The following is a 55,966-nucleotide window of genomic DNA, read 5'->3' as shown; positions in this document are numbered from 1 at the left end:
CCAAGACGCCGGCGCCGCCCCTGGGCACGTGGTGGCCGTCGGTCGAGGGTGGCAAGCGCTGCAAGTAGGTTCCCTCCGGCCGTCGGGGTGACGAGCACCCGCCGGCCGGGGAGGTGCGGGGCCGTCCCGTCCACTGTGGACGCGTGGGCGGCCCCGCGAAACATTTCCGGGGGCCGGCGAGGTCGTTCGCCGGGCGAATTATCACCGTTGACGCCGTCGCGCGAGGTCGGTCATGATGTGGTGGTACACCACCAACCGAGGAGTGACGAGAATGTTCGGCGGCGAAGAGCGCAAGGCTTGTCCGGGGTGCTTCGGCATCGCGGGCGATGCTCGGCGCCTGCCTTACGCTGCCGAGACACCAGGCTCCACGCCGTGACGCACCCAGAACGCGTCGCAGCACGGAGCCGCCCGTCGGGAGACCGATCAGGGCGGCTTTTTCGTTTTCCGTGACTTTTTCGTGACATTTCCGGCGCCATTTTCCGACCCCGATTTCCGATCCCCCTCTCCGACCACGTGCCCGAACGGCCAGGGAACCGCTTGCAAAGCGGGTCAAACCGGTTCAACTCCGGTCGCGGTCTCCACCCGAGCGAAAACCGAAAAGGAGGTGCCCGTCGCCATGGGTGTCCTGGTCCTCAACGCCGGCTACGAGCCCCTGCACACCGTCTCCGTCCCCCACGCGATCCGGATGCTCGTGCGCCACGTCGCGGTCGTCCACGAGAGCGACGGCGCCGACCTGGGCATCTTCCCGCGCCCGAAGGTCGTGCGGCTGCTGCGCTACGTGGTGATGAAGTGGCGCTATACCGGCCCGCCCCGGTGGTCACGCCGCGGCGTGCTCCAGCGCGACGGCCACACGTGCGCGTACTGCGGCCGCCACGCGACCACGGTCGACCACATCATCCCGACGTCCCGCGGCGGTGAGCGCACCAGCTGGCTCAACACCGTCGCCGCGTGCGGTGGCACCGCGCGCAGCTGCAACGCTCGCAAGGCCGACCGGACCCTCGCCGAGACCGGGCTGACGCTGCGGATCACCCCGCACGTGCCCACGTGGGACCAGCTGCACCTGCTGCGCTGACCGTCCACATGCGACACCTGTGCGCGACGGCCGGGCGGCGCTAGGCTGGCTCCCATGAAGGGGCTGCTGTTGCGCCTCTCGGCCGTCGACTCCGACGCCGAGGCCGCGGTGCGGGTGATCGCGTACTTCGACGAGCTCGTGGCCCACCGCGCCACGATCGCCGACCTGGTCCGCGCCACGGCCTCCCTCGCCGAATGCGTCGCCGGCCTCCAACGCGGCGGCGAACCACCCTTGCGCTTCCGTCTCGACGGCACCCGTGCGGTCGGGACGGAGGCGCGCGCGGTGGCGAGTCAGCCGAGCGGGCCCGCGCGCGACGGCGGGACACCGGCCGAACCGCGGCCCGGGGCAGCCGACCTCGGCGACGGGCATGACCGCGAGACCGGCAACGAAGCTCGCGTAGCAGCGGCCGAACCCGGTGGACTCACGCCTGACGGCGCTCCGGCAGACCGCTCCTGGTGGCGACCGGCTTCGGCAACGGGTGCGAGACCCCCGCCGAGGCAAAGACCTCGGCGAACGGCCTGCGCGGCGAGGCGCTCTCAGCACCACGCCCCGACGCAACCGGCCTCGCCGGCACACGCGACCACAAGACCCCCGCCCAAGCACTCACCCCGGCGAACGGCCTGCGCGGCCAGGCGCTCTCAGCATCCCGCCCCGACGCAACCGACCTCGCCGGCACACGCGACCACAAAACCCCCGCCCAGGAGAGCGAGCGCGGCGGCGAGGCTCCGGCAACACCGCGCGTCGTGGCGACCGAGCTCAGGGGTGAGGCGGCGGGGCAGGTGTGGCTCGAGCGGGACGGCGAGCCCGGGCCGCTCGACGATCTCGTGCTGGAGCGCTTCGCTATCGCCGCGCGGGTGCTGGGGCCGGCGCCGCAGGTCGTGCAGCCGCACCTGGCGGACCCGGCGCTGGTGGAGTTGGTGCTGGGTGAGCGCGCGGCGGCGGAGGACCGGTCGCGGGCGCTCGTGTTGCTCGGGCTGGACGCGGGGCGGCCGTTGCGCGTAGTCGCGGTCGGGACCGAGGACGGGCGCGACCCGGGCGCCGCCGCCGTCGCGCTGGTTGCGCGCGGGGGTACGGCGCTGGGCGCGCGCGTCGCGGTGGTCGGGGAGGTCGCGGCGGTGTTGGTGCAGCCCCGGGAGGGGCCGGCGACGGTGGTGGGGGTGTTGGAAAACGCACTTTCCCTGCGCGCTCGCGAACGTGGGTCGTCCGGGAGTGTGCGGGTGGGGGTGGGCGATGCCGTCGCCGGGCTCGAGGCGCGGCGGTCCTGGCTGCAGGCTCGCCTCGCCGAGCGGTTCGCCGTGCCCGCGACGGAGCCGCTCGTGGTCCACGAGAACCTCGGGTCTCTGACCCTGCTGGCCGAGATCCCCGCCGACCACCTGCGCGCGCAGCCCGACGTCCGCGCCCTCGACGCGCTCGCCGCGCCCGACCTCGAAGCGCTCGAAGCCTTCTGCCGCACCGGTTCCCTGCGCCAGGCGGCCGTCGCGCTACACCGCCACCACAGCTCCGTCGCCACTCGGCTCGCCCACGTGGAAGACGCTCTCGGCTGGCCCCTGGACGACCCCGCCGGCCGCTTCCGCACCCGGCTCGCCCTGCTTGCACACCGATTGGCCCACCGCACCTGACCGGCCGCGGCCGGCGCCCGAAACCAAGCCACACAACGAAAACGCGGCGCCCGGGCCGTCAACCGGACGCCGCATCGTCACAAACCTCAGCCCAGCTCCACACCCAGCGCCCGCGCCAGCACCGCGCGGGACTCCGCGGCCTCGCGCCGGGTGATGGTCGCGTGGCGGATCATGGCGGAGCCGTGGAAGGTGCCGGGGAACAGGTGCAGCTCGGTGGTCACGCCGGCGGCCAGCAGCGCCTGCGCGTAGGCGATGCCCTCGTCGCGCAGCGGGTCGAACTCCATCACCGAGATGTACGCCGGCGGGAGGCCCGCCAGGTCGGTCGCGCGGGAGGGCGCGGCGTAGACGGGCACGCCGTCGGTGCCGCGGACGCCCGGGCCGAGGTAGCAGTCCCAGCTGAGCTCGGCGTTGGGGAGGTTCCACAGTGGAGTGTCGTCGAAGCGGCGCATGCTGGGCGTCCGCAGGCGGTCGTCGATCTCCGGGATGCCGAGGAACTGGAACGCGATGGCCGGCCCGCCGCGGTCGCGCGCCAGCAGCGCGAGCGCGGCGCACAGGCCGCCGCCCGCGCTGACGCCGTGGATGACCACGCGCTCGGAGTCGATGCCGAGCTCGTCGGCGTGCTTGACCGACCACACGAGAGCCGCGTAGCAGTCCTCCAGGCCCGCCGGGTACGGCGCCTCGGGCGCGAGCCGGTAGTCCACCGACACCACGACCACCCCGAGGTCCCGCGCGAGCTCGACCACGCCCGCGTGATCGGTGTCGACGTCACCGACGATGAAGCCGCCGCCATGGACGTTGAACAGCAGCGCGGGCGAGGCGATGTTGTCCGGTGTGTAGATCCGAACAGCCACGTCGGGCGCGCCCTCGGGGCCGGGCACGGTCGTGTCGCGCACGGTCACGCCGGCCTCGTCGACGTCGCCGACCAACTCGGCCGTCATCTCCTTCATCTTTTCCCGCGCCGACACCAGGTCCCTCAGGTCGCCGGTGTCGGGGATCATCGGGAGAGCGGCGGCGATCTCGGGATCGAACGCGTAGTCCATGCGGGCCTCCAGGAGTGCGGGTGCCGTCCATCCTCCCGGCCGGCACCCGCCGCGTTCATCCGCCACGCGTCGCCGACCCGCGGCGCCGGGCCCGCCACGCGGCGGAGTTCAGCCCAGGTGCCGGAACACGGCCGTCGCAACCGCGGCGTCGGCCACACCGACGCCGGTGAGGTCGGCGATCGTCAGGCCCGAGCGATCCCGCACCCCGTCGCGCAGGACCAGCCCGACGGGGATGTCCGCGTCATCGGCGACGGTCCCGGCCCGGACGGCGTTGCCGAAGTCGCCGTGCGCGAGGCACTGCGCGTGGTCGTCGGTCGCGATCGTCGTGGCGCGGGCGAACAGCCCGGCCGGCAGCTCCGCCTTGCCCGGCAGGTCGGTGCCGATCCCGGTCACGTGCACCGCGGCGAACGCCTCCGCCGGCGCCACCGGGCTCGTCGACGCCGTCGCCGTGATCACGCACGGCGTGGCCGCCGCTTCCCCCGCCGTCGCGGGCACGGCCGTCAGCCCGGCTTCGCCCAGTTCGGCACACAGCTTCCGAACGGCCTCGGGCCGCCGGCCGCACACCCGCACCAGGGTCAGCGGCCGAAGGTCCGCGAGCCACTCGACCTGCAGCCGCGCCTGCAGTCCCGTGCCGAACACGGCCACCTCGTCGACGTCCGACGGAGTCAGCGCATGGGTGATCAGGGCGCCGGCGGCGGCCGTCCGCCACGCCGTGAGCCAGCCCTCGTCGGCCAGCACCGCGGCGGGCACGCCGGTCGACGCGTCGAAGACCAGCATGAGGCCGCTGTTGGTCGGCAGGCCGCGCTCGGCGTTGCGGTAGAAGCCCGACGCCACCTTCACGCCGAAGTGCGAGGCGCCTTCGAGGTAGCCGGCCTTCACGTGGCAATCGCCCTCGGCCTCGGGGAACCACATCGCGATCGGCGCGGGCATCTGCGCGCGGCCCTCGGCGTGCGCGATCAACGCGCCGCGCACGGCGTCGAACACCAGCCCCCGCGTCGCCACGGCCTCGATCTCGGGCAGTCCCACCACGTCCAGCGTCATCGCCGCTCCTCCAGGAACTCCGCCCACGCGGCCAGCCCTTCGTCCGGACCACGACGGCCCACGCCGACGCGGAACCGGTCCTCGGGTGTCGCCGTGAGGTCGGATCGGTAGATGCTCGCCGGCAGCAGCAGCACGCCGCGCTGCTCGACGAGCTCGGTGCACATCGCCTCGACGCCGTCCGCGCCGAGGTAGCGCGGGAAGCACACGCAGCCGCCCTGCGGAGGTGCCCAATCGAACAGATCTTGGTAATTCTCGAAAAACGCGTTGAACTTCGGCACGTTCTCCGCGATCACCGCGCGGTTGCGCGCCAGGATCGCGTCCCGCGCGCGCAGCCCGATCAGCGCGAGCACTTCACTCGGCGCCGAGTTGCAGATCGACGTGTAGTGCTTGGCCCGCTCGAGCCGCCGCAGGATTTCCGGATCGCGGCAGGCGATCCAGCCCACGCGCAGGCCCGGGAGCCCATAGGCCTTGGACATCACGTTGAGCGAAAGCGCCGCCGCGGACAGGTCGGCGGCCTGCGGCAGCGTCGCCGACGGGTCGAGCTCCAGACCGCGGTAGACCTCGTCGCTGAACAGCAGCACGCCGCGCTCCTCGCACAGGCGCACGAGCCGTGTCCAGGTCTCGAGGTCCGGCACGGCGCCGGTCGGGTTGTTGGGGAAGTTCACCGACACCAGGCGCGTGGTGGGCCGCAGCTGCTGTTCGATCTCGTCGACGTCGAGGGCCCAGCCGTCCTCGGGCCGCAGCGCGACACCGGACACCTCGCCGATCGAGAGCGGAATCGTCTCGGCGGCCTGGTAGTTCGGCGTGATCACCACGGCGTGGTCGCCGGGCTCGAGCAACGTCCGCATCGCCAGGTAGAGACCTTCTTCGGCGCCGGCGAAGCACAGCACGTGCTCGGGGTCGATGTCGGTGTAGGTCGCGGCGATCTCCTCGCGCAGCGCGGGCAGGCCGTAGGTCTCGGTGTAGCCGAGCGCGAGAGTCTCCCAGCGTTCCCGGCCGTCGTCGTCGGCCAGCGCCAGCAGTTCGGCGACGGTCATGGTCTGCACGTCCGACGCCGTGAGGTGGTGGCGGGCGGTGAACTCCCAGCGGGAGAAGTACGTCTCCAGGCGGAAGTCAGGAAGCGTCGGCATCGGGCTCCTTGCGCATCTCGGCGAGCAGTTGGTAGGTGGCCGAACGGGAGATGCGCAACGCGCGTGCGACCACGGGCACGGATCGGCGCTGCGCGAACACACCGGCGGCGTCCAGACGTGCGAGAAGCACCAGGCGTTGTTCGCGGGTCAACACCTCGACCGGGGTCGCGTGATCGCGAACGAACTCGCCCACCACGTCGTTGAGCGTCTCGGTCCAGTCGCGTTCGAACAGCGCCTGGGGCTGTCCGGTCACCGGAGCCGCGAACCCGGACAGCAACTGCGCGGCCTGGTCGAACGCGGTGCGGTCGACGTTCACGCACAACACCACTTCGGCGTTGCCGTGTTCGTCTCTCACCACGGCGCTCACACTCGACAGCCGCCGTCCGTCGGGCAATGACTTCGGGTACGGGCCGTAGACGTCTTTCCCCGCGGGCCGCAGGCCGTCGAGCTCGCCGAGCAGCGACGGGTCCCCGGGTTCACGCCCCGAGAACGCGTTCCAGATGCCGAGCACGCAATCCGTGCGCGGGTCGTGCAGCACCACCTCCGCGTGCGGCGAAAGCAGGCGCACGATCGCTTCGCACACCGGCGCCCAGCGCGCCGTCCTCCCGTCCATAGATCTGGACACTACATCCAGTGTGGACGAAGAGTCCAATCACCCACTGTACCGAACCGTACACTTCGTTCTGTACGATCCGGTACAGACAGTCAGGCAGCCGACGGAAGGAACCCGCGTGCCCGATCTCTGGAGTCACCTCGACGTCGGCCGCATGCGTTTGCGCCACCGGCTGGCGCTGTCGCCGATGATGCGCAACCGCGCGCTGCCCGACGGATCACCCACCCCGCTCGACGCCGAGTACTTCGCGCAACGAGCGTCGCTCGGGCTGCTGATCACCGGCGGCACGCAGCCCTCGGCCGACGGACAGGGGTTCCTGCTCAGCCACGGCTGCCACACCGGCGCGCACATCGCCGGCTGGCAGCAGGTCACCAAGGCGGTGCACGACGCGGGCGGGCACCTGTTCGTCCAGCTCATGCACGCGGGCCGCGTCGCACACCCCGACAACACGCCGCACGGCCGGGCGCCGGTCGCGCCGTCGGCCGTCGCGGCGGGCGTCGGCATCCACACCCCGAGCGGCAATCAGCAGGTCCCGCCGCCGCGCGAGCTCTCGACCGCCGAGGTCCGAAAAACCGTCGACGACTTCCGCCGCGCGGCCGCCGCCGCGATCGAGGCCGGCGCCGACGGCGTGGAAGTCCACGGCGCCAACGGTTTCCTCGTGCAGCAGTTCCTCTCGGCCAATGCCAACCACCGCACCGACGCGTACGGCGGCTCCATCGCCGGCCGCACCCGGTTCGCGCTCGAGGTGACCGAGGCCGTCGCCGCGGAGATCGGCGCCGACCGCACGGCCGTGCGCCTCTCCCCCGGCCTGCGCGGCTTCGGCATCGACGAAGGCGAGACCGGGCCGGCGACCTACTCCCACCTGGTCCGCGCCCTCGCCCGCCTCGACCTCGCCTTCCTCCACGTCACCCACCACGGCGACGACGCGCTCCTGGCCGAGCTGCGCACCGCGTTCCCCGGCCCGCTGCTGCTGACCCGCCCTGGCGCCACCGTCCGGGAACGCGCCGCCGACGTCGAAAGCGGCCTCGCCGACCTCGTCACCCTCGGCCGCCTGGCGCTGGCCAACCCCGACGTCGTCGCCCGGCTGCAGACCGGCGCGGCCCTCAACTCCCCCGACCCCGCCACCTTCTACGGCGGCGGCGCCGAGGGCTACACGGACTATCCGGCGCTCTGAGCCAGCCCGGCGAGCTCGCGCCACTGCGGCATCGGCATACCGTCACCGCCGCCCACTACGTGAAGGGCCACGTGGTCCGCGCCCGCCTGGAGGTGTTCCGCCACGCGCTTGCCGATCGCGTCGATGTCGCCCCAGGCGAGGACGCTGTCCACGAGCCGGTCGCTGCCGCCCTCGGCAAGATCGGCTTCCGTGAACCCCTGCGCCAGCAGGCTCTTGCGGTAGGCAGGCGCCCCGAAGAACCCGGCGAGGAAACCCCGGCCGGCCGCCCGTGCCTTCGCCGGATCCCGCTCCAGGGTCACGGCCTGGTACGGCGCGAGCAACGGCCCGGCACCGAGCAGTCCGCGCGCCGTCGCCGAGTAGTCCGGTGTGACGAGGAACGGGTGCGTCCCGCCGGCCCGCTGCCGCGCCAGACCGACCATCTTCGGCCCCATCGCCGCGAGGATCAGCCGCTCCGCCGCCACCGGCTCCGGCTCGGCGTCAAGCTCGTCGAGGTACGCGGCCATGTCGTGCAGCGGCCGATAATCGTGGCCGTGCTCGGCGGCGGTGCCCGGGTCACTCACGCCGAGACCGAGCAGCATCCGGTCGCCGTAGGCACCCGTGAGCCGCGCGTGGCCCGCGGCAAGTTCCTTCGCCGGGTGACGCCAGATGCTCGACACCGCCGGCGCGACCGTGAGCCCTCGGGTCACCTCGAGCAGCCGCTCGAGGTCTCCCACGATGTCGCCGCCACCCAAACCGGGGATCCAGAGCGCGCCGAAGTCCAGCTCGTCGAGCTCGGCCGCCGCGTCGGCGATCTCGCCCGGCGCGGCCGTGCGCAGCTCGACGCTCCAGACCCCGACGCGGCCGATGTCGAGGGTCATACCTGGTTCGCCCCGCCGTCGGCGAAGAGCTCCACCCCGGTGACGAAGCTGCTGGCGTCCGTCGCGAGGAACAGCGCCACCGACGCGATCTCCTCGGGCCGGCCCATCCGTCCCAAGGGGACAGAGCTCACCAGCGCCGCCTTCAGCTGCTCCTCGCCGAAATCGGCGCTCGCGAGCCCGCTGATCCCCGGTGTGTCGACCGGTCCCGGGCTCACCGAGTTGACGCGGATCCCGCGACCGCTCAGCTCTTTCGCCCAGGTCCGCGCGAACGAGCGGACGGCCGCCTTCGACGCGGCGTACACGCCGAAAGCATCGTTGCCCTTCGTGCCCGCGGTGGAGGCGGTCAAGATCACCGAAGCGCCGTCCACCAGCGAAGGAAGCGCTTTCTGGACCGTGAACAGCGTGCCCTTCACGTTGGTGGCGAAGGTGTCGTTGAAGTGCTTCTCGGTGACCTGCTCCAGCGTCGAGAACTCGCCGCCGCCCGCGTTGGCGAACAGCACGTCGATCGGCCGACCAACGGTATCGTAGAGCCGGTCGAGGTCGGCCAGGTCGGAACTGTCCACCTGGACCCCGGTCACGTCGCCGCCGATCTCCGCGACGGCCGCGTCAAGCACGTCCTTGCGCCGTCCCGTCACGAAGACGCGCGCGCCCTCGTCCGCGAACCGCCGGGCCGTCGCGAGCCCGATGCCGCTCGAGCCGCCCGTGACGACGGCGGTCTTCCCCTGTAGTGCGTTCATAACCGTGTTTCCCGTCCGTGTACTCACCCGGCCCAGCCGTGGTCGTTCCGCTCGGCCGGTCTGCGCGGGACAATGGGGCCTGCTCGCTCCACCGCCGACCACTACGACAGATTACGGGACATGTCACCTAAAGGCAAAGACGACCCCTGGCTCGACGCGCGACAGCAGCGCGCCTGGCTCGCCTACATCCGCGTCCAGCTGCGGCTGAGCTACGAGATCAACAGGCAGCTGCAGACCGACAGCGACCTGTCCATGCCGGACTACGACGTGCTCACCGCACTCGCGAACGCCCCCGGCGAGCGGATGCAGATGACCGCGCTGGCCAACCAGATCGGCTGGGAACGCAGCCGCACCGGCCACCACGTGCGCCGCATGGCGACGCGCGGGCTCGTCGACGCGCGCACCTCGAGCACCGACCGGCGCGCCACCGAGGTCACCTTGACCGCGCAGGGCCGCGAGCTGCTGGAGAAGGCGGCGCCGGGCCACGTCGACCTGGTGCGCGGCCTCTTCTTCGACGGCCTGCCCGCCGAGCTGCTCACCCCGCTGACCGAGGCGATGGAGAACATCTACGCCAACATCCTGGAGCGCGGCACGCTGCCCCCGCCGTGAGACTGCCGCTGCCGCAAGGAAAAAGCCGTCCCTGCCAGTGGAACACGGGTTTTCGCGCTCGGTGGACCAGACCAACGGGGTGAAGTAAATTCACCTTTCACGCACGGTCCGCCAGCCTGCGCCCTGTTCTCAAAGTCGTGGACGAAGGGCAGCTCATGCACCGGAAGTTCGTTCGTTGCCTGGCGGCCGCGGCCGTCACCGCCGTGGTGATCGCCACCGGTCCGGCGGCCTCCGCCCAGCCGGCCGCACCTGCGGCACCGACCGCGCCGGCCACCTTCACGCACCCCGGCGTGCTGGTCAGCCGGGCCCAGCTGGACACCATGCGCCAGCGAGTGCAGGCCGGCACGCAGCCACAGAAACAGGCGTACGACTCGATGATGGGCTCGAAGTACGCGTCGTTGTCCTACACTCCGCACCCGCGCGCCGTGGTCGACTGCGGGCCCAGCTCGATGCCCAACAACGGCTGCACCGACGAGCGCGAAGACGCGATCGCCGCCTACACGCAGTCCCTGGCCTGGTACGTGACCGGCGACGCGCGCTACGCGAACAAGGCCATCCAGATCATGGACGCGTGGTCGGCCACCATCAAGGACCACACCAGCGACAACGCGCACCTGCAGACCGCCTGGTCGGCCTCGACGTGGCCGCGCGCGGCGGAGATCATCAAGTACGCCTACGGGACCTGGCCCAACTCCGGGCGGTTCGCCACGATGCTGCGCAACGTCTACTACAACGAGATCCAGGGCAGCGACGGGCGCACCGGCAACTGGGAGCTCAGCATCGCCGAGGCCATCGTCGGCATCGGCGTGTTCCTCGAGGACAAGACGATCTACGACCGCGGCATGTCGATTTACCGCAACCGCGTACCCGCGTTCATCTACCTCAGCTCCGACGGCGCGCTCCCGAAGACCGTGCCCGGCAGCGGCCTGAACACCCGCGACCAGATCGTCGGCTACTGGCAGGGCCAGTCCACCTTCGTCGACGGTCTCACCCAGGAGACCTGCCGCGACTTCGTCCACACCGGCTACGGCATCGCCGCGATCGCGGAGGTGGCCGAGACCTCGCGCATCCAGGGCCAGGACCTCTACGGCACCGACATCGGCGAGCGGTTGCGCCAGGCGCTGGGCTTCCAGACGAAATACGAGCTCACCGCTGCACCGTCGTGGCTCTGCGGCGGCACGGTCAAGCGCGGCCTCGGCCCCGTGACCGAGGTCGGGTACAACGCGCTGCACAACCGCCTCGGCATCGCCATGACCAACACCCAGGCCTACACCACGAGCCACCGTCCCCAGGGCAGCAACAACTTGTTCGTCTCGTGGGAAACCCTGACCCACGGCGACAACCCGGCCTGACCGGATTCGGTTCCGGGGCCGCCGTACCGAGCGCGGCGACCCCGGAATCCGCGAACCCCCGCCGCGCCGGCCCGGCGAGGTGCTACCAAGAACGCATGAGAAAAGCGCTCGCCTGCTCGTTCTTGCTGCTCGCGGCGGGCTGTTCGACGCCGCCCCAGCCACCCCCGCCGCCGCCCGAGCCGATCGTGGCGCCGCCGTCCGTCTCGACGGTCCCGGCCGAGCCCACCCCGACGACGTCGCACACCTTGATCGCGAAAGACGGGTCCGACCTCACCGCGTGCCGCGACGGTTCGTGTGACGTGCTCATCCACGGTTCGGTGACCGTGCCGCTCGACGCGCGGTTCGCCACGCGCCGGCTGACGCTCACGCAGTCGGCTCCGGACCGGCTGGACTTCGCCATCGACCGCACCGAACTGCCCGACATCAAGGGCCATTTCCGCGGCGAGGGCTATGTAAGCCTGGCCAACCGGATCACCGTCACCGTGCTGGACATCGATGCCACCGGGGCCGTGATCCGCGTGTCGCCGTCGAGTGAATCGTCCCAGGACAAGATCTGGGGTGACGATTCCCGCTTCGACTGAGTTCACGGGCCAATGTAGTCGTTGACCATATTGTTGTCGACGACTACATTGGCAGGCGCCTACCGAAAGGACTCCGTCGTGCCTGCTCCCACCCAGACCTGGCTCATCACCGGCGCCGGCTCCGGCTTCGGGCTCGAGGTCACCGCCCAGCTGCTGGCCGGCGGCCACCGCGTCGCCGCCACGAGCCGCGACCTGAGCCCGGCGTTGAAGGAGCTCGCGCGCCGGCACGGCGATCGGCTGTGGACCGCCGAGCTGGACGTCACCGACCCCCAGACCGTCCACTCGACGGTCGCGCAGGCCTTCACCGAGCTCGGCCGCATCGACGTCGTGTTCTCCGCCGCCGGGTTCGGTGCGCTGGGCGCCGCCGAGGAGCTGTCGGACGAGCTGCTGAACCGGCAGCTCGCCGTGAACCTGCTCGGACCGATTCACCTCACGCGCGCGGTCACGCCGTGGCTGCGCGCGCAGGGCGGCGGGCGGATCATCCAGATGTCCAGTTCCGGCGGCCACGTGCCCGACCCGGGCATGAGTGTGTACAACGCGTCGAAGTTCGGCGTCGAGGGCTTCTTCGAGTCGGCGGCGGTGGAACTGGCGGCATTCGGGATTTCGGTGACGCTGATCGCCCCGGGCGGCACGCGCACGGCGTTCAACGCCAACATCGCGCAGGCCGAACCGCTGCCCGCCTACGAGGACGGCGTGCTCGGCCAGGTGCGCGGCGCGCTCGCGGGCGGGATGGACGAAACCACGCTGCGCCACGCCGTCGCGGGCGATCCGGCGAAGATTGCCCGCGCGATCATCACCTCCGCGAGCACCACGCCCGCGCCCCGGCGGCTCGTGTTCGGCGCCGCGGCCTACGAGGCCATCACCACGGCGTGGCGGCAACGCCTCGAAGCGCTCACCGCCCAGCGCGACCTGGCGCTGAGCACCGACGCCGACGACGTGCTCGCCGACCGCGCCTGACGCGTCAGTCTTCGAGAGCCCCCGGTCCGCGGCGGTAGGCGACCTTCGCCGGGTCGACGACGTGACCGTCTTCGTCGACGAAGGCCAGATGCACGGGCCGGTCGTCGGTCGTGTCGACGTAGATCGTCGCCGGGCCGTGGCCGGTCGGGAGGTACTCATCGCCCCACTCCGACAGCGCGGCCAGCACCGGCAGCAGGTCTTCCCCGACCGGGGTGAGCACATACTCGACGCGGGCCCGCTGCCCCGGCTCCCGGTACGGCCGCCGCGCGAGGATTCCGGCTTCGACCAGGGATTCCAGCCGGGACGTGAGGAGATCCGTCGGCACGCCGATCTTCTGGAACTCGGCGAAGCGGGTCCGCCCGCGGAACGCCTCGCGAACGATCAGCAGGCTCCACTTCTGCCCGAGCACCTCCAGGCTGCGCGCGATCGAGCAGCGGCTGTTGGTCGGGATCGCCATGGCCTTCATGACTCCATCGTACGTCACACTTGGCATTTCGGAGTCAGCTTGCTAACTTGGAATTACCAAGCAAGAGAGCCGGAGGAAGTCATGACCGATCTGCAGGGTGCGGTTGTCCTGGTCACCGGGGCCAACGGCGGGCTCGGCATCGAGTTCGTCAACCAGGCGCTGGAGCGCGGGGCGCGGCGCGTGTACGCGACGGCGCGCACGCCGCGCCAGTGGGACGACGAGCGCGTGGTGCCACTCGCCCTCGACGTCACCGACGAGGCCTCGGTCGCCGCCGCGGCCGCGGCTGCCCCGGACACCACGGCGGTGGTGAACAACGCGGGCGTCAGCGGGCGGCAGAGCCTGCTCACCGTGCCGCTGGCCGAGGTGCGCGCGATGTACGAGACGAACGTCTTCGGCGCGCTCGCCGTCGCGCAGGCGTTCGCGCCCGTGCTGGCAGCCAACGGCGGCGGCGCCCTCGTCGACATCCACTCGGCGCTGAGCTGGATGGCCAAGTCGGGCGCGTACTCGTCGAGCAAGGCCGCGCTGTGGCAGATCACCAACTCACTGCGGCTCGACCTCGCCGGCCAGAAGACCCACGTGCTGGGTGCGCACCTCGGCTACACGGACACGCCGATGACCCAGGCGCTGACCGTCGAGAAGGAAGACCCGCGCGACATCGTGGCGGCGATCTACGACGGACTGGAAGCGGGCGCGCTCGAGGTTCTGGCGGACAAGACGTCGCGGGACATCAAGGAAAACCTGTCCGGTCCGGTGGAGGCGCTGTACCCGGAGCTGACCGCGACGGTGTGAGGCGACCGGACGCGAGCCCGTGGTGGTGAGTCCGCGCCTTGAGTCATGTTGCAAGTCCGCGCCCTGAGTCCACTGTGGAGCGCGTGATGTTCGAGGTGTTCGAAATCGAACGTTCGGAATCGCACGTGCGCTGTGCAGCAACTCCCGGTGCGCTGTGAAGCAAGTCACAGGTGGCCCCCGTGCCTACGTTCGGTCGGCAACAACCGGCGCCACGTTCCCCGGAGGCCACCATGACCCACCACGAAACGGCGGGGTGACGCCGTGGAATCCTCGATCGCCGAGCACTTGCGCGTCGACCGGGTCCACCCGCGCCGCAAGCCGGACAGCTTCCACCCGCCCTACCCGTCGTTCTCTGCGCGCTTCGACCCCGCCGTCGATCAGGTGGTGATGGCGTACCTCGGTGTTCAGTACCGAACACCGGAGCCACCGCCGGTGGTGGTCGCCGCACTCGCGGCGCTCGATTCCGCACGCTCGGCCGAGCACGCGCCCGACCACCACGACCGGGCGCGGTTCGTCGACGAGGCCGGCTACACGACCGTGCTCACCACGTTCTACTGGACCGACCCCGCCGAGTACGACCGCTGGGTGAAGGCCCGCGAAGCGTGGACCGGCCAGGAGCACCGGTCCCCCGACGCCGGGTTCTTCAGCGAGGTCGTGCGCCCCACCGTGCGGCGGTTCGAGACGCTGTTCTCCAGCGACCGCACCGAAGGCGTGTCCGTGGCCGCAGGCAAGCTCAGTGGCGAGATCCACGAACACGGCTACTGGGGCGGCGCCCGCGACCGGCTGCCGATCGCGCAGACCGACCTGCTCGAACCGGGCACCCGGCCCACGTCGGAAACCGATCCGGATACGGGCGTCGTCACCGTGCGGCCGCAGGGAAACCTGTGCCTCATCCGCTCCGGCCAGGAGTGGACCGAGACCGCGGGCGACGAACGCGGCATGTACCTCGGCGACGTGGAACCCGTGCTGCGAGCCGGCATGGAGTTCCTGCGCAACGACGGACTCGCCATCGGCTGCTACGCCAACCGCTACGTGCGCGTCACCGACGAAACCGGTGCCGACACGGACAAGAGCTACGGGATGAGCTGGTGGCACAGCCTGGCCGACCTCGAGGCGTGGGCCGAATCGCACCCGACGCACGTCGCGATCTTCCGCGCCGCCATGAAGTACCTGTCGGCGATGGGGCCTGCGGCGCGGCTTCGGCTCTACCACGAGGTCACTGTGACCGACGCCGACGAACAGGAGTTCCGCTACCTCGGCTGCCACGACCGCACGGGCCTGCTGCGCGCGGTCCGGTGAGAGCTCCCGGTGCGCCGCCCCCGGCCGGGCGGCGCACCGCGGACGCGGTCAGGCCGGGTCTTTGTGGAACCGGCCGTCCTTCATGATGGCGTGGAGCTTTTCCTTGTCCTGCAACACGGTGATGTCGGCGAGCGGGTCGCCGTCCACGAGCAGCAGGTCGGCGAGGTACCCGGGCTGGACCTTGCCGAGCTCGTCGCCGCGCAGCATGATCTCGCCGCCCTGCGCGGTAGCGGCGAGGATGGCCTCCATCGGCGTGAACTCGAAGCGCTCGACGAAGTGCTGCAGGTCGCGCGCGTAGGTGCCGTGCGGGGTCCAGGCGAAGCCGTAGTCACCGCCGGGCAGCACGCGGATGCCGCGCCGGTGCATCTCGATCATCGCCGCCGTCGCCTTTTCCAGCTCGCGCTTGTAGCCGACGGCTTCGGCCGCCGCCTGCGGGAACCCGAAGTCGGCGGCTTCGTAGAGCGTCGCGACGAGCCAGTTGACGCCCGGCGCCACGAACACCCAGTCTTTGGCCTGCTCCAGCAGATCCATGCCCTCGGGGTCGGTGAAGCTGGCGTGGTAGACGATGTCGACGCCGTGGCGCACGCACATCTTCACGCTCTCGGCGCTGCGCGCGTGGGCGCACACCCGCTTGCCCCGCCGGTGTGCCTCGGTGACGGCCATCGCCACCTCCTCGTCGGACATGTAGGTGTCCTCGGCGCGCTGCGTGCCGGTGATCTCCTCGCCGGTCATCGACAGCTTGATCTGGTCGACGCCGATCTCGACGAGGCGGCGCACGGCCTTGCGCATCTCGTCGGGGCCGTCGGCGAACCAGGTGATGCCCTTCACGAGCTCCCCGCCCGTCACGGCGATCTCGGGTCCGTTGGCGAGGTAACGCGGGCCGGGGATCCGCCCGGCGTTGATCGCGTCGCGGCACACGACGTCGAGCCGGTCCTTCGCCGACGCGGCACCCAGGCACATCGTGTAGCCGGAGTCCAGATAGGACTTGGCCGACTCCACGGCGAACAGCAGGTGCTCCTCCACCGGCAGAGCGGCCAGCCCGTCGAGGTCGGCGCTGTTGTTCCAGGTGAAGTGGGTGTGGGCGTCGCACAGCCCGGACATCAGCGTGCGGCCGCGGCCCTCGACCACCCGCGAGCCCTGGGCGGCGGCCGGGTCGACGGCGCCGACGGCGGTGATGCGGTCGTGGTCCACCAGCACGTCGCCCCGGTAGGGCAGCGCGCCCGTGGAGTCCAGAATGGAAACATCGCGGAACAGGGTCTTGTCGGCGGTGAGCGGCACGGTGGTTCCTCCTCGTCGTTGAGGCGCGAAAACGGTGTGGTTAAAGGAACTTCAGCAGCATCGAGGTGACGTCGGCGGCGGCTTCGAGCGCGGTCCAGTGACCGACGCCCGGCAGCACCTCCACGTTCGCGCCGCCGTGGGCGGCGGCGAGCGCCTCGCTCACGGCGGGTGGGCCGACCTTGTCGTCGGCGCCGGTGATCAGCAGCAGCGGCAACGCGGGGTCGACCGGCCCGGGGTCGGTCGCGGCGGCGAGCGCCTCACAGTTGCGTGCGTAGCCTTCGGCGTCCTGGCGCATCACGAGCTCCCGCACGAACGCCGCCACCTCGGGCTTGTCGCGGCGGGTGGCTTCCGACAGCGCGTTGGCGACGACGGCCGGCGCCACGGCCGCAGTGCCTTCCGCGCGCAGCAGGGCCGCGCGGTCGTGCTGGGCCTGGCGCCCGGCCTCGGGCTGCTCCGCGACGGCGCCGAGCAGCGCCAGCGCGGTCACCTTGTCCCGGTGGCGGGCCGCGAAGCTGCGAGCGACGAGCGTGCCCATCGAGTGCCCGACCACGGCCGCCGACGCGACGCCGACCTGGTCGAGCACCGCGGCCAGGTCGTCGGCGTGCGACTCGATGCCGATGCCCGCACGCAGGCCGGAGCGCCCGGCACCCGCGGAGTCGACGCGGATCACCTGGTGGCTCGCTGCCAGCGCGCCGGCCTGGACCTGGTAGAAGTTGCCGGTGCCGCCGAGGCCGTGCACCATCAGCACGGCGGGACCGCTGCCCTCGACCTCGACCGCGAGGTCCGTTCCGTTGATCTTCATGCGGGCTCCTTTCGGTACGGGTTCAGGCGAGCGGGGCTGAGGCGAGAGGGGCTGAGGCGACACGGGCTGAGGCGACACTGTTGCGCAGCACGCCGAGGCCGGTGATGGTCACCTCCACGATGTCGCCGCTCGCCAGGAACTTCGGCGGGTCGAAGCCGATGCCGACGCCTGCGGGTGTGCCGGTGGCGATGACGTCGCCGGGCAGCAGGGTGATGCCGGCCGAGAGGGTGGCGATCAGCTCGGGGATGTCGAAGATGAGGTCCTTGACCCGGGCGTGCTGGCGGCGTTCGCCGTTGACGGAGGTTTCGAGCTCCAGCGCGGTCACGTCGGGGATCTCGTCGGCGGTCACCGCGTACGGGCCCATCGGGCAGTGCGTGTCGAGCGACTTGCCGAGCAGCCACTGGCGGTGGTCGCGCTGCAGGTCGCGGGCCGTCACGTCGTCGAGGATCGTGTAGCCCCAGACGTGCGCCGCCGCGGCTTCGCGGGTGATCCCGCGGCCGCCGCGGCCGATGATCACTGCGAGTTCACCCTCGTAGTCGAGCTCGGAGGTGAGGCCGGCGTGCGGGTCGATGTCGTCGCCGGGGCCGATCACGGCCGTGGTGGCCTTGGAGAACAGGATCGGCCGGGCAGGCAGGTCTTCCGAGCGGTCCGGGCTGTCGTAGCCGCTGCGGCCGAACTCCGCGGCATGCTCGCGGTAGTTCTTGCCGACGCAGAAGATGTTGCGCCGTGGAGCGGGGAACGGCGGGCGGAGCCGCACGTCGGCGAGGGGTACCGGCGTGCGGTCCGCGGCCTGGTCGGTGAGGATGGTCCCGACCTCGCCCCAGCGTTCGACGGCGCCGAGGAGCGTTCCGCCCGGCACGAGATCGGTGACGTCCCGGACCTCGCTTTCGCCGGTCACGACCCCGACGCGGTCGGCGTCCCCGGTGGAGTTCCCGGCGGAGAAGGTCACCAGCTTCATGTGAGACCAATCTGTACCAATATGAACCAATGCGGACGTGATCGACCGTACGCGTCTCGGCATCCGTTGTCGATATGCAGGACTTGTTCTGGCCATCGCTTCACTCATTGGTCTCGATTGGTCTCAAGTCGTCCGGTAGAGTGCGCCCATGACCACGGTGGAACACGCCCTGCGCGCGCTGCTCGACGAAGGCGCGGCCGACGGCAGCCTCGGCCCGGGCGCCAAGCTGCCCACCGAGCGCGACCTCGTGCAGCGGCTTTCCGCGCCGCGCAGTGCCGTGCGGCGCGCACTGGATTCACTGGAGCGCGACGGGCTCGTGATCCGGCACGTCGGGCGCGGCACGTTCCTCACCGACATCGCGGCGCAGCACGCCGAGCCCGCCCCCGCCGACACGAGCCCGGCCGAGATCATGCAGGTGCGCCAGCTGCTCGAACCGCAGGTCGCGACACTCGCCGCACGGGTGGCCACGCAGGCGGACCTCGACCGGATCGCGGTCGCGCTCGGCGCGGGCGCCGCGGCCGGCGACTTCGAAGGCTTCGAGCGCGCCGACGCCGGGTTGCACCGCGCGATCGCCGTCGCGGCCCACAACGGGTTGCTGATGAACATGTTCGACGTGATGAACACCGCGCGCTCACTGCCGGTGTGGGGCAGCCTCAAGCGGCGAACGTCCACACCGGAGCTACGTTCGTGTTACCACGACGAACACACGTTGATCGTCGAAGCACTGCGCGACCGGGATCCCGTGAGCGCCGGCGAACACATGCGGCGCCATCTCCAACACGTGGGCGACACCCTGCTGGGGCGCGACTGAGCTCTCGCCTGCCTGAGCTTCCGCCTGATCGAGCTTCCACCTGACTGAGTTCCCACGTGACTGAGTTCCCACCTGACGGAGTTCCCACGTGTGAGCCCGTGTTCGCCGGGTACCCGCCTCGTGTTCGAATCCCACCACGAGGAGATGGCGCAATGGTGGCGCGGTTCTCCACGGTGGCCGGCGAGCGAGCGAAGGCGTGTACGACATGGTCGGCAACAACACGCCGGTGTTCTTCGTGAAAGACCCGTTGAAGTTCCAGCACTTCATCCGTTCGCAGAAACGCCGGGCGGACAACAACCTGCGCGACCACGACATGCAGTGGGACTTCTGGACGCTGTCCCCCGAATCGGCGCACCAGGTGACGTGGCTGATGGGCGACCGCGGTATTCCGCGCACGTGGCGGCACATGAACGGTTACAGTTCGCACACTTATCTGTGGGTGAACGAACAAGGCGAACGGTTCTGGGTGAAATAGCACTTCACAACCGATCAGGGCATGGAGTTCTTCAGGTGTGGCCGCACGGCGACTACCCGCTGATCGAGGTCGGCCGCATGACGCTCGACCGCAACCCCACCGACCACCACGCGGAGATCGAACAGGCGGCGTTCGAGCCCAGCAACCTCGTGCCCGGCATCGGGCCGAGCCCCGACCGGATGCTGCTGGGCCGGCTGTTCGCCTACGCCGACGCGCACCGCTACCGCATCGGGCCGAACTACAAGCAGCTGCCGGTGAACGCGTCGAAGTCGCCGGTGCACAGCTACAGCAAGGACGGCGCGATGCGCTACACCAAGGTGTCCGACCCGGTGTACGCGCCGAACTCGAAGGGCGGCCCGAGCGCCGACGTCGAGCGCTTCGGCACCCCGGCCGGCTGGCACGCCGACGGCGAGATCACGCGCTCGGCCTACGTCGACCACTCCGGGGACGACGACTGGGGCCAGGCGGGCACGATGGTGCGCGAGGTCCTCGACGACGCGGCGCGGGAACGATCGGTTTCCAACGTCGTCGGTCACTTGCTGAACGGGGTGAGTGAGCCGGTGGTGCAACGGGCGTTCGAATATTGGCACAACGTGGACAAGAACCTCGGCGACCGCATCGAGTCCGGTGTGCGCGCGAAGGCCGACGAGAAGGACCCCAAGGCGGCGGAGCAGGGCAACCCGGCCCGCAGTGACATGCAGCGGAAGGCGTGAGTCCGTCCACTTCGGACTGGTCACGGTCACGGGGCCCGGCGGAAAATCTGACGGCGTCCACCGGGCCCGCCGGTAGAGTGCGCGTCCATGGGTCACCTGGAGGTCGCGCACCTCGACTACTCGCTGCCCGACGGGCGGCCACTGCTCGGTGATGTGTCGTTCCGGGTCTCCGACGGTGCCGTCGTCGCGCTGGTCGGCCCCAACGGCGCCGGGAAGACGACGCTGCTGCGCCTGCTCTCCGGTGAGCTGAAGCCGCACGGCGGCACGGTGACGGTGTCCGGCGGGCTGGGCGTGATGGGCCAGTTCGTCGGCTCGGTCCGCGACGAGCGCACCGTGCGAGACCTGCTCGTGTCGGTGTCGCCCGACCGCATCCGCACCGCCGCGGCAGCCGTGGACACGGCCGAGGAGCGGCTGCTGACCGTCGACGACGAGGCCGCGCAGATGAAGTACGCGCAGGCGTTGAGCGACTGGGCGGAGGTGCGCGGCTACGAGTCGGAGACGACCTGGGACGTGTGCACCACGGCCGCGCTCGGCGTGCCATACGAGAAGGCGCAGTGGCGGCTCGTGCGCACGTTGAGCGGGGGCGAGCAGAAGCGGCTCGTGCTGGAGGCGCTGCTGCGCGGCCCGGACGAGGTGCTGCTGCTCGACGAGCCCGACAACTACCTCGACGTGCCCGGCAAACGCTGGCTCGAGGCGCGCCTGGCGGAGACGCGCAAGACGGTGCTGTTCGTCTCGCACGACCGGGAGCTGCTCGCGCGGGCGGCGAAGAAGATCGTGAGCGTGGAGCCCGGGCCGGCCGGCAGCGACGCGTGGGTGCACGGCGGCGGGTTCGCCACCTACCACGAGGCGCGCGACGATCGCTTCGCCCGCTACGAAGAGCTGAAGCGACGCTGGGCCGAGAAGTACGCGCAGCTCAAGAAGCTCGTGCTCGACATGCAGCAGTACGCCGCCCGCAGCGACGAGATGGCGTCCCGCTACAAAGCCGCGAAGACCCGGCTGCGCAAGTTCGAGGAGGCCGGCCCGCCTCCGGAGCCGCCGCGTCGGCAGGACATCCGCATGCGGCTGCGCGGCGGACGCACCGGCCTGCGCGCCGTGACGTGCGAAAACCTGGAGCTCACGGGTCTGATGAAGCCGTTCTCGCTGGAGATCTTCTTCGGCGAACGCGTGGCCGTGCTCGGCTCCAACGGCTCCGGCAAGTCACACTTCCTGCGCCTGCTCGCGGGCGGCGACGTCGCGCACACAGGCCTGTGGAAGACCGGCGCCCGCGTGGTGCCCGGCCACTTCGCCCAGACGCACGCCCACCCGGAGCTCACCGGCCGCACCCTGGTCGACATCCTCTGGACCACCCACGCCAAGGACCGCGGCGGCGCCATGGCCGTGCTGCGGCGCTACGAGCTCGAACGCCAGGGTGACCAGCCGTTCGACCGCCTGTCGGGCGGCCAGCAGGCCCGCTTCCAGATCCTGCTCCTGGAACTCGGCGGCGCCACCGCCCTGCTCCTGGACGAGCCGACGGACAACCTCGACCTCGAATCGGCCGAAGCCCTGCAGGCGGGGTTGGAGGCCTACGAAGGCACCGTCCTCGCGGTCACCCACGACCGCTGGTTCGCGCGCAGCTTCGACCGCTACCTGGTCTTCGGCTCCGACGGCGTGGTGCGCGAAACCGCGGAACCCGTGTGGGACGAACGGCGGGTGGAACGGGCTCGCTGATCAGCGCGGCAGCGGCAGAGCCAGCTCCGCGCGCGTCACCGAGATCGAGCCCAGGGTGTGGGACCACCAGGTCGACGCGAGTTCCTCCAGGAGGAAGCGGCCTTCGACGCGTTCCGGGGACATCGCGGTGACGCTGGGCTCGTCGGGTTCGTCGCGTTCGACGTCGATGCGCAGGCGGGGCGGGTGGGCGGCCAGGCCGAGGCGCAGGGCGCGGAAGGAGGCGCCGTCGCGGGTGGCGTCGGTGACGAGCTCGTCCATGAGCTGCGCGGCGTCGCCGACCACGGGGGCGGGCACGTGGGCCAGCATGGCCCTCAGCGTGACCCGTGCGGCCTCCGCGGTGTCCGGGCCGTTGAACACGGCCGTGGCGGCGCCGGGCGGCCGCGAATCCTCCGTCATGGTGGTGCCCCTCCCCTGTCGGGCGATGATCGAGCGCAGTGCAGGTACCCAGAGCCTGCAGGGTTCAACCGTCCGAGTTAAGACGCGGCCATATGCTGGGACGGACGACCGGAGGTGAGCGGGTGCCCGACAAGCCACGAAGCACCTGGTCAGCCGCGGAAAAGGCCGCTTACCGGGAGTTCGTGCGCACCCACCACCCCGACGCGGGCGGCGACGCGGAGGCGTTCCGGGAGGGGCTGGCGCGGTTCCACCAAGTGGACAAAACGGTGGACCAACCAGCGGACAAACCGGCCAGGCAGCCCGAGTCCGTGATCTTCGTCGTGCGCAGGCGCGGGCTGACGCGGGTGCTCGCCGCGCTCGCCGCCCACCGCAGGCGCAAGCGGCGGACTCGCGTGCGCTGAATCGAACCGCGCAGACGCCCCCAGGCGCGGTCTCGCCGGCTGTAATACTCAACCGGCGAGACCTGGAGCCTCGGCAGCCGGGCCCTGCCGCCGATGCCATGGGAAGCGGATAGACGCCATTACCACCCCGTAAACATCGATTCCGCGAAAAGTCCACCACCGGCCACAGTGGACGCCTGCGTCACCGCAACGGGCCGCGCGCCCCCTCGAAGGCCGCAGCCGCTCCCAGCAGCACGTCTTCCCGCCACGGCGCCGCGCTCAGCTGCACGCCCACCGGCATGCCGGACGCCGGATGCAGCCCGGCAGGCACGCTCAGCGACGGCCCGCCGTACGCCGACCACGCGTAGGTGAACCGGGCGATCTCCCGCGTCGACGCCGCGAGGTCCACGCCCTCGCGCAGCGGCACGTCCACGGGGATCGTCGGGGTCAGGACCACGTCGACCTCGGTGAACACCGCGTCCACCCGCGCGCGGAACCCGATGAGCCACTCCCACGCCGCCGCCGTCCGCGCCGGAGGCACCTCGAGCCCGAGCAGGAGCCGCCGCCGGACGTCGGGGTCGATGCTCTCCGGCGCGTCCCGCAGCCGAGCCGCGTGCACGGCCGCGGCCTCCGGGTACATCACGTCGAGCATCCGCGCCTGCGCCTGCGCGGCCGACGGCACCTCCACCGGCACCACCTGTGCGCCGAGCCCGCGGAACACCTCGACGGCCGCCCGCACCACCTCCGCCACGCCGGGATCGACGCCGACGGCGAAGAACCCGCCCGCCACGCCGATCCGCGGCAGGACACCCGACCCGAGCAGCGCGTCGACCGGCCGCGAGCCCCCTCCGTCGAGCGCCGCCAGCACCGCCGCGGCCGTGCGGACGTCGCGCGCCATCGGCGTCACCGTGTCGAACGACGGGCTCACCGGCAGCACGCCGCGGAGGGAGACCCGGCCGAGCGTCGGCCGTACGCCCACCACCCCGTTCACCGACGCGGGAATCCGGCCCGAACCGCCGGTATCGGTGCCCAGCGACACGTCCGACAGCCCCGCCGCGACGGCCACCGCCGAGCCGCTGCTGGACCCGCCGGCGATGCGCGCCGGGTCCCACGCGTTGAGGCAGTCGCCGAACGCGGCGTTGCGGCCGGTCGCGCCCATCGCGAACTCCGCCAGGTTGTTCTTGCCCACCAAGGCGAACCCGGCCTCGCGCAGCGACCGCACGACGTCGGCGTCGGCCTCGGCCGGGCCGGTGGCGAAGGACGCGGAACCGGCGGTGGTCGGCACGCCCGCGACGTCGATGTTGTCCTTCACCGTCGCAGTCATGCCGCCGGCGGGGCCCGGGAGCACGGTGATGAGGGCGCGCAGCCGCCGCGCGAGCTCGAGCCGGGTCTCCACCGTCAGCCTCCCGTCCGCTGCCCACGCACGCGGGCCGTCGCCTCCTCGTCCAGCGCCAGTGTGCGCGCGTCGAGCACCACGCCGTAGTGCTCGCGGGCGTCGGCGGCCGAGAGGTAGTCGTCGAGCACGTCCTCGCGCACGTCCCGCGCGTCCCGCTCGAACGGGTCGCCGTAGCCGCCGCCGGAGGGCAGCTTGATCTCCAGCGTGTCGCCCGCGGCGCATTTTTCCTGCGTCACCTTGGAGTACAGCAGTTCCTCACGCGCGGTGTCCGCGTTGCGCACGAACGACCCCGCGACGCCGTCGTGCCCGCCCGCGAGACCCCGCGGCGGGTCGGTGCGGTTGTCCGCCTCCGAGCCGATGAACGTGTCGGTGAGCATCTTCCACTTGCGGATGCTGCCGATGCCCCCGCGGTACCGGCCGGGCGCGGGCGGCTCGTCGCGCAGCTCGTAACGCTCGGCGAGCATCGCGTGGTTGAGCTCGAGCTCCTCGATGGGGTTGTTGCGGGTGTTGGCCATCAGCGCATCGACGCAGTCGAGGCCGTCCTTCCCGTTGCGCGCGCCGTAGGAGCCCTCGTTGATCTCGATGTAGACCCAGTACGACTGACCGTCCGCGGCCAGGCCGGAGTACGCGATCGCGCACAGCGCCGCCGACGAACCCGCGACGGCCCGGTCCGGCAGCACGTCGGCCAGCGCCAGGTTGATCGAGTCGAAGATCCGGTTGATCTGCGAGAACCGCGCGAAGCACGACGCCGGGAAGTTCGGGTTGAACAGCGTGCCCTCCGGCGCGTACGCCTTCGCGGGGCGGAAGCAGCCGTCGTTCTGCGGCACGAACTCCTCGGTGAGCGCCTCGTCGAGCAGCAGCGTGCGCACGGCGGAGGCGACGGTCGGCAGCACCGAACCCTCGAACGGAACGTTGAACGCCGTCGGCACCTGCTCGTGGGAACCGGTGAGGTCGACGACGATGTCGCTGCCCTCTACCTTCACCGTCACCGCGACCTTGAGCGGGATGTCCCGGTTCTTGCCATCGTCGTCCAAAAAGGACAGCGGGGCTTCGTAGCTGCCGTCGGGGATCTCCTGGATGCGGCGGCGCAGCATGTCCTCGGAGTAGTCCATCCACTTGTCGGCCGCGGACATCACCACGTCGAGGCCGTAGCGCTCCAGCAGCTCGAGGAACCGCTTCTCCCCCAGCCGCGCGCACGCGATGAGTGCTTCGAGGTCGCCGGCGTTCTGCTCCGGGGTGCGCACGTTGTCGAGGATGTGCTGGATGAGGGCCTCGTTGCGCACGCCGCCGTCGTAGATCTTCACGGCGTCCATGAGCTTGCCCTCGGCCCAGACGTCGACCACGTCCATGCACAGGCCGGGGAAGTTGCCGCCGATGTCGGACACGTGCCCGGTGCAGCCCGCGAAGCCGATGTGCTTGCCACCGAAGAAGATCGGGATCATGATCCCGTAGTCCGGCGAGTGCGCAGCGCCGTGGTACGGGTGATTGTGCAGCACCACGTCACCGGGCCGGTAGGTGCCGGCGAGCTTTCGGTTGATCCCGCGGATGTAGGCGGGGATCGAGCCGCAGTGCATCGGCGTGGAGTCCGATTCGCACAGCTCGCGCCCGTTGGCGTCGAAGATGCCGGCGCCGAGGTCCTCCGACTCTCGGATGAGGCTGGAATACGCCATCCGGTAGAGGATCTGGGCCATCTCCTTGGCGATGGAGTTGAGCGCGCCGCCGATCACGCGCAGGGTGATCGGGTCGACGTCGACGGTCGTGAAGTCGCCGGGGGCGACTCCGGCGAGCGAAACGCCGGCGGGGTCCAGAGCGGTCACCGCTGGCCTCCTTCGATGGCTCGGCCGGGCTGGGCCACGGCGGTGTCGATGACGAGGTGGCCCACGCGGTCGACGGTGGCGCGCTGATTGGGGCCGATGATGGTCGTGGAGTCGAACTGCTCGACGATCGCGGGACCTTCGAGCACGTTGCCGGCCTTGAGCAGCGCGCGGTCGTAGACCTTGGTGGGAAACGGCGTGACCTCCCCCGCGCCGGACCAGAACACCGCGTCGGTGGTGGTCTTCACGGCGGCCGACGGGTCGGTGCCGCCCGCCTCGACGTCGGCCAGCGGCACGTGCCCGACCTTGCCGACGGCGGTCACGCGCACGTTCACCAGATGAACGGGTTTGTCGTCGAACCGCTGCAGATATGTTCGTTCGTGAACATCGTGGAACGCGGCCGCCGCCCTGGCCACCCAATCCGCGTCGATCTCGCCGGACGGCGCGGGCACGCGCAGCTCGTAACCCTGGCCGATGTAGCGGCAGTCGAGGCTGCGCTCGATCACCACGTCCTCGGGCGCGAGGCCGTCGGCGCCGAGCTGCTCCACGGCGTGCTCGGTGAGCCGGTCGAACTCCGCGGTGATGCGGTCGGTGTCGGGGTCGGCCGAGGAGGTCCACACCGTCGCCGGGGTCTCGCTGCGGATGTCGGTGGCCAGCAGGCCCATCGCCGACGCGATGCCGGGGTGGTGCGGCACGATCACACGCGGGATGCCGAGCTGCTCGGCGATGTGCCACGCGTACAGCGGCCCGGCGCCGCCCTCGGCGACGAGTGAGAAGTCGCGCGGGTCGTAGCCCTTGCGCACCGAGTGCAGGCTGATCGCCTCGGTCATCGCGTGGGCCGCGATCTGGAAGATGCCGATGGCGGCGTGGCTCACGGACGTGCCGAGCTTCTCGGCGATGTGCTCGTCGATCGCCTTCACCGCGAGCTGCGGTTCGACCTCCATCGTGCCGGACAGGAAGCTGTCGGCGCGCAGCCAGCCCAGCGCGACCATGGCGTCGGTGCTCGTGGGCTCGGTGCCGCCGCGGCCGTAACACGCGGGCCCGGGCGTCGCGCCGGCGCTGCGCGGGCCGACGCGGAACATGCCGCCCTCGTCGATGAACGCGATCGAGCCGCCGCCCGCGCCGATGGTGTCGACCTCGGCCATCGGAACCATGGCGTGGTAATCGCCGATCCGTGTGTCGAGCAGGTGTTTCATGCGCAGCTTGCCGTCGGGGGCCACGCCGATGTCGGCCGAGGTGCCGCCGACGTCGAGCGTGATCACGCTCGGGTAGCCCGAGGCCTCGCCGATCGCGCAGCCGCCGAGCAGCCCGGCGACGACACCGCTGGTGAGCAGCAGCACCGGGTTGTCCACGGCGCCGCGCGCGGTGATCAGGCCGCCGGCCGACGTCATCAGGCCGACCTCGCCTCGCACGCCGGCCGCGCGAGTCGTGTTCGCCAGGTTGTCGACGTAGCGCGAGACCTTGGGGCCGACGAACGCGTTGAGCGCCGTGGTGGAAAAACGCTCGTACTCGCGGTACTGCGGCGCGACCTCGCTGGAGAGCGAGACGAAGACGTCGGGGTACTCCTGCTCGATGATCCGCTTCACCGCCTGCTCGTGGGCAGGGTTGCGGTAAGAGTGCAGGAAGCACACGGCGATGGCCTCCACGCCGTTGTCGCGCAGCACGCGGACCTGCTCGCGCACGGCGTCCTCGTCGAGCGGCACGAGGACCGCGCCGGAGGAGTCGACGCGCTCGGGGACCACGCGGCGGTTGCGGCGGCGCACGAGCTGCCACTTCTGCCACGGCAGATCCTGGTAGGACGAGTAGTTCAGCGGCCGCTTCTTGCGGGCGATGTGCAGGATGTCGCGGAAACCCTCGGTGGTGATGAGACCGACGTCCGCACCGTTGTGCTCCAGCACGATATTCGTGGCGACGGTGGTGCCGTGCAGGAACTGGTCCAGGTCCGACACCGCGATGCCGAGGCGCTCGCTCAGCTGCCGTACCCCGTCCATGGTGGCCACTGCCGGATCGTGCGGGGTGGACGGGACCTTGTGCACCGCGACGGCACCGTCCTCGTCCCAGTACATCAGGTCGGTGAACGTGCCACCGACGTCGACTCCGATGCGTTTCACTGCTGGTCCTCCTTGATCAGCTGATCGGCGGCTGCTTCGGCCAGGGCGAGCACGCGGCGGGCACGGCGGACGACGGCCGCGTCGACCATCCGTCCCGCGACGACGGCGACCCCGGTTTTCTCGGTGTTCTCTGCGTTTTCCAGAGCACGCAGGACTTCCCGCGCGTGCGTGACTTCCTCGGTGGTGGGGACGAGGACCTCGTGGGTGAGGGCGACCTGGGCGGGGTGGACGCACAGGCGGCCGAAGAACCCGGCGCGCTGCTGCGCCAGGGTGTCGGCGCGGAACCCGGCGGGGTCGTCGAGTTCCGCGCTGACGGCGGCGGGTGGTGGGGCGAGGCCGGCCGCGGCCGAGGCCACCACGACCTGGGCCCGCGCCCAGGCGAGCGGTCCGGTGTTTTCGGTGCGGCTGGGGGCGGCGGTGCCGAGCTCCGCGGCGAGGTCGTACTCGCCCAGCCCGAGCCGCGTCACGGCCGGGTGGCGGGCGAGTTCGGGCAGCTCTTGCAGTCCGTTCGCCGTCTCCACCAGGGCGAAGACGGCGGCGTCGGTGCGGGCGGTGACTTCGGCGATGCCCGCGAGCTCGGCTTTCGGCAGGACGACACCGGCGATGCCCGGCTTGGTGACGGCGTCGAGGTCGGCTTCGAGGTGCTGGTCGTTGTTGATCCGCACCCACGTCCGCGGCGCGAGGTCCGGCCGTTCCCGCAGCCACGCGGCGACCGCCGTCCGGGCGGCGGCTTTCGCTTGCGGCACAACGGCGTCCTCCAGGTCGGCGATCACCACGTCGGCCACCGCGGCCGCCTTCGTGAGGCGGTCGGGGCGGTCGCCAGGGCAGAAGAGCCCGCTGCGGGTCACCATCCGACCCGGCCCTTCCCCGCGATGAGCGACTTCGCGATGACGGTGCGCATCACGTCGCTGGTGCCCTCGCCGATCGTCATGAGGATCGAGTCGCGGTAGAGGCGTTCGATTTCGAACTCCGTGGAGTAGGAATAACCACCGTGCACCCGCATGGAGTCCTGCGCGGCCTGCAGGGCGACCTCCGAAGCGAACAGCTTGGCCATACCCGTCTGCAGGTCGGAGCGTTCGCCGCGGTCCAAAGAGGACGCCGACCAGTAGGTGAGCAGCCGCGCGGCCTGCAGCTGCGTCGCCATCTCCGCGATGCGGATCTGCGTGGCCTGGAACTCGGCGATCGGCTTGCCGAACGCCTTGCGCTGCGAGGAGTACGCGAGGGCCTCGTCGTAGGCGCGCTGGGCGATGCCGAGGCTGCGGCCGGCGATGTTGAGGCGGCCGACCTCCAGCGCCGAGAGCACCTGCTGCAACCCGCGTCCTTCCACGCCGCCGAGCAGGTTCGCCGCCGGCACCCGGACCTCGTCGAGCACGACCTCGCACGATTCGGTGCCCTTGTAGCCGAGCTTCGGGATGTCGCGCGTGACCTGGAAACCCGGTGAGTCCGCGTCGACGAGCAGCACGCTCATGCCCTTGTGCGCCGGTGTCGTCGTGCGGTCGGTTTTCACGAGCACAGGCAACGGGTCGGCGTGGCGGGCGTTGGTGATCCACATCTTGGTTCCGCTGACCACGTAGCTGTCGCCGTCGCGGGTCGCGGTGGTGCGGATGCCCTGCAGGTCGGTGCCGGCGTCGGGCTCGGTGAGCGCGATGCCGGTGCGGCGCTGCCCCGTGGCGAGCTCGGGCAGGTAGCGCTGCTTCTGCTCGGCGGTGCCGTGGTGGGCGAGCATCCAGCACGCGAGCGAGTGGCTGCCCAGGATGCCCGCGATGCCCATCCAGCCGCGCGAGATCTCCTCGAACATCAGGGTGAACGAGACGAAGTCGGCCTCGCCGCCGCCGTACTCGTCGGGGATCATCAGCCCGAACAGGCCGAGGTCGGCCATCTTCGCCACGATCTCGGCCGGGTAGCGGCCTTCGTGTTCCCAGTCGCGGGCGACGGGCACGATCTCCGCGTCGACGAAGCCGCGCAGGATCGTGCGGAACTGCTCCTGGTCGGGGCTCAGCGTGAAATCCACGGCGCGCTCCTGTCCGTTCCGAAAGCGCCCCGGGTGGCGAGCGCTTGGTAGTCCGCTTCGGACGTGCCGAGCAGCTCGCCGAGCACCGCGGCGGTGTGTTCGCCCAGCAACGGGGCGCGGTGGTGGTCTTGTCGTGGTTCCCCGACCCGGACCGGCGAGGCGACCTGGTGTACGGAACCGAACCTCGGGTGTTCGGTTGTCACCAAAAGACCGCGGGCCACGGTGTGTTCTTCCACCAAAGCCTGCGGGATGGTGTTGATCGGCGCACACGGCACACCGGCGGGTTCGAGCACGGACAGCCACTCGGCCGTCGTGCGCGTGAGGAGCTCCTTCTCCAGGTGCCCCAGGCATTCCACCGAGTTCGCGTAGCGGCCGGCGGGAGTCGAGAACCGTTCGTCGGCGGCCCACGCCGGGGAGCCGACGGCCGTCACGAGACGATCCCAGAACTTCTGCTTCGCGCAGCCTATGACGACCCACGAGTCGGCCGTCTCGAAGTTCTGGAACGGCACGAGGCTCGGGTGCGCGGAGTGGTGCGTGCGCCCGGGTTCGAAGCCGCGGTTGAGGTGCCAGGTCGCGAGGTAGGTGAGCATGCCGACCGCGGTGTCGTAGAGGCTCACGTCGCAGTCGGTGCCGACGCCGTCGCGGCGGGCGGCATGGATGGCTGTGACCATCGAGAGCGCGGCCACGATCCCGCCGGTGTAGTCCACCATGGACAGTCCCGACTTGGTGGGCGGGCCGTCCGGCTCACCCGTCACGGACATCCAGCCGGCGAGGCCCTGCAGCAGGTAGTCGTACCCGGGCTGGGCGCTACGCGGGCCGGTCATGCCGTAGCCCGAGAGCGAGCAGCAGACGATGGCCGGGTTGAGGTGCTTGAGGTCCTCGTAGCGGATGCGCATCTTGGCCGGCACGTCGCCGCGCAGGTTGGAGTACACGGCGTCGCTGACCTTCACGAGCTCCTCGAAGACCTCGCGGCCCGCGGGGTCGGTGAGGTCGAGGACCACGGACCGCTTGTTGCGGTTGAAGGCCTCGAAGAAGAGCGAATCGCCGTCCTCTGCGTAGGGCGGGGTGTGGCGGCCGACGTCGCCGCCGGTGCCGGGGTCCTCGATCTTCACGATCTCGGCGCCGAGGTCGGCCAGATGCACGGAGCCGAACGGGCCGGCGCCGTACTGCTCCACGGCGAGCACCCGGACGTCGGCGAGCGGCAGGGGGCGGGTCATGCGCGGTCCCCCAGCGTCAGCGGGCCGGTCTTCGCGGCGGGGAACGAGTCGATGGCACCGGCCTCGGATCGCTTGTACACCAGCACAGTGCGGTCGAACGACAGGCATTCGTCGCCGTCGCCGTTGAGCCCGCGGGTGTGCACGGACACGAGCCCCGCGTACGGCTTCGAGGCCGACTCGCGCTTCGCGGTGCAGATCGACTCGCCGTAGAGCGTGTCGCCGATGAAAACCGGGTGTGTCAGCCGCACGTCGGTCATCGCGAGGTTCGCAATCGCCCGCTGGCTGATGTCGGAGACGCTCTGGCCCAGCAGCATCGCGATCGTGAGCCCCGAGTTGACCAGGATCCGGCCGAACGGCGTGCGCTCGGCGTAGTGCGCGTCGAAGTGCGCGGGGTGGGTGTTCATGGTGAGCAAGGTGAACCACGTGTTGTCCGCTTCGCTGATCGTGCGACCCAGCGGGTGGCGGTAGACGTCGCCCACGGCGAAGTCCTCGTAGTAGCGCCCTTGCCGGCCGTCGTGCACCGTCAAAACGGCACCTCCGGGGAGTCGGCGGGTGGGAATCTGCGCTGAAGTATGCGCATCGGACCTGCAGTTGGCAATACCTCAGACATTTAAATCGCGCAGCTGGTGCCGCACTCGTTCCCGATGTCCTACGCTTCGGGGACCAAGCTTTTCGAACCGAGGGGGAACCGATGAGCGAGACCGCCGGCACGCAGGCCGGCCTACGGGTGCGCCGGGTTCAGGCCGCGTACCGCCAGGTGGCCGACCAGCTCAAGGACCAGATCCTCACCGGGGAGCTGACCGCCGGCACGCGGCTGCCCAACGAGGCCGAGCTGGCCCGGCTGTTCGGGGTCAGCCGCAGCACCGTGCGCGAGGCGCTGCGACTGCTCGCGAGCCAGCACCTGGTGGACACCACCCGCGGCGCGACCGGCGGGACGTTCGTGTCGAGCCCGGACGCGCTGAGCGTCGCCGAGAACCTGGGCGGTGCGCTGGGGCTGCTGGTGAACGCGCAGGGCATGAGCGTGGAAAACCTGCTCGAGGCGCGGCTGATCCTCGAGCCGCTGGCCGCGCGGCTGGCGGCTTCGCGGGCCGATGCCGCGGGACTGGAGACATTGGCGGGGGCGACGGCGAGCACGTCGGCGCTGGCCCCGTCGAGCGGGTTCGTCGTGCACTGGGACTTCCACACGACGCTGGTCGCCATCACCGGCAACCCGCTGCTGCACCTGATGTGCCGCCCGATCAACGACGTGCTGCGTGGCCGGCTGCACCGCGACCGCGTCCCGCGTGAGGTGTGGGACCAGGTCGATGCCGACCACGTCGACATCCACCGCGCCGTGGCCGACGGCGACGCCGACGCGGCCGAGCGGCTCACGCGCGAGCACTTGCACAGCCTGCGGCCGTTGTACGAAAAGATGGAAGACTAAACGTCCGACATATGCCTTGCGGTGGCGTGGCGGGCCCTGCACACTGCTGGGCATGCACCCGACCACCACGCTCGCCGGCCGGCTCGGGGAGTTCGCCGCCGGCATCCGGTTCGAAGACCTGCCCACCGCCGTCGTCGAGCAGGCGCGCCACCTCGCGCTCGACGCGGTGGGGCTCGCGTTCTGCGCCGCGGACGAACCGTTCGCACACCGGGCCCGCGAGGCGTTCACACTGCTCGGCTCCGGTGACCAGCCCGTGCTCGCCGTCGGCGACCGCCTGCCGGCGCGCGACGCCGCAATGCTGGGCGGGATCCTCGTACACGGCCACGACTTCGACGACACGCACATCGGCTCGATCGTGCACGTGTCGGCGTCGGCGTTGCCCGCTTCGCTGGCCGCCGCGATCGCGGCCGGGCGGACGACGCGGGAGCTGCTGGTGGCATACGTGCTGGCGATCGAGGTGAGCGCCCGCGTGGGGCTGGCGGCGCACGGCGGGTTTCACGACGCGGGCTTCCACCCGACCGGCGTCGCCGGCGCGTTCGGCTCCGCGGTGGCCGCGGCGAAGCTCGGTGGCCTCGACGCCGCCGGGATCGCGGGCGCGCAGGAAATCGTGGGCTCGATGGCGTCGGGGATCCTGGAGTTCCTGGAAGACGGCGCGTGGACGAAACGCCTGCACCCGGGCTGGGCCGCGGCTTCGGGTCTGACGGCGGCGGCGTTCGCCCGCGCGGGCTGGCCGGGGCCGGGCCGGGTTTACGAGGGCCGGTACGGGCTCTATGCCACGCACCTGGGTAGTCGAGCCTGGGACCCCGACGCGCTGACCGCTGACCTCGGCTCCCGCTGGGAACTGCTCACGACGGGTGTGAAGCCGTACCCGAGCTGCCACTTCAGCCACGGCTTCGCCGACGCGTTGCTGACCCTGCGCGCGGACGAGGGTTTCACGGCCGACGACGTCGAGCACATCCGCTGCCTCATCCACCCCACCGCCGCGGCGGCCGTCTTCGAGCCCGCGGAACGCAAACGCCGCCCTCGCGACCTGTACGACGCGAAGTTCAGCGTGCCGTACATCGCGGGCGCCTGCCTGACCCGCGGCCGCCTCACCTTGGCGGAGTTCACGGAGGACTCACTCGCCGACCCCGCCATCCACGCGGTCGCCGACCGGGTGGACTTCGCGGACGACCCGGAATCGCGGTTTCCGGAGGCCTATTCGGCCGCGGTGGAGGTAACACTGCGGGACGGCCGCCGGTTGTTCCGGCGCGAGCACGTGAACCGTGGTCATGCCGAGCGGCCACTGTCCGTCGAGGACATCTCGGCCAAGTACGCGGCGAACATGGCCCTGGTCGTCGACGAGGCCACTGCCGCGCGGGTTCGCTCCGCCGTTTTGGCCCTGGGCACCGACGACACGACCACGGCGCTGGAGTTCGGGGAGGCTTGCTCTCGGGTGGAGTGAGGGCGGTCAGTCCACGCGGGTGACTCGGGCGTAAATCTGGTGGTTTTCGTGCCGGTGCCCGAGCACTTCGCCAGTGACGCGGGCAGAAAGAAGCGGAAGCTCACCACCGCCGGGAAGAGCGGTGACTTCGGCCAGCCCGAGGGCGCCCGGCACCTCGTCGACCGCGAAAAACACGCCGAAGGGCTGACGCGCGATGACCGAGCCGGTGATCCGGGCACCGACGGGCAGTCGCACGACAGCGACATCCCACGTGAGGCGCGCCCGCTCCGCCAGGCGGTCGCCGTGCTCCGGCCACGAATAGTCGCTCACGAGCACAGTATGACCGGCACATCGCGGTGATCGCGTAAGCGTCCGCGCACGGTCAGAGACCGCCTCCCAGATAGTGTTGACTGATACTATCTCACTAGATACCAATCTGGGACGGGGAGGCAGGGTCATGGACGTCTACGAGGCAGTCACGAGCCGGCGGGCCGTGCGCGGGTTCACGGACGAGCCGGTGGCACCGGAGGTGCTTCGGCGGGTGCTGGCGGCGGCCGCGGCGGCGCCGTCCGGGTCGAACCTGCAGCCGTGGCGCGTGTATGTGGTGACGGGGGCGCCGCTGGCGGAGCTGAAGAAGCGCGCCGGCGAGCGGATCGCGGCCGGGGACCCGTGGGACGAGGCCCAGTACGAGCAGTACCCGGCCACGCTGAAGTCGCCGTATGCCGAGCGTCGCGCCGCGTTCGGCAAGCAGCGCTACGGCGCGCTCGGCATCTCCCGCGAGGACGTCGAGGCGAGCCAGCGCGCCGCCGCGGCGAACTGGGACTGCTTCGGCGCCCCGGCCGCCCTGTTCTGCTACCTCGACCCCACCCTGGGCCGGCCCCAGTGGTCCGACGCCGGGATGTACCTGCAGACCGTCATGCTGCTGCTGCGCGCCGAAGGCCTGCACAGCTGCCCGCAGATGGCGTGGGCGAAGTTCCCCAGGACCGTGGCCGAGATCGTCTCGCCGCCGGAGGACCTCATCCTGTTCTGCGGGATGTCCATCGGCCGCGAAGACACGTCCGTCGACCTCGGCCGCACGGGCCGGGCGCCGCTCGAGGAGACGGTGACGTTCGTCGAAGGGTGAGGCGGCGGCAACAATCTCACCTTCGCCGTGTGGTGCCGCAGCCGCGCGGGTTCGCGACGATGGCGCTCGGAAGAGACACGTCCACAAGACTGGCTCGGATTGAGAGCCGGACGAGGAGCGACGGTGATTCGGTCACTGAAACGAGCCCGGCTCCGTAGAAGACTTACCCTCGCACTGATCGCGGGTGTCGTGGCCGCGGGCTGTTCGTCCCCCGCCCAGGCGCCGCCGGAACCGGATGTCTCGGCGGTGGACGGCCCGGTGGCTCAGCAGCTGAAGAGCTCAGTCACCGACGCCGGAGCCGTCGTCCACCTCGCGGCGCTGCAGAAGATCGCCGACGAGAACGGGGGCAATCGGGCTTCGCCGGGGCCCGGTTACGACGCGAGCGTCGACTACGTCGCCGCCACCCTCCGCGCCTCCGGCTACGACGTGAGCACGCCGACCTACGAGGCGCCCGGGAGGCGCGGTCGCGAGGGGGCCACGGTGCGCAACGTCGTCACGCAGACCCGCACCGGCGACCCGGACCACGTGGTGGTGATCGGGGCGCACCTGGACTCGGTGAACGACGGCCCGGGCATCGTCGACAACGGCTCCGGCGTCGCGACCCTGCTGGAGATCGCGAGCCGCCTGGGGCCCTCCGCGCAGCTGCGCAACGCGGTCCGGTTCACGTTCTTCGGCTCCGAAGAGGATGGTTCCCAAGGCTCGAAAGCCTACGTGCGCGGCCTTTCCGCCGACGATCGCGACAAGATCATGCTCTACCTGAACGTGGACATGGTGGCCTCGCCCAACGGCGGCTACTTCGCCCAGGGCGGGGTGGGCGACGACGAGTCCGCCACCGGCCCGCCCGGCTCGGCCACCGTCGCCGCCGTCCTCGCCGGCCAGCTGGCGAAGACGGGGGTGCGACCGGAGATCATCAAGTTCGTCGGCGACGACGAATCGGCGTTCATCGACGCCGCCATTCCTTCCGGTGGCGCGGAAAACGGCGACCACAAGGAAAAGTCCACGGCGCAGGCCCAGGCCTGGGGCGGGGCGGCCGACGAACGGTACGACCCGTGCTACCACCAGGCCTGCGACCGTCTCGACAACGTCAACCGCGTGGTCCTGAGCCACTACCTCTCCGCCCTCGCCGGGACGGTCGCCCACTTCGCGACCACGGACGCGCCAATACTCAGGTGAGGCGAACCGAAGCCTCACCTGAAGTCCCTGGACTTCAAGGCCAGGGACTTCAGGTCCAGGGCCGCCAGATGGTCCGCCACCACCGAGACCGTGCCCTGGCCCACCTGGGCAATGCCGCGCACCAGGATCACCGAGTGGTTCTGCAGCAGGCGGCGGTTGCGGCGCCACACGCCGACGGAAACGATGACGTTGATCATGCCCGTTTCGTCCTCCAGGTTGAGGAACGTGATGCCCCCCGCGGTGGCGGGGCGTTGTTTGTGGGTGACGGCGCCGCCGACACGGATGCGGGTGCCGTCGGGGACCGACAGGAGCGACGCGGCCGGGAGGGCGCCCAGGGTGTCGAGGTGGGTGCGCAGGAACGAGACGGGGTGGCGGTCCGGCGTGATGCCCGTGGCCCACAGATCGGCGGTGGCCAGTTCGAACGCCGTCATGCCGGGCAGCGGGGGCGCGTGGTGGCCGAGCGACAGGCCGGGCAGGTGGTCGGACCGCGTGGCAGAGGCGGGGCCGGCGGCCCACAACGCCGAGCGGCGGTCGCCGAAAACGCCTGCCGTGGCGAGGGATTCGACGACCGGGCGGGCGAGCTGGACGCGTTCGGTCAGGTCGCCGATGGACGCGAACGGGCCGCCGGCGTCGCGCTCGGCGACGACGCGGTCGGCCACGTCCTGGCCCACCGAGCGGATGCCGGCGAGCCCCAGCCGGATCGCGACGCCGCCGGTACTGTCCGAACAGGACTCCAGCGTCGCGTGCGGCAGGGAGAGGTTGAGGTCCGGCGAGCGCGTGACGACGCCGTGGTGGCGCGCGTCGGCGACGAGCGACTGCGGGCTGTAGAAACCCATGGGCTGCGCGCGCAGCAGGCCGGCGCAGAAGGCGGCCGGGTAGTAGCGCTTGAACCACGCCGACGCGTACACGAGCAGCGCGAACGACATCGAGTGCGCCTCGGGGAAACCGTAGCCGGAGAAGGCGTGGATCTGCTCGAAGATCCGGGCGGCGAGGTCGGCCGGCAGGCCGTTGGCCGCGGCGCCCTCGAAAAAGCGACCCGCCAGCCGCCGCATCTTCTCACTGGAGCGCTTGGCCCCCATGGCCCGGCGCAGCTGGTCGGCCTCGGCCGCGGTGAACGACGCGACGTCGCGCGCCATCTGCATCACCTGTTCCTGGAACAGGGGCACGCCGAGGGTCCGCTCCAAAGCCGGCGCCAGCAACGGATGCGCGTGCGACCACTCCTCCTCGCCTCGCCGGCGCCGGATGTAGGGGTGCACCGAACCGCCCTGGATCGGCCCCGGCCTGATGAGCGCGACCTCCACCACGAGGTCGTAGAACTTCCGTGGCCGCAGGCGGGGCAGCGTGCCGAGCTGCGCGCGGGACTCCACCTGGAACACCCCGACCGCGTCGGCCTCGCACAGCATGTCGTACACGGCCGGGTCGGCGAGGTCGAGGTCGTGCAGTCCGATGTGGACGTCGTGGTGCTCGGCGACGAGGTCGATCATGTAGTGCAGCGCGGACAGCATGCCGAGGCCCAGCAGGTCGAACTTCGTGAGCCCGATCGCGGCGCAGTCGTCCTTGTCCCACTGCAGCACGCTGCGGTCGGCCGCCGTCGCCCACTCCACCGGCACGATCTCCGACACCGGCGTCTTCGCGATCACCATGCCACCCGAGTGCACACCCAGGTGCCGTGGCGTGTCCTCCAGCCAGGTGGCGCACTCCAGCACGTCGTCGGGGATCTCGTGCCCCTGCTCCCCCGGCGTCGAGCCACTGGCGACGGACGACCAGCGGTCCACCCGCTTGCCGAACGCGTCCTGCTGGCCGGTGGAGTACCCGAGCGCCTTGGCGGCGTCGCGGATGGCGGAACGCGAACGATAAGTGATGACATTCGCAACCTGCGCCGCGTGAAAACGACCATGTTTGGCGTAGACGTACTGGATCACCTCCTCGCGCCGGTCGGACTCGATGTCGACGTCGATGTCCGGCGGGCCGTCGCGTTCCGGGGCGAGAAAACGTTCGAACAACAACCCCCACTTCACGGGGTCGGCGTGGCTGATCTGCAACGCGAAGCACACCGCGGAGTTCGCGGCCGAACCCCGGCCCTGCGCGAGGATGTTCGTTTCCCGACAGAATCTGACAATGTCCCACACCACGAGGAAGTAGCCGGGGAACCCGAGCTGCCGGATCACCGCGAGCTCGTGGTCGAGCTGGGCGTAGGCCTTGGGGTTGTCCGCGCGGCCGCCGTAGCGCACGGCGGCGCCCTCGAACGTCAGGTGGCGCAGGTAGTCGTCCTCGTCGGCGAACCCCTCGGGCACGGCGAACGGTGGCAGTTTCGGAGCCACCAAAGCGAGGTCGAACGCGCATTCCACTCCCAGCAGCGCGGCCCGCTGCACCGCGCCCGGGTACCGCGCGAAGCGGCCGGCCTGTTCCGCGCCGCTGCGCAGGAACGCCGTGCCGTCGGGAGGTAGCCAGCCCTCCAGCTCGTCGACGGACCGCCGCGCCCGGATCGCCGCGACGGCCGCGGCGTGGCGGGCCTGCTCGGGCCGCGCGTAGTGGACGTTGTTCGACGCCACCGTCGGCAGCCGCAGCTCCCGCGCCAGCTCGGCGAGGCGATCGTTGTGCACGGCGTCGAGCGGCAAGCCTTCCTCCAGCAGCTCGACGGCCACGTTCTCCCGGCCGAACCGCTCGGCCAGCGTCCGCAGCGCCGCGGCCGCCCCCGCGTCGTCGCCCCGCGCGAGCGCGCTGCGGACCGCACCCTTGCGGCAGCCGCTGAGCACGAGGACGTGGCCGCGCAGCTCGTCGGCGACGTCGTCGAGCGCGAGTACCGGACGGCCCTTCTCCCCCGCCAGCTGCCCGCGCGAGATGACTGAGCACAGGCGCCCGTACCCCTTGAGGTCGCGCGCGATCACCTGCAGGTGGGTGCCGACGGGGTCGGCCACCCCGCCCTGCGGCGCCGGCAGGCCCAGCGACAGCTCCGCGCCGTAGCCCGTGCGCACCCCGATCTCGCGCGCGGCCTCGGCGAACCGGACGGCGCCGTACATCCCGTCGCGGTCGGTGAGCACCAGCGCGTCGAGCCCCAGCCGCACCGCCTCCTCGACGAGCGCCTCCGGCGACGCGACGCCGTCGAGGAAAGAGAAGTACGAATGCAGGTGCAGCTCCGCGTACGGCACCCGCCGTCCGTCCGCCTCCACGTCCGCCCACGGCCGCAACCGCTCGGGCGCCCGGTACCCCTCCCGCTTGCGCGACCACGCCGGCGAGTCCCCGCCGTCGCCCCGCACGGGCGCCCGCCCCGCCGCGATCCGCTCCAGCTCCGACCACCGCATGAGGGGGTTGTTGAAGCCGCCTCGCCGGTGTTGCTGGTCCTGCTGGTCCACCGCACTGCCCTCACTCGCGTGAAACCGCCGCGGGGAGACAGCGTGTCCGGACCCGAACCCGGGATGGGAACAGGTGTTCGATTAGCACCATACCTCGACGCTCGAGGGGGACGGGTCCCCCGGGTGCGACGCCAGGTTCGTGGTGCCGGATTTCCCGTCCACGATCGGAGCCGCACCTCGGCTCGAAATTTGTAGGCGGCTCCAATATCGAGGACGCGAGGCAGACCACAGAACCGGGCCGCGCAGCCCGCACCTCGACTACAGTCCGCTCCGAACTGAAGCCAGCACTACACCAGACCGCGAGGAGACCGAGCATGCCCCAGCTCCAGGTGATCGCCCGCTACACCGTGTCCGCCGGCAAGGAAGACGAGGTCGCGGCGCTGGTGCCGCAGCTGGCGAAGGCGGCGAGGACCGAGCCGGGCAACCTGGCGTTCGACGTCTACCGCTCGTTCGACGACCCGCGGTCGGTGGTGCTGCTGGAGCGCTACGTCTCGCGGGAGGCGTTCGCCGAGCACCGCGAGACGGAGCACTTCAAGCGGCTCGTCCTCGACGGCATCGTGCCTCTGCTGGACGACCGGGCCGTGGAGCTCTTCGACGTCGCCGAGTAAGTCCACAGTGGACCGCGAAGGTCCACTGTGGACACAGCGTCACTCCTCGGTCGAGGCGTAACGCCCCTGCACCGCTTCGGCCGCCCGGTGCCGGTCGGCGTCGGACCATTCGCCGAGCTCGTAACCGTGCCACGGTTCGGCCAGCGACAGCTCCGGCAGGCCGAGCTCCTGCCACAGGTCCTGCGCCCGGTCCATGAACTCCTTGGCCGGCAACGAGGTCGGCGGGTACGGGCGCTTGCGCGTGGCGTCGATGAGCAGTGCCGAGGACAGGCTGCCGTCCTCGGCGGCCGACGGGTCGAGGCGCGGCAGCTTGCCCGGCAGGATCGTGACGTCGCGCGCGGGCTGCATGCGGAAGCTCATCGCCCACACCACGGCGCTGAGGTCCTCGGGGTCGACGTCGTCGTCCACGGCGACGATCGTCTTGCCCATCGACGCCTCATACCCGGACGCGGCGTACAGCGCTTGGCGCGCCTGGCCGGGCGTCGGGTTCTTCAGCTGGATCACGAAGAACATGTTGCACGTGCCGCTCTCGTGCGTGACGAAGCGCTGCACCGCGTTGATGTTGCACGCCTGCTTGAGGAACCGCAGGTACACGTTCTCGAAGGCGATCTTGCGCATCAACGTCGACTCGCTGGGCGGGAACTCGCTGATGAACGCCTGCACCACCGGCGCCGTGCGGTGGGTGATGCAGCGGACGCGGAACACCGGCGACGTCGTCTGCGGGCCCATGTAGCCGCTCGCCTCACCGAAGGGACCCTCCGGCTCCAGGTGCTCCGGGTCGATCTCGCCTTCGAGCACGATCTCCGCGTGCGCGGGCACCTCGAGGTCCACGGTCTCGCAGCGCACCACCTCGAGCGGGCGGCCCATCAGGCCGCCGGCCACGGCGTACTCGCTGACGCCGAACGGGATCTTCTGCGCCCCGGCGAACCCGACCGCGGGCACCGCGCCGAGCACGATCGCGGCCTCGAGCTTCTTGCCGAGGCGCCGTGCCTTGGCGAGGTGGATCGCGATGTGCTGCGTAGGCGTGTCCATCTGCAGCCCGATGCGGTCCGGGCCCTTCACCATGCCGCGGTAGATGCCGACGTTGTACGTGCCGTCCTCCGGGTCCTTGGTGACCCAGTACGGCGCGGTGAGGAACGGCGCCGGGTCAAAGCCGGGCGTCGAAATCGGGTGCGGGAACCCGTCGACGCCGCCGGCGTCCAGCAGGGACTGTCCCGAGAGGACGTTCTCCTTGCACGGTCCGGTCTCGACTACCACCGGCTCCACGGGGTTCGCGAGCGCCGCGGCCCAGCGCCCGGCCACCTCGTCGGGCTTCGCGGCCAGCGCCGTGGTGTACACCGCGCGCGAGGACGCGAACGCCCCCATCACCACGGTGCCGTCGTAGCGCCGGCCGGACCCGTCGGTCACGTTCTCGAAGAGGAACGCCTTGCGCTCGGCCTCCGGCAGCCCGCGGAACTGCAGGCGCACCAACGGAACCAGCTCGGTGTCCTTGTCGACGGGCCGGCTCACGCGCACCAGCAGTCCGCGGCGGTCCAGCTCGGCCAGGTACTCCCGGAGGTCACCGTAGGGGTAGTCGTTCACGGCTGTCGGTTCCTCTTTCGTCGACGGGAAGAACTCACGGACTCCTTGTTACAGAGGCCGTTAACAAACGCGTGCCGCACCACGAAACCGCACGGGCCCGGACACGGCACGATCACGATTCTCCTTGCCAGCAAGGGTCTCCGGCCCAGTCCGAGTCCACATCATCCTGACCGCCCTCGCGGTCCGGCGTTGACACGGCACCGGGCGCGACCTATCGTCTCCCGCATCATTTATGGCTGTCAAGTCAGGTACTAAAGTTAAATAAATCCCCCCATCAACCCGCGGCACCCGTCCCCCGCCCGCACTCGTCGACGAGTGTCGTGGTGCTGGGTGCCGCCCGGGCCGAGGAGCGCGGATGCGACCCGCTGCCACGTTCGACCACTGCCTCACCGAGACCCCATTGTCCCCCAAGGTCCTCGCGATCGCCGCCATCGGCGGCGCCGCGGTGATCTTCGACGGCTACGACCTGCAGGCCCTGGCCTACGGGCTGCCCAAGATCGTCGCCGAGTGGCACATCTCCCCCGTCCAGGCGGGGTTGCTCGCGTCGATCACGTTCGTCGGCCTGTTCATCGGCGCCGTCGGTCTCGGCGCGCTCGGCGACCGCTTCGGCCGCAAGCGCATGCTCGTGCTGGGCGTGTCCGTATTCGCGGTTTTCATGGGCACGGCCGGGTTCGCCGGCGACTACACGCAGTTCGCGATACTGCGGTTCTGCGCCGCCATCGGCATGGGCGGCGTGCTGCCCGCGACGATCGCGATGCTCGGCGAATACGTGCCCGTGCGCAAGCGCGGCCGGATGATCGCCGCGTCAGCCGGCTGCTTCACGTTCGGCTTCGTGGTCGCGGCCGTGGCCGCGACGCTGCTGGTGCCGAGCTTCGGCTGGCGCCCGCTGTTCCACATCTCCTACGCGGCCCTGGTCGTCGCCGCCCTGATCGCGTGGTTCGTGCCCGAGACGCCGCAGTTCCTCGCCACGCGCAGCCGGTACGAGGAAGCCCTCGCCACCGTCAAGAAGGTCTACCCGGCGATCTGGCCCACCGCGCAGGCCGCCGACCCGGCCACGTTCTTCACGGGCCCGCGCACCGAGAACGGCAAGATCCAGCTGCGCACGCTGTGGACGCCGCGCTACCGCAACTCCACGCTCACGATCTCGCTCCTGTATCTGTTCCTGCAGTTCGTGGTCTACGCGCTCGACTTCTGGATGGTGTCGCTGCTGGTGAAGCACGGCCTGTCGCTGGTCAGCAGCTACTCCTACGCGATCGAGCAGGCCGCCGCGGCCACGATCGGCGGGTTCATCCTCGGCTGGGTGCTCGACCGCATGAACCAGTACGTGGCACTCGCCATCGCGTTCGCGGCCGGCGGGGTGTGCCTGGTGCTGTTCGGCTTCGCGAGCTCCGTGGTCGCGCTCTACCTGCTCAACGCACTGGCCGGCGCGTTCATCATCGGCGGCCAGAACGTGGTGCACACGCTCGTGATGGGCACCTACGGTCCGGAAGCCCGCGCGACGGGTCTGGGCTGGGCGCTGGGCATCGGCCGCCTCGGCGGGCTCCTGGGCCCGCTCATCGGCGGTTACCTGCTCGCCGCTTCGCTGCCCTTCCCGGTGTACTTCCTGGTCTTCGCGGTGCCGGCGGTGCTGTGCTCGATCACCGTGGTGGTACTACGGGCCGTCAAAAAGCCGGAACCGGCGCCCGTGGCGCGCCAGCTTGACCCAAAATACTAAGCTAAGTACATTACTTGAGTACCGTTAATTTCTTGATCAGGAAGGCAACCATGCGCCTTGCCGTGCCCGATCTCGTCTCGAACTCCTACTTCCCCGCCATCGCGGCCGTGGAGCTCGGATACCTTCGCGACGAGGGTCTCGACGTGGAGCTGGAACTCCTGTTCCCCGTCACCGACGCAGCAATCGCCCTTCGCGAGGGGCGGATCGACTACCTCGCCGGGTGCGCCCACGCCCCGCTCTACGCCGACCCCACCTGGGGCGGACAGAAGCTGCTGGCCGCGCTCGCGCAGAACATGTACTGGTTCCTCGTGGTGCGGCCCGATCTCGACATCACCCGCGAGACGCTCGCCAAGCTCCACGACGTCCGCATCGGTGCCGCGCCCGGCCCGGATCTCGGCCTGCACCGCCTGCTCGACGCCGAGGGCGTGGACCTGAAGGGGGCGAACGTGACCATCGCCCCCGTCGCGGGGGTGGCCGGTGACGTCTCGTTCGGCGTCACCGCCGCCAAGGCCCTGTCCGAAGGCAAGATCGACGCCTTCTGGGCCAACGGGATGGGCACCGAGGTCGCCGTGCAGCGCGGTGTCGGCAAGGTCGTGGTGGACGCCCGCCGCGACGGCTCCGCCCACTCGCTGTACACCTTCCCCGCCCTGATGACCACGGACCGCACGGCCGCCGACCGCCCCGAGGAGGCGGCGGCCGTCACCCGCGGCGTGCTGCGGGCCCAGCGCGAGCTGGTCCGGGACCCCTCGCTGGCCACGAAGGTGGGCACCGCGCTGTTCCCGGAGATGGAGGCCGGCCTCATCGCCGGCCTGATCGAGCGGGACGGGCCGTTCTACGACCCGGCGATCTCCGCCGAGGCCGTGGCCGGGCTCGCCGGGTTCGCCCGCGCGACCGGGCTCACCGACCGCGAGCTGTCCTACGACGACATCGTCGCCGCGGGCGCTCGCGACCTGTGGCCGGCCTCGTGAAGATCGCTCTCGTCCAGATCGGCAGCCCTGAGGACGAGCCCGTCGCCGCCCGGTTCGACCGGGTGGCCGGGCTCGTCCGCTCGGCGGCCTCGGCCGATCTGATCGTGCTGCCCGAGCTGTGGGCCACCGGGTACTTCGCCTTCGACGACTATGCCCGCGACGCCGAACCGGCCGACGGACCGTCGTTGGCGCGGCTCGGTGAGCTCGCCCGCGAAACCGGCTCGTACCTGCACGGCGGCAGTTTCGTCGAGCGCCTGCCCGACGGCGCCCTGCGCAACACCGCCGTGCTGTTCGACCCGGCCGGCGAGCTCGTGCACAGCTACAGCAAGGTGCATGTGTTCGGCTACGAGTCGAAGGAAGCACAGCTGCTCAAGCCCGGTGACCACGTGTCCGCGGTGGCCACGCCGTTCGGCGCGGTCGCCGGCACCACGTGTTACGACCTGCGCTTCCCCGAGCTGTGGCGCTGCCTCGTCGACGCCGGTGCGGAGATCGTGATCGTGCCGGCCGCCTGGCCCGCGGCGCGGCTCGCGCACTGGCGCCTGTTCACCACGGCGCGAGCCGTGGAGGACCAGGTGCTCGTGGTGGCGTGCAACGCCACCGGCACCCAGGGCGGGGTCGAGCTCGGCGGGCACAGCCGCGTCGTCGACCCGTGGGGCACCGTGCTCGCCGAAGCCGGCACCGAAGAGGGGATCACCTGGTGCGACGTCGATCCCGGCGTCGTCCCCGCCACGCGCGAGCAGTTCCCCGTGCTCGACGACCGGCTTCCCAGCTATCGCGAACTGACCATCCGAGGAGCGCACGCATGACCGCACTCACCTTCACCGTGGCCGGGACGGGCGAAACCGTCGCGGTCGCCGACTTCGACCTCGTGGTCGCGGGCTACACCGGCCGCGACGAGGCCGCCGTGAAGCACCACATCGACGAGCTCGCCGCCATCGGCGTGCCGCCGCCCGACTCCGTCCCGGCGTTCTACGAGCTCGACGCGGCGCTGGCGACGCAGGCCGCGGCCATCTCCGTCGACGGCACCAACACCTCCGGCGAGGTCGAGCCGGTGCTCGTGCGCGCGGGCGGCAAGCTCTACCTCACGGTGGGCTCCGACCACACCGACCGCGACATCGAGACCTCCAGCGTCAAGGACTCGAAGGCGGCCTGCCCCAAGCCGCTGGGCACCACCGTGATCCCGGTCGACAACCCCGACTGGGACGCGATCGTCGCCGAATCCACTGTGGACGGCGTGCGTTACCAGCTCGGCCCGCTCAGCGCACTGCGCATCCCCACCGACGTGCTGGACCTGCTCGGCGGCTCGGCCGAGCGAGACCTGGTGATGTTCTGCGGCACCCTGACGCTGCTCGACGGCAAGTTCGTGCCCGGGAAGGCCTGGACGCTGTCGCTGGCCCTGCCCGGCGGCCCCGAGCTCACCCACGCCTACTCGGTGTCCTGACCCCTCGTACCTGGAGAGAGAAAACCCCATGGCCAAACCGGAACACGAGTTCTTCCCCGCCAAGACGGTGGAGTTCACGCCCTGCGCGGGCGTCGTGCCGCAGCTGACCGAACGTATCCTCGCCGCCGACGGCGACAGTGGCGTCGCGACGCGCATCCTGCGTTTCGAGCCCGGCACGGACACCACGCCGAACGGCGTGCAGGTGCACGACTTCTGGGAAGAGGTCTACATCCTCGAAGGCTCGTTCCACGACACGCGCCTCGGCAAGACCTTCTCGGCCGGCGACTACGCCTGCCGCCCGCCGGGCATGGAGCACGGCCCGTGGACGAGCGAGGAAGGCTGCCTGACGTTCGAGGTGCGCTACCGCGCGAGCTGAACCGTCCACAGCGGACATGAGAAAGGGCGCCCGGTCCCGGCCGGGCGCCCTTTCTCGTCTTCGCGGTCCACGTCTTCGGCGTCCACGTCTTCGCTGTCCAGCGAGCATCATCGTTGCGCGGGCATGGAAACGGGTCGCCCGGCATCCCGCCGGGCGACCCGCTGTCTGTGTGCTTCGCTCAGGCCTGCACGGTCTCCGTGCGGCCACTGAGGTCGTAGCCGGCCAGCGCGCCGTCCACGAGGGCCTCCGCGCGGGAGAAGTCGTAGATCTGGCTCATGCGCGACTTCACGAGGAAGGGCGCGCCCGCGTAGAACATCTCGTACTGCTGGTGGCGGCTCGCGAACTCCGAGCCGACGAGGTCCCACACGAGCTTGAGCAGCTTCACACGCTCGACGGTCGGGTGCCCCGGCGACTGCACGTACCGCTCGAAGTCGGCGCGCGCCTCGGGGTTCTCGAAGTCGGCGGCCGAGGACGGCAGCTGGATCACGCCACCGCCGACGAGGTCACGCACCAGGTGCAGCAGCTTCGGGTAGAAGTCCGACTGCAGCGTCATGGTCGCGTAGCACTCCTCGCGCCCGGGCCAGGCCACGCCCTTCTCGTCGAGCTCGCAGTTCTGCTCCTGCGCGTAGACGAGGCCGGACACCATGGCCGCGTGGGCGGCCAGTTCGCCGAGCACGCCGCGCACCGGCGGGAACTTGTCCGAGCCGTTCATGCGCGCCACTCGCAACGCCAGGCCCGCCAGCAGGTCCAGCTTCACGGAGAAGCGGATCTGGGCCTGGTTGTTGCCCAGCAGGTGCGCCGGCGTGCGGCTCCACTGGTCGCTCGTGATCTGGCGGTCGCGGAACACGAACACCTTGTCCCACGGCACGAAGACGTCGTCGAAGACGATCAGCGAGTCGGTCTCGTCGAAGCGCGTGGCGAGCGGGTAGTCGTACACGCTCGTGGCGGCTTCGGCGTAGCTGCGCCGCGAGTAGATCTTCAGGCCCTCGGCGCCGATCGGGACGGCGACGGAGATCGCCTGGTCCTCGTCACCCGGCTGCAGCGGCACGATGCAGCTGAGGATGAGGTAGTCGGAGATCGCCGCGCCCGTGCCGAGCATCTGCGCGCCGGCGATGACGATGCCGTCCTCGCGCTCCTCCTTGACGCCCGCGTAGAGGTGCGGGTCGGCCTGCTGGTGCGCCGGCTTGCTGCGGTCGATCTGCGGCGGCACGATCGCGTACGAGCAGTACAAGTCGTTGTCGCGCACGTACTCGTAGAACTTCGTGACGTTGTCGGCGAAGCGCTGCTCGCCCGCCGCGAAGACGTCGGAGCGGCCCGCCCAGCCGGCCAGGAAGCCCGCGACGTGCTCGGGCCCGCGGCCCATGAGGCCGAAGGTCGCCTCGGCCGTCTTGCGCAGCGCGACACGGCGGCGGCGCAGGTCGTCCTCGCCGCGCGGGATGAGGTACGACAGGTTCACCGGGGCGCCGGTGGTCGGGGACGGGAACGTCATCTCCGCGGCGTTGGCCGGGTCGTGCGCGACGTCGTACACGCGCGCGATGGACTCGACGGCCCCCTTGAACGCGGGGTGCGCGGCGACGTCGGAGACGTATTCGCCGTCGACGAACACCCGCCGGTTGTCGCGCAGTCCTTCGACGTAGTCCTTGCCGGAACGCGTCACGCCGTTTCCTCCAGTGCGATCGGTAGCGGCCGGGGCCGCGGGTGGTGGACTCCTGCCTGCAACTGTCGGTAGCGGCCGCGGAAGTGCAGGAGCGGTTCGTGGTGCGGCAGCGCCGAGCTGAGCCCGATGCCGCCGACGGTGGCGATGAGCACGGCGTGCGTGCCCGCGTGCACGTCCTGGTCGATTTCGCAGTCCAGGAACGCGAGAGCGCCGGAGAGGGCAGGGCTGTGCCAGCCCTCGCGGCGGGTGAGCCATTCCTCGGGCAGGGCCTTGTCGGCGCCCGGGCGGGCGCAGTGGTCCGAGATCTCGCGCGCCGGCGAGCCGAGGATGTTCACGCCGAACCGGCGGGTTTCGGCGATGCGCTCGTAGGTGCGGGTGGAACGGTTGACACAGACGAGGATCATGAGCGGATCGACCGACACCGACGAGAACGCGGTGGCGGTCATGCCGAGCGGGCGACCGGTCGCGTCCGAGAGGGTGATGACGTTGACGCTCGCGGCGAACGAGCCGAGAGCTGCCTTGAATCCGCTCGGATCACTGTCCGCGGGATGCAGAGCCATGGGGGGACCTCCTGGGCCAGAAGGCTAACAAGAATACCTTACTTTAGTCAACTAAATCGGTGCGACGTATGATCGCCGGGTTCGCTCGCCGCCGCGCTCGTCCGAGAGGAAACTCCACCCCATGAACGACGCAATGCGCGCCTACACCAAGTGGGCCGACATCGGCGACGCCAAGCGCAGCCGCGAGTTCCAGGCGTACGTGAAGAACATCGCCGACGCCCGCTACGTCACGCGCCGCGTGCTGCGGATCGTCGACGAGCAGGCGAAGACCCACGGCCTGGAACCCCTGTTGCACCAGGCACTCCTGCAGGTGTACGGGTCCAACGAGGCCCTCGGCATCACCGTGAGCACACTGGCGGCCAGGCTCGACGTGGCCGCCGCATTCGCCTCCCGCATGGTGCGCCGGCTCGAAGAGCTGGGCCTGGTCACGCGCGAGGCGTCGGAGAGCGACCGCCGCGCGACCAACGTCGTGGCGACCACCGCGGGCGCGGAGAAGCTCGCGGAGATCGACAACGAGGTGCACCACAGCGTCGCGTTCCTGCAGCACCAGTTGAACGAGGACGAACGCCTGTCGGCGCTGTCGATCTTCGCGTTCTACGTGGGCCTCGACCCGCAGTCGGCGATCGCCGAAGCCATCCGCGCGGCCGTCGATTCCTGACCTCTTCCTGATATAGTGTCCTCAGGTCATTGACTTGATGATGTCTTTGAGGGGGGCGAACACGGTGGAGGACGGGACCGCGGAGCTACTCGCCCTGTGGGGCAAGGGCGCGGTCGCGTCGAGCGACCTCGACTTCGCCAACCACGTCAAGGCGATCGCCCACGCGCGGTTCGTGCTGCGGAAGATCCTGCGGCTGCTCGACGAGCAGGCCATCGCGGGTGGGCTGCAGCCGCTTCAGCACCAGGCGCTGCTGCAGATCTTCGGCGCCGAGGACCCGCTGCCGGTGAACAAGGTCGCCGACCGCCTCGACATCGCGCCCGCGCTCGCGTCGCGCCTGATCCGCCAGCTCGAGGAGAAGGGGCTCGTGCACCGCGCCCGCATCCCCGACGACCGCCGGGTCATCGCCGTGCACGCGTCGGAGGCCGGCATCGAGGTGCTGCGCACCATCGACAACGCCGTGCACCACCACGTGAACCACTTCCAGCGCCAGCTCACCGACGAGGGCAAGTTCGGCGCGCTGGCCACGTTCTCGTTCTACCTGGGACTGGACTCCGACCCCCGGCTGGCGCTGCTGCTCACCGCCGCCGGGCACCACGCGCACGCGCACCACCACTGAGATCGCCGAAGGCCCGAACGTGGAAAGGGGCCCCGGCCCGGGTGCGTCCACACCGGACCGGAGCCCCTTGGTCTTGTTCAGTTCTGCGGGCGGTACCGCAGCAGGAACCCCTCGATCCCCGACACGAGCATGTTGATCACGAGCGCCACCAGCCCGACCACGACCACGAGCCCGTAGACCTGGGCCGACTGGAAGTTCTGCTGCGCGGTCTCCATGAGCTTGCCCAGCCCGGACACCTGTGTGCTGATCTCGACCACGAGCACCAGCACCAACGTGAGCGGCGCCGCGATCTTCACGCCCAGCAGCAGTCCCGGCACGATCGCGGGCAGGTGGATCTTGCGGAACGCCGCGAACGTCCCGAGCCGCAGCGTCGAGGCCACGTCGGAGAGGATCACGTCGGCCGCCTTCGCCGACTGGCGCACCTGCAGCAGCACGGGCCACAGGGCACCGAAGACCACCACGTAGAGCTTCATCGACTCGGTGTAGCCCACGAGCAGCACGGCGAGCGGCACGAGCGCGACCCCCGGCAGGAACCGGAAGTACTCGAGAATCGGGCCGAGCAGCCGTTCCGCCAGCGGGACATGGCCGATCAGCAGGCCCAGCACCGCGCCGAGCACGGTCGCGGCCAGCAACGAGATCACGAACGTCTCGAGCGTGGCGAGCAGTCCGTCGACCAGCGCGCCGCCGGACGTGAGCTCCCACGTCTGGCTGAACCACTTCGCCGGAGGCGGGAAGAACGTGCTCGCGCTGTCGCCGATCACCTGCCACAGCACGAGCAGCAGCGCCAGCGGCAACAGGCCCCGCAGGGGCGCGACCCCGGACTTGCGGGTTTTACGCGGCATCGTCGGCTCCCCCGGCGGCTTGAGGGGCACCCGGCACGAACCGGAGTGTCCACACGAGAATGAAGTTGAGCACGATGCCGAGCACGCCGGTGAGCAGGATGTAGGAGAACATCGCCGCCGGGCGCAGCGACTGCTGCGATTGCACCAGCGCGTAGCCGATGCCCTCGGGGTCGCCGACGATCTCGGCGACGATGGCCAGCACCAGCGCGGCCGAAAGGCTCAGCCGCAGAGCCACGATGATCTTCGGCAACGCCGTGGGCAGCGCGAACTTCACGACCTTCGCCACCGGCGAGAGACCGAGGGTGCGCGCGAGGTCCTGGTGCACCGGGTTCACGCCGCGCACGCCGTCGATCGTGCTGATCGCCACGGGCCAGATCGCGACCCACGCGGCGATCACGATCTCCATCTCCACGGTCTGCGCCAGCAGGATCACCACGATCGGCACGAACGAGATCGCGGGCAGCGCGCGCAGCACCTCCACCGAGGCCATGCCGTAGGTCCACGCGGGACGGACGAGCCCGAGCAGCAACCCCAGCAACAGACCCAGCGCGGAGCCCAGCGCCCAGCCGCCGAGGCACGCGGCGAGCGTGTGCCCGGTGTTCGTCATCAGCTCACCGGACGACGCGAGATCCACTGTGGACGACCAGATGTCCGACGGTGCCGGGACGTTGTCGTACGGCAGCAGCCCGGCCGACTTCACCAGCTGCCACAGCAGGATCACGGCCACCGGCACCGCGAACCCGATCAGGCGCCTCATTCGGCCCCCGCATCGTGCGCCTCGGACTCGGCTTTGAGCGCCTCGTACACGCGGTGCCGAGCGGCGAGGTAGGCCGGGAGCTCCTTCGTGGCCACCTGGTCGCGCGGGCGCGGCAGGTCGATGCGCAGCTCGCGCCCGACCGTGGCCGGACGGCCCGCGAGCACGAGCACGCGGTCGGACAGATACACGGCCTCGTCGATGTCGTGGGTCACGAACACGACCGTCGCGCCGGTGACCTCGGCGACCTTGAGCAGCTCGTCTTGCAGCTGCGCCTTGGTCATCGCGTCGAGCGCGCCGAAGGGCTCGTCCATCAGCAGCACCTCGGGGCGCATCACGAGCGAGCGCGCGATCTGCACGCGCTGCTGCATGCCGCCCGAGAGCTGCCACGGGTAGTCCTTGCCGCGGTCGGCGAGGCCGACCAGCTCGAGCGCCTCGCGGACGCGTTCGTCGCGTTCGGCCTTGCTCGTGCGGCCTTCCAGGCCCAGCGCGACGTTGCGCTCCACCGTGCGCCATTGCAGCAGCGACGCGGCGTAGTTCTGGAACACGATGCCGACGCCGGCGGGCGGACCGGTGATCTCCTTCCCGCGGAACCGCACGGACGAGCCCTCGCCCGGGACGAGGAGCCCGGCGAGGATCCGCAGCAGGGTCGTCTTCCCGGTGCCGGACGGCCCGAGAATGCTGAGGAACTCCCCTTGGGCACAGGAAAAACCGACATCCTCGAGCACCCGCAGCACCTTGTTGCGCGTGCGGTACTCGACGAAGAGCTTCGAACAGGAAAACGCATCCGCCGTCTCGGTGGCCGGCGCGGTGGCTTCTACGGTCACGGGATCGGGACCTCCTTCAGGGCTGGCGTTGGCCATGATGGGCGCCTAACCTTCCACACGTCAATGACTTGAGTAGTGCTTTTTGGTCTGCGATCCAGGCTTAACAAGGCCGTTACCAACGTCCTGAGCTGGACCGTTGAGAGATTAGCTAACTTGAGTTACTGTCTCTGCTCAACTACTTCGGATAGTGAACATCTCCCCGATCCCCATCCCCCCACTCCCACGGAGGCGTCATGAGGGGCACCCGCATCACCACGCTGGTCACCGCACTGCTCGCAGGCGCGCTGGCCGTGTCCGGCTGCAGCAGCTCCGGTGACTCCGCGTCGAGCGACGGCACGATCCGCGTGGCACTGAACAACACCAACGACTCGCTCGCGGTTGTCGTCGCCCAGCAACAGGGTTTCTTCACCAAGCACGGCATCAAGGACGTCAAGACGACGACCCTCAACGACATCACCCTGGTGCCGTCGCTGTTGGGCAAGCAGTACGACCTCGGGTTCAGCGTCGCGCCGATCATGCTGCGCGCGTCCTCCTCGGGGGTGCCGCTCGTGGCCGTGTCGGGCAACAACGGCGACTCGCCGCAGGACCAGAGCGTGCAGATCTTCGTGCGCCCGGACATCACCGACGTGAAACAGCTGAAGGGCAAGCGCATCGGCTCGCCGACGCTCACCGGCAACATCAACATCTCCACGAAGGCGTGGCTGTCGAAGAACGGCGTGGACCCCGCGGCCGAGCAGTTCGTGCAGGTGCCGACGCCGAACATGATCGACGAGCTGAAGGCCGGCCAGGTCGACGCCGTCGAGGTGATCAACCCCTTCATCACCGTCGGCAAGCAGGCCGGGATGCGCAGTCTCGGCGACCCGGAACGGGCGCTGAGCGCGAACTACCTCGGCGGCACGTACTGGATCGCGTCGAAGGACTGGACCGCGGCGAACCCCCAGCTCGCCGACGGGTTCAAGGCGGCGCTGCAGGACGCGGCGCAGTGGATCAAGGCCAACAACGACAAGGCGTACACCGCCCTGGCCGCGTACACCAAGGTCACGCCCGAGCAGGCCAAGAAGTCGCCGCTGGGCGAGTTCACCACCGAGGTCTCGCAGGACGACCTGAAGATCTGGGGTGACGCGATGAAGCAGTTCGGCGGCTTCGGCGGCACGGTCGACTACAGCAAGCTCGTCTACACCGGTTCGAAGTGACGGGAGCACGACAAGTGTCCACTGAGGACAGAACGGCCGCGGCGGTCACCTACCGGCCCGCGGAGACACCGGAATCCCTGCTCGACTTCCACGCGCCCGACGGCGTGTCGTTGCAGTACTACGAGATCACCTCGCTCGACGGACGTTCCGGCCCGGCCGCGCACCTGGTGCCGGCCGAGCCGCTGCCCGACGCACCGCTCGTGCTGAGCGTGCACGGCAGCGGCGGCAGCATCGGCAGCTTGCCGGTGCGCACGCTGGCGCTGGGCCTCAGCGGCCGCGGCGTGCCGGTGCTCGCGATCAACACCCGCCAGTCGGGCGACGCCGTGAACACCGACAACTTCTACGCGACCGTGCGCGACATCGAGGCCGCGTACTGGACCGCGCGTTCGCTGGGCTACTCGAAGATCGTGCTGCACGGGCACAGCCTGGGCACGTCGCAGGTTTCGTACTTCGCGGCCACGCACTGGCACCCGGAGACCGCGGGCATCGCGCTGACCGGGATGTTCGCGGACCTGCCGTGGAAGTCGCGCCACCTGCTCATCAACGACGAGGCCACCTACCGCGCGTTGACCGAGGAGGCCGTGGCGGCCGCGCAGGCCGGCGACTTCGGCCGCACGCTGTCCACGCAGATGTCGTGGCTCGGCGGGCGCTCGGTTGCGGTGACGGCGCAGCACTTCCTCACCTACCGGCGCACGGGCACCGCGGGCGCGCGCAGCGTCGAGTGGATCACCCGCGTGCCGAACCCGATCCTCATGGTGCGCGACCAGCACGACACCGTGATCCACGACTTCGAGCCCGGCTGGCTGGAGGCGGCGCTGGAGCAGGGCATCTCGCCGTCGGTCACGTCGGTGTCGCTGCCCTCGCCGGAAGGCACGGAGGGGCACCGCTTCGACGGCTCGGGCGAGTCGCTGGTGGACACCGTGGCCGGCTGGCTCGCGAAACTCGACTGAAAGGGGATTGGAACACCATGGGACAGCGTGTTGTGGTCGTGGGCGCGGGTCCGGTCGGCGCGGTGTTCGCGCTGGCCGCCGCCCGGCGGGGGTTCGACGTGACGCTGCTGGAAGCCGAGCAGGGAGTGGAGGACGCACCGCGCGCGGCGACGGTGCACCCGTCCACCCTCGCGATGCTCGGTGAGCTGGGCCTGATGGACGACGTGGTGGAGCGCGGGCTCGTCGCGCGGTACTTCGACTTCTGGGACCGGCCGGAGCGGTCGATGATCACCCGGCTGGACCACGACGTGCTGCGCGACGCGACGCCTTACCCGTTCGTGGTCCAGATCGAGCAGCACAAGATCGTGAACATGGTGCTGGAACGGCTGTCCGGAGTGGACGTCCGGTTCGGACAGCCGGTGACCGGCGTGACGCAGACGGCGGACTCGGCCACCGTGCACACCGCGGACGGCCCGATCGAAGCCGACTTCGTGCTCGGGTCCGACGGTGGGCGCAGTACCGTACGCAAGGCGCTCGGGATCGAGTTCGAGGGCTACACCTGGCCCGAGCGGTTCCTGGTGCTCACCACGCTGTTCGACTTCCAGTCCGAACTGGACTGCAGCTACCGCAACTACTGGGCCGACCCGCGGGAGTGGGTCAACTTGTTCAAGGTCGCGGGTGACGACGGCAAGGGCCGCTGGCGCGCCGTTTTCCCCACCACGGTGGGCGAATCCGACGAGGAAGCCGTCGGTGACGAGGGTGCGCGGGCCCGGCTGGCGGGACTCGCGCTGTCGGGCAACCCGGCCGATGAGCTGGTGCACCGCAAGCTGTACAACGTGCACCAGCGCGTGGCGAAGGACTTCCGCGCCGGGCGCGTGTTCCTCGCGGGCGACGCCGCCCACGTGAACAACCCCATCGGCGGGCTGGGCCTCAACTGCGGCATCCACGACGCCGTGGAGCTGGCCTCTTCGCTGCACGAGTTCGCCGACAGCCGCGACGAATCCGTGCTCGACCGCTACACCGTGCGGCGGCGCACCGTGAACATCGAGTTCGTGCAGCAGCAGACCGTGACCAACAAGCGCCGGCTCGAAGAGAAGGATCCCGTGCGGCGCAAGGAGCGGCTCTCCGAACTCGCCGCACTGGGCGACGATCCGGAGCTGGAGCTGAAGTTCCTGATGAACTCGTCGCTGCTCAACAGCGTGGCCAGGGCTGCTTCCCTCGGCTGACGCCCTGCTCTCTCCCCCCTCCCCAAACGCCCCGATGTGGCGTTCGGTGCGTTCAACGCACCGCCCCCCAATATGGCGTTGGTACTCAACGCACCCGATGTGGCGTTCGGTGCGTT

Annotated in this window: 54 protein-coding genes, 1 tRNA gene and 1 pseudogene (1 of these 56 cut by a window edge); 30 read left to right on the top strand and 26 right to left on the bottom strand. The window is 70.5% G+C overall.

The window, feature by feature from the left end; genetic code table 11:
• The 4 genes from AB0H62_RS40275 to AB0H62_RS40260 form a co-directional block, all read left to right on the top strand.
• On the top strand, positions 1–68 hold the 3' end of the coding sequence (locus AB0H62_RS40275; RefSeq protein ID WP_220239145.1) for a hypothetical protein. 298 nt of this gene lie to the left of the window's left edge; 68 of the gene's 366 nt are visible here — the last part of the coding sequence; the start codon falls outside the window, past its left edge; it ends in the stop codon at positions 66–68.
• Positions 69–507: 439 nt separating this feature from the next.
• Positions 508–581, top strand: a tRNA-Cys gene (locus AB0H62_RS40270).
• A 35-nt stretch (positions 582–616) separates the two neighbouring features.
• The gene (locus AB0H62_RS40265) at positions 617–1,072 is read left to right on the top strand and encodes an HNH endonuclease (protein WP_354872603.1); all 456 of its coding nucleotides are present in this window, start codon (positions 617–619) and stop codon (positions 1,070–1,072) included.
• Between the two features lie 455 nt (positions 1,073–1,527).
• Entirely contained in the window at positions 1,528–2,691 is a 1,164-nt protein-coding gene (locus AB0H62_RS40260) for a helix-turn-helix domain-containing protein (protein WP_360591864.1), read from the top strand.
• Positions 2,692–2,777: 86 nt separating this feature from the next.
• On the opposite strand, the gene AB0H62_RS40255 is transcribed toward AB0H62_RS40260, so the two are convergent.
• From AB0H62_RS40255 to AB0H62_RS40240, 4 genes are all read right to left on the bottom strand, one after another.
• Positions 2,778–3,731, bottom strand: a complete 954-nt coding sequence (locus tag AB0H62_RS40255) for an alpha/beta hydrolase (RefSeq protein WP_360591863.1) — start codon at positions 3,729–3,731, stop codon at positions 2,778–2,780.
• 108 nt (positions 3,732–3,839) lie between these two features.
• A complete protein-coding gene (locus AB0H62_RS40250) occupies positions 3,840–4,772 on the bottom strand; it encodes a hypothetical protein (protein WP_360591862.1) in 933 nt (310 codons plus the stop codon).
• Complete coding sequence (locus AB0H62_RS40245; RefSeq protein WP_360591861.1) at positions 4,769–5,902, bottom strand: aminotransferase class I/II-fold pyridoxal phosphate-dependent enzyme; 1,134 nt, start codon at positions 5,900–5,902, stop codon at positions 4,769–4,771. Before AB0H62_RS40245 ends, AB0H62_RS40250 begins: the two co-directional genes overlap by 4 nt.
• Positions 5,886–6,515 (bottom strand): PAS domain-containing protein, encoded by a 630-nt coding sequence (locus AB0H62_RS40240; RefSeq protein ID WP_220239138.1) that lies wholly within the window; start codon positions 6,513–6,515, stop codon positions 5,886–5,888. Before AB0H62_RS40240 ends, AB0H62_RS40245 begins: the two co-directional genes overlap by 17 nt.
• A gap of 118 nt (positions 6,516–6,633) precedes the next feature.
• Here AB0H62_RS40240 and AB0H62_RS40235 point away from each other — a divergent pair, with 118 nt between their 5' ends.
• Positions 6,634–7,689 carry an alkene reductase gene (locus AB0H62_RS40235; protein ID WP_360591860.1) on the top strand — a complete coding sequence of 352 codons (1,056 nt, stop codon included), beginning with the start codon at positions 6,634–6,636 and terminating at the stop codon, positions 7,687–7,689.
• Here AB0H62_RS40235 and AB0H62_RS40230 read toward each other — a convergent pair.
• Positions 7,674–8,546 (bottom strand): TIGR03620 family F420-dependent LLM class oxidoreductase, encoded by an 873-nt coding sequence (locus tag AB0H62_RS40230; RefSeq protein ID WP_360591859.1) that lies wholly within the window; start codon positions 8,544–8,546, stop codon positions 7,674–7,676. The two genes, AB0H62_RS40235 and AB0H62_RS40230, sit on opposite strands and share 16 nt — an antisense overlap.
• Positions 8,543–9,283: an SDR family oxidoreductase gene (locus tag AB0H62_RS40225; RefSeq protein WP_360591858.1), complete on the bottom strand. Its 741-nt coding sequence runs from the start codon at positions 9,281–9,283 to the stop codon at positions 8,543–8,545. The genes AB0H62_RS40230 and AB0H62_RS40225 overlap by 4 nt, the downstream gene beginning before the upstream one ends.
• 120 nt (positions 9,284–9,403) lie before the next feature.
• Here AB0H62_RS40225 and AB0H62_RS40220 point away from each other — a divergent pair, with 120 nt between their 5' ends.
• The 4 genes from AB0H62_RS40220 to AB0H62_RS40205 all read left to right on the top strand — a co-directional run bounded on the left by AB0H62_RS40220 (position 9,404) and on the right by AB0H62_RS40205 (position 12,782).
• A complete protein-coding gene (locus AB0H62_RS40220; RefSeq protein WP_220239134.1) occupies positions 9,404–9,892 on the top strand; it encodes a MarR family winged helix-turn-helix transcriptional regulator in 489 nt (162 codons plus the stop codon).
• Between the two features lie 137 nt (positions 9,893–10,029).
• Positions 10,030–11,244 carry an alginate lyase family protein gene (locus tag AB0H62_RS40215; RefSeq protein WP_360591857.1) on the top strand — a complete coding sequence of 405 codons (1,215 nt, stop codon included), beginning with the start codon at positions 10,030–10,032 and terminating at the stop codon, positions 11,242–11,244.
• A 95-nt stretch (positions 11,245–11,339) separates the two neighbouring features.
• The gene (locus tag AB0H62_RS40210; RefSeq protein WP_360591856.1) at positions 11,340–11,825 is read left to right on the top strand and encodes a hypothetical protein; all 486 of its coding nucleotides are present in this window, start codon (positions 11,340–11,342) and stop codon (positions 11,823–11,825) included.
• Positions 11,826–11,903: 78 nt separating this feature from the next.
• Positions 11,904–12,782 carry an SDR family oxidoreductase gene (locus AB0H62_RS40205; protein ID WP_360591855.1) on the top strand — a complete coding sequence of 293 codons (879 nt, stop codon included), beginning with the start codon at positions 11,904–11,906 and terminating at the stop codon, positions 12,780–12,782.
• Between the two features lie 4 nt (positions 12,783–12,786).
• On the opposite strand, the gene AB0H62_RS40200 is transcribed toward AB0H62_RS40205, so the two are convergent.
• The gene (locus tag AB0H62_RS40200) at positions 12,787–13,248 is read right to left on the bottom strand and encodes a helix-turn-helix domain-containing protein (protein ID WP_255637791.1); all 462 of its coding nucleotides are present in this window, start codon (positions 13,246–13,248) and stop codon (positions 12,787–12,789) included.
• 81 nt (positions 13,249–13,329) lie between these two features.
• On the opposite strand from AB0H62_RS40200, the gene AB0H62_RS40195 reads away from it, so the two are divergent.
• A complete protein-coding gene (locus AB0H62_RS40195) occupies positions 13,330–14,037 on the top strand; it encodes an SDR family oxidoreductase (RefSeq protein WP_360591854.1) in 708 nt (235 codons plus the stop codon).
• Between the two features lie 261 nt (positions 14,038–14,298).
• Entirely contained in the window at positions 14,299–15,336 is a 1,038-nt protein-coding gene (locus AB0H62_RS40190; protein WP_360591853.1) for a phenylacetaldoxime dehydratase family protein, read from the top strand.
• A gap of 48 nt (positions 15,337–15,384) precedes the next feature.
• Here the strand turns inward: AB0H62_RS40190 and AB0H62_RS40185 are convergent, their stop codons facing one another.
• The 3 genes from AB0H62_RS40185 to AB0H62_RS40175 are packed head-to-tail and all read right to left on the bottom strand — an operon-like array spanning position 15,385 to position 18,374.
• On the bottom strand, positions 15,385–16,614 hold the full coding sequence (locus AB0H62_RS40185; protein ID WP_255637790.1) for an amidohydrolase family protein: 1,230 nt from the start codon (positions 16,612–16,614) through the stop codon (positions 15,385–15,387).
• 40 nt (positions 16,615–16,654) lie between these two features.
• Positions 16,655–17,416 carry an alpha/beta hydrolase gene (locus tag AB0H62_RS40180; protein ID WP_360591852.1) on the bottom strand — a complete coding sequence of 254 codons (762 nt, stop codon included), beginning with the start codon at positions 17,414–17,416 and terminating at the stop codon, positions 16,655–16,657.
• A 22-nt stretch (positions 17,417–17,438) separates the two neighbouring features.
• Positions 17,439–18,374, bottom strand: a complete 936-nt coding sequence (locus AB0H62_RS40175; protein ID WP_220239128.1) for a fumarylacetoacetate hydrolase family protein — start codon at positions 18,372–18,374, stop codon at positions 17,439–17,441.
• Positions 18,375–18,522: 148 nt separating this feature from the next.
• On the opposite strand from AB0H62_RS40175, the gene AB0H62_RS40170 reads away from it, so the two are divergent.
• From AB0H62_RS40170 to AB0H62_RS40160, 3 genes and pseudogenes are all read left to right on the top strand, one after another.
• Entirely contained in the window at positions 18,523–19,185 is a 663-nt protein-coding gene (locus AB0H62_RS40170) for an FCD domain-containing protein (protein WP_360591851.1), read from the top strand.
• A 187-nt stretch (positions 19,186–19,372) separates the two neighbouring features.
• Positions 19,373–20,373: pseudogene (locus tag AB0H62_RS40165) on the top strand (catalase); the annotation flags it as partial.
• Positions 20,374–20,460: 87 nt separating this feature from the next.
• Positions 20,461–22,080: an ATP-binding cassette domain-containing protein gene (locus AB0H62_RS40160; protein ID WP_360591850.1), complete on the top strand. Its 1,620-nt coding sequence runs from the start codon at positions 20,461–20,463 to the stop codon at positions 22,078–22,080.
• Here AB0H62_RS40160 and AB0H62_RS40155 read toward each other — a convergent pair whose 3' ends face one another.
• Positions 22,081–22,476: a hypothetical protein gene (locus AB0H62_RS40155; protein WP_220239125.1), complete on the bottom strand. Its 396-nt coding sequence runs from the start codon at positions 22,474–22,476 to the stop codon at positions 22,081–22,083.
• Between the two features lie 122 nt (positions 22,477–22,598).
• Here AB0H62_RS40155 and AB0H62_RS40150 point away from each other — a divergent pair, with 122 nt between their 5' ends.
• Positions 22,599–22,877, top strand: coding sequence for a hypothetical protein (locus tag AB0H62_RS40150; RefSeq protein ID WP_360591849.1), 279 nt, complete (start codon positions 22,599–22,601; stop codon positions 22,875–22,877).
• A gap of 181 nt (positions 22,878–23,058) precedes the next feature.
• Here the strand turns inward: AB0H62_RS40150 and AB0H62_RS40145 are convergent, their stop codons facing one another.
• From AB0H62_RS40145 to AB0H62_RS40115, 7 genes are read right to left on the bottom strand one after another with little or no spacing between them, the layout of a single operon-like run.
• Entirely contained in the window at positions 23,059–24,252 is a 1,194-nt protein-coding gene (locus tag AB0H62_RS40145) for an amidase (RefSeq protein WP_360591848.1), read from the bottom strand.
• A 2-nt stretch (positions 24,253–24,254) separates the two neighbouring features.
• Positions 24,255–26,069 (bottom strand): hydantoinase B/oxoprolinase family protein, encoded by a 1,815-nt coding sequence (locus AB0H62_RS40140; RefSeq protein WP_360591847.1) that lies wholly within the window; start codon positions 26,067–26,069, stop codon positions 24,255–24,257.
• A complete protein-coding gene (locus AB0H62_RS40135; protein WP_360591846.1) occupies positions 26,066–28,177 on the bottom strand; it encodes a hydantoinase/oxoprolinase family protein in 2,112 nt (703 codons plus the stop codon). The genes AB0H62_RS40140 and AB0H62_RS40135 overlap by 4 nt, the downstream gene beginning before the upstream one ends.
• Positions 28,174–29,028, bottom strand: a complete 855-nt coding sequence (locus AB0H62_RS40130; protein WP_360591845.1) for an aldolase/citrate lyase family protein — start codon at positions 29,026–29,028, stop codon at positions 28,174–28,176. The genes AB0H62_RS40135 and AB0H62_RS40130 overlap by 4 nt, the downstream gene beginning before the upstream one ends.
• A complete protein-coding gene (locus AB0H62_RS40125) occupies positions 29,022–30,188 on the bottom strand; it encodes an acyl-CoA dehydrogenase family protein (RefSeq protein ID WP_220239119.1) in 1,167 nt (388 codons plus the stop codon). The genes AB0H62_RS40130 and AB0H62_RS40125 overlap by 7 nt, the downstream gene beginning before the upstream one ends.
• Complete coding sequence (locus tag AB0H62_RS40120) at positions 30,173–31,405, bottom strand: CoA transferase (protein ID WP_360591844.1); 1,233 nt, start codon at positions 31,403–31,405, stop codon at positions 30,173–30,175. Before AB0H62_RS40120 ends, AB0H62_RS40125 begins: the two co-directional genes overlap by 16 nt.
• On the bottom strand, positions 31,402–31,926 hold the full coding sequence (locus tag AB0H62_RS40115; RefSeq protein ID WP_354872803.1) for a MaoC family dehydratase: 525 nt from the start codon (positions 31,924–31,926) through the stop codon (positions 31,402–31,404). Before AB0H62_RS40115 ends, AB0H62_RS40120 begins: the two co-directional genes overlap by 4 nt.
• A gap of 170 nt (positions 31,927–32,096) precedes the next feature.
• Between AB0H62_RS40115 and AB0H62_RS40110 the strand changes: the two genes are divergently transcribed.
• Both AB0H62_RS40110 and AB0H62_RS40105 read left to right on the top strand, forming a co-directional pair.
• Complete coding sequence (locus AB0H62_RS40110; protein ID WP_220239116.1) at positions 32,097–32,828, top strand: FCD domain-containing protein; 732 nt, start codon at positions 32,097–32,099, stop codon at positions 32,826–32,828.
• A 52-nt stretch (positions 32,829–32,880) separates the two neighbouring features.
• Positions 32,881–34,272, top strand: a complete 1,392-nt coding sequence (locus tag AB0H62_RS40105; protein ID WP_360591843.1) for an MmgE/PrpD family protein — start codon at positions 32,881–32,883, stop codon at positions 34,270–34,272.
• 6 nt (positions 34,273–34,278) lie between these two features.
• On the opposite strand, the gene AB0H62_RS40100 is transcribed toward AB0H62_RS40105, so the two are convergent.
• Positions 34,279–34,581 (bottom strand): hypothetical protein, encoded by a 303-nt coding sequence (locus tag AB0H62_RS40100; RefSeq protein ID WP_220239114.1) that lies wholly within the window; start codon positions 34,579–34,581, stop codon positions 34,279–34,281.
• A 127-nt stretch (positions 34,582–34,708) separates the two neighbouring features.
• Here AB0H62_RS40100 and AB0H62_RS40095 point away from each other — a divergent pair, with 127 nt between their 5' ends.
• Both AB0H62_RS40095 and AB0H62_RS40090 read left to right on the top strand, forming a co-directional pair.
• Positions 34,709–35,374 (top strand): nitroreductase, encoded by a 666-nt coding sequence (locus tag AB0H62_RS40095; RefSeq protein WP_220239113.1) that lies wholly within the window; start codon positions 34,709–34,711, stop codon positions 35,372–35,374.
• Positions 35,375–35,632: 258 nt separating this feature from the next.
• A complete protein-coding gene (locus tag AB0H62_RS40090; protein WP_255637789.1) occupies positions 35,633–36,547 on the top strand; it encodes a M20/M25/M40 family metallo-hydrolase in 915 nt (304 codons plus the stop codon).
• A gap of 14 nt (positions 36,548–36,561) precedes the next feature.
• On the opposite strand, the gene AB0H62_RS40085 is transcribed toward AB0H62_RS40090, so the two are convergent.
• Positions 36,562–39,849 (bottom strand): error-prone DNA polymerase, encoded by a 3,288-nt coding sequence (locus AB0H62_RS40085; RefSeq protein WP_360591911.1) that lies wholly within the window; start codon positions 39,847–39,849, stop codon positions 36,562–36,564.
• Between the two features lie 365 nt (positions 39,850–40,214).
• On the opposite strand from AB0H62_RS40085, the gene AB0H62_RS40080 reads away from it, so the two are divergent.
• Positions 40,215–40,508, top strand: a complete 294-nt coding sequence (locus AB0H62_RS40080) for a putative quinol monooxygenase (protein WP_220239112.1) — start codon at positions 40,215–40,217, stop codon at positions 40,506–40,508.
• A 39-nt stretch (positions 40,509–40,547) separates the two neighbouring features.
• Here AB0H62_RS40080 and AB0H62_RS40075 read toward each other — a convergent pair whose 3' ends face one another.
• Positions 40,548–42,089 carry a UbiD family decarboxylase gene (locus AB0H62_RS40075; protein WP_360591842.1) on the bottom strand — a complete coding sequence of 514 codons (1,542 nt, stop codon included), beginning with the start codon at positions 42,087–42,089 and terminating at the stop codon, positions 40,548–40,550.
• 355 nt (positions 42,090–42,444) lie between these two features.
• Between AB0H62_RS40075 and AB0H62_RS40070 the strand changes: the two genes are divergently transcribed.
• The 5 genes from AB0H62_RS40070 to AB0H62_RS40050 are packed head-to-tail and all read left to right on the top strand — an operon-like array spanning position 42,445 to position 46,588.
• Positions 42,445–43,803: an MFS transporter gene (locus tag AB0H62_RS40070; RefSeq protein ID WP_360591841.1), complete on the top strand. Its 1,359-nt coding sequence runs from the start codon at positions 42,445–42,447 to the stop codon at positions 43,801–43,803.
• A 32-nt stretch (positions 43,804–43,835) separates the two neighbouring features.
• The gene (locus AB0H62_RS40065) at positions 43,836–44,771 is read left to right on the top strand and encodes an ABC transporter substrate-binding protein (protein ID WP_220239109.1); all 936 of its coding nucleotides are present in this window, start codon (positions 43,836–43,838) and stop codon (positions 44,769–44,771) included.
• The gene (locus tag AB0H62_RS40060; RefSeq protein ID WP_220239108.1) at positions 44,768–45,577 is read left to right on the top strand and encodes a carbon-nitrogen family hydrolase; all 810 of its coding nucleotides are present in this window, start codon (positions 44,768–44,770) and stop codon (positions 45,575–45,577) included. Before AB0H62_RS40065 ends, AB0H62_RS40060 begins: the two co-directional genes overlap by 4 nt.
• Positions 45,574–46,212, top strand: coding sequence for a DUF2848 family protein (locus AB0H62_RS40055; RefSeq protein WP_360591840.1), 639 nt, complete (start codon positions 45,574–45,576; stop codon positions 46,210–46,212). Before AB0H62_RS40060 ends, AB0H62_RS40055 begins: the two co-directional genes overlap by 4 nt.
• A 28-nt stretch (positions 46,213–46,240) precedes the next feature.
• Positions 46,241–46,588 (top strand): cupin domain-containing protein, encoded by a 348-nt coding sequence (locus AB0H62_RS40050; RefSeq protein ID WP_220239106.1) that lies wholly within the window; start codon positions 46,241–46,243, stop codon positions 46,586–46,588.
• A 178-nt stretch (positions 46,589–46,766) separates the two neighbouring features.
• On the opposite strand, the gene AB0H62_RS40045 is transcribed toward AB0H62_RS40050, so the two are convergent.
• Both AB0H62_RS40045 and AB0H62_RS40040 read right to left on the bottom strand, forming a co-directional pair.
• On the bottom strand, positions 46,767–48,245 hold the full coding sequence (locus tag AB0H62_RS40045) for a 4-hydroxyphenylacetate 3-hydroxylase N-terminal domain-containing protein (protein ID WP_220239105.1): 1,479 nt from the start codon (positions 48,243–48,245) through the stop codon (positions 46,767–46,769).
• Entirely contained in the window at positions 48,242–48,805 is a 564-nt protein-coding gene (locus tag AB0H62_RS40040; protein WP_220239104.1) for a flavin reductase family protein, read from the bottom strand. The genes AB0H62_RS40045 and AB0H62_RS40040 overlap by 4 nt, the downstream gene beginning before the upstream one ends.
• Positions 48,806–48,926: 121 nt before the next feature.
• Here AB0H62_RS40040 and AB0H62_RS40035 point away from each other — a divergent pair, with 121 nt between their 5' ends.
• The gene (locus AB0H62_RS40035) at positions 48,927–49,463 is read left to right on the top strand and encodes a MarR family transcriptional regulator (protein ID WP_220239103.1); all 537 of its coding nucleotides are present in this window, start codon (positions 48,927–48,929) and stop codon (positions 49,461–49,463) included.
• Between the two features lie 64 nt (positions 49,464–49,527).
• Positions 49,528–50,079 carry a MarR family transcriptional regulator gene (locus tag AB0H62_RS40030; protein ID WP_220239102.1) on the top strand — a complete coding sequence of 184 codons (552 nt, stop codon included), beginning with the start codon at positions 49,528–49,530 and terminating at the stop codon, positions 50,077–50,079.
• Positions 50,080–50,156: 77 nt separating this feature from the next.
• Here AB0H62_RS40030 and AB0H62_RS40025 read toward each other — a convergent pair whose 3' ends face one another.
• From AB0H62_RS40025 to AB0H62_RS40015, 3 genes are read right to left on the bottom strand one after another with little or no spacing between them, the layout of a single operon-like run.
• Positions 50,157–50,921 (bottom strand): ABC transporter permease subunit, encoded by a 765-nt coding sequence (locus tag AB0H62_RS40025; protein WP_360591839.1) that lies wholly within the window; start codon positions 50,919–50,921, stop codon positions 50,157–50,159.
• On the bottom strand, positions 50,911–51,678 hold the full coding sequence (locus AB0H62_RS40020; protein ID WP_360591838.1) for an ABC transporter permease subunit: 768 nt from the start codon (positions 51,676–51,678) through the stop codon (positions 50,911–50,913). The genes AB0H62_RS40025 and AB0H62_RS40020 overlap by 11 nt, the downstream gene beginning before the upstream one ends.
• Positions 51,675–52,502 (bottom strand): ABC transporter ATP-binding protein, encoded by an 828-nt coding sequence (locus AB0H62_RS40015; protein ID WP_255637787.1) that lies wholly within the window; start codon positions 52,500–52,502, stop codon positions 51,675–51,677. The genes AB0H62_RS40020 and AB0H62_RS40015 overlap by 4 nt, the downstream gene beginning before the upstream one ends.
• 233 nt (positions 52,503–52,735) lie before the next feature.
• On the opposite strand from AB0H62_RS40015, the gene AB0H62_RS40010 reads away from it, so the two are divergent.
• The 3 genes from AB0H62_RS40010 to AB0H62_RS40000 are packed head-to-tail and all read left to right on the top strand — an operon-like array spanning position 52,736 to position 55,850.
• Positions 52,736–53,695, top strand: coding sequence for an ABC transporter substrate-binding protein (locus AB0H62_RS40010; protein WP_220239098.1), 960 nt, complete (start codon positions 52,736–52,738; stop codon positions 53,693–53,695).
• 14 nt (positions 53,696–53,709) lie between these two features.
• A complete protein-coding gene (locus AB0H62_RS40005) occupies positions 53,710–54,645 on the top strand; it encodes an alpha/beta fold hydrolase (protein ID WP_360591837.1) in 936 nt (311 codons plus the stop codon).
• A gap of 17 nt (positions 54,646–54,662) precedes the next feature.
• On the top strand, positions 54,663–55,850 hold the full coding sequence (locus tag AB0H62_RS40000; protein WP_360591836.1) for an FAD-dependent oxidoreductase: 1,188 nt from the start codon (positions 54,663–54,665) through the stop codon (positions 55,848–55,850).
• The last annotated feature ends 116 nt before the right edge of the window (positions 55,851–55,966 follow it).

Origin of the sequence: Amycolatopsis sp. NPDC050768 (genome assembly GCF_040654155.1) — a bacterium.
GTDB lineage: Bacteria > Actinomycetota > Actinomycetes > Mycobacteriales > Pseudonocardiaceae > Amycolatopsis.
Note: the sequence above shows the minus strand (reverse complement) of the source record. Positions and strands in the feature narration are given on the sequence as shown.

Excerpts from the sequence above, each read along its gene's own strand:
- AB0H62_RS40265 (WP_354872603.1), top strand. The coding sequence starts at position 617 with ATGGGTGTCCTGGTCCTCAACGCCGGCTACGAGCCCCTGCACACCGTC.
- AB0H62_RS40255 (WP_360591863.1), bottom strand. The coding sequence starts at position 3,731 with ATGGACTACGCGTTCGATCCCGAGATCGCCGCCGCTCTCCCGATGATC.
- AB0H62_RS40250 (WP_360591862.1), bottom strand. The coding sequence starts at position 4,772 with ATGACGCTGGACGTGGTGGGACTGCCCGAGATCGAGGCCGTGGCGACG.
- AB0H62_RS40245 (WP_360591861.1), bottom strand. The coding sequence starts at position 5,902 with ATGCCGACGCTTCCTGACTTCCGCCTGGAGACGTACTTCTCCCGCTGG.
- AB0H62_RS40240 (WP_220239138.1), bottom strand. The coding sequence starts at position 6,515 with ATGGACGGGAGGACGGCGCGCTGGGCGCCGGTGTGCGAAGCGATCGTG.
- AB0H62_RS40230 (WP_360591859.1), bottom strand. The coding sequence starts at position 8,546 with ATGACCCTCGACATCGGCCGCGTCGGGGTCTGGAGCGTCGAGCTGCGC.
- AB0H62_RS40225 (WP_360591858.1), bottom strand. The coding sequence starts at position 9,283 with ATGAACGCACTACAGGGGAAGACCGCCGTCGTCACGGGCGGCTCGAGC.
- AB0H62_RS40220 (WP_220239134.1), top strand. The coding sequence starts at position 9,404 with ATGTCACCTAAAGGCAAAGACGACCCCTGGCTCGACGCGCGACAGCAG.
- AB0H62_RS40210 (WP_360591856.1), top strand. The coding sequence starts at position 11,340 with ATGAGAAAAGCGCTCGCCTGCTCGTTCTTGCTGCTCGCGGCGGGCTGT.
- AB0H62_RS40200 (WP_255637791.1), bottom strand. The coding sequence starts at position 13,248 with ATGAAGGCCATGGCGATCCCGACCAACAGCCGCTGCTCGATCGCGCGC.
- AB0H62_RS40195 (WP_360591854.1), top strand. The coding sequence starts at position 13,330 with ATGACCGATCTGCAGGGTGCGGTTGTCCTGGTCACCGGGGCCAACGGC.
- AB0H62_RS40180 (WP_360591852.1), bottom strand. The coding sequence starts at position 17,416 with ATGAAGATCAACGGAACGGACCTCGCGGTCGAGGTCGAGGGCAGCGGT.
- AB0H62_RS40175 (WP_220239128.1), bottom strand. The coding sequence starts at position 18,374 with ATGAAGCTGGTGACCTTCTCCGCCGGGAACTCCACCGGGGACGCCGAC.
- AB0H62_RS40170 (WP_360591851.1), top strand. The coding sequence starts at position 18,523 with ATGACCACGGTGGAACACGCCCTGCGCGCGCTGCTCGACGAAGGCGCG.
- AB0H62_RS40160 (WP_360591850.1), top strand. The coding sequence starts at position 20,461 with ATGGGTCACCTGGAGGTCGCGCACCTCGACTACTCGCTGCCCGACGGG.
- AB0H62_RS40155 (WP_220239125.1), bottom strand. The coding sequence starts at position 22,476 with ATGACGGAGGATTCGCGGCCGCCCGGCGCCGCCACGGCCGTGTTCAAC.
- AB0H62_RS40130 (WP_360591845.1), bottom strand. The coding sequence starts at position 29,028 with ATGGTGACCCGCAGCGGGCTCTTCTGCCCTGGCGACCGCCCCGACCGC.
- AB0H62_RS40120 (WP_360591844.1), bottom strand. The coding sequence starts at position 31,405 with ATGACCCGCCCCCTGCCGCTCGCCGACGTCCGGGTGCTCGCCGTGGAG.
- AB0H62_RS40110 (WP_220239116.1), top strand. The coding sequence starts at position 32,097 with ATGAGCGAGACCGCCGGCACGCAGGCCGGCCTACGGGTGCGCCGGGTT.
- AB0H62_RS40105 (WP_360591843.1), top strand. The coding sequence starts at position 32,881 with ATGCACCCGACCACCACGCTCGCCGGCCGGCTCGGGGAGTTCGCCGCC.
- AB0H62_RS40095 (WP_220239113.1), top strand. The coding sequence starts at position 34,709 with ATGGACGTCTACGAGGCAGTCACGAGCCGGCGGGCCGTGCGCGGGTTC.
- AB0H62_RS40085 (WP_360591911.1), bottom strand. The coding sequence starts at position 39,849 with ATGCGGTGGTCGGAGCTGGAGCGGATCGCGGCGGGGCGGGCGCCCGTG.
- AB0H62_RS40080 (WP_220239112.1), top strand. The coding sequence starts at position 40,215 with ATGCCCCAGCTCCAGGTGATCGCCCGCTACACCGTGTCCGCCGGCAAG.
- AB0H62_RS40070 (WP_360591841.1), top strand. The coding sequence starts at position 42,445 with ATGCGACCCGCTGCCACGTTCGACCACTGCCTCACCGAGACCCCATTG.
- AB0H62_RS40055 (WP_360591840.1), top strand. The coding sequence starts at position 45,574 with ATGACCGCACTCACCTTCACCGTGGCCGGGACGGGCGAAACCGTCGCG.
- AB0H62_RS40050 (WP_220239106.1), top strand. The coding sequence starts at position 46,241 with ATGGCCAAACCGGAACACGAGTTCTTCCCCGCCAAGACGGTGGAGTTC.
- AB0H62_RS40040 (WP_220239104.1), bottom strand. The coding sequence starts at position 48,805 with ATGGCTCTGCATCCCGCGGACAGTGATCCGAGCGGATTCAAGGCAGCT.
- AB0H62_RS40035 (WP_220239103.1), top strand. The coding sequence starts at position 48,927 with ATGAACGACGCAATGCGCGCCTACACCAAGTGGGCCGACATCGGCGAC.
- AB0H62_RS40025 (WP_360591839.1), bottom strand. The coding sequence starts at position 50,921 with ATGCCGCGTAAAACCCGCAAGTCCGGGGTCGCGCCCCTGCGGGGCCTG.
- AB0H62_RS40020 (WP_360591838.1), bottom strand. The coding sequence starts at position 51,678 with ATGAGGCGCCTGATCGGGTTCGCGGTGCCGGTGGCCGTGATCCTGCTG.
- AB0H62_RS40010 (WP_220239098.1), top strand. The coding sequence starts at position 52,736 with ATGAGGGGCACCCGCATCACCACGCTGGTCACCGCACTGCTCGCAGGC.
- AB0H62_RS40000 (WP_360591836.1), top strand. The coding sequence starts at position 54,663 with ATGGGACAGCGTGTTGTGGTCGTGGGCGCGGGTCCGGTCGGCGCGGTG.